This is a genomic window from Pseudomonas sp. UTLPPB19802, assembly GCF_059730225.1.
The window spans coordinates 4,153,374-4,209,505 of sequence record NZ_AP048545.1 but is presented as its reverse complement, the minus strand read 5'-3'; the positions used below and the strand labels follow the sequence as shown (position 1 = coordinate 4,209,505).

Sequence of the window (56,132 nt, the reverse complement as noted above, 5' to 3'; positions counted from 1 at the left end):
GAGCACCATCGGTACGTACGCCGCGCCAGGCATTGAAACGATGGCGCAGGCGGTCGAGATAAAGGTAAACCACCGGGGTGGTGTAGAGGGTCAGGACTTGGCTGAAGATCAGCCCGCCGATGATGGTCAGGCCCAGCGGCTGACGCATTTCCGCCCCTTCGGCACTGCTGAGCAGCAGCGGCAAGGCACCGAGAATCGCCGCCAGGGTGGTCATCAGGATCGGCCGCAGGCGCAGCAGGCAGGCTTCACGGATCGAAGCCAGGGGTTCGAGACCCGAATTCCGCTCCAGTTGCAGGGCCAGGTCGATCATCAGGATCGCATTCTTCTTCACCACGCCGATCAGCAGGAACAGCCCGAGCAGGGAAATCAGGCTGAACTCGCCGCCCAGCAGGTAAATGCTGAGCAAGGCGCCGACGCCAGCCGAAGGCAGCGTTGAGAGGATGGTCAGCGGATGGATGTAGCTCTCGTAGAGCACCCCAAGCACCAGGTAGACCGCCACCAGTGCGCCGAGAATCATGAACGGCTGGCTCTTCTGGGTCGCGGCAAAGGCATCGCTGGTACCGGCCATCTTGGCGATCACGCTTTCCGGCAGGCCGAGCTTGGCCACCGCCCGCTCGATCGCTGCAGTGCCCTGCTCCACCGTTACGCCCGGCGCCATGTCGAACGACAGGCTTTCCGAGGCGAACTGCCCTTCATGGTTGACCTGGTCTTCCTGCAGGCTGTTCTCGTAGTGGGCGATCGCCGACAGCGGAATGCGCTGGCCATCACTGCCGATGACCTTGACCTGGTTCAGGGTCTCCGGATCCTGGGCGTACTTGGGGTTGACCTCCATCACCACCTGATACTGGTTCAGGGTGTCGTAGATGGTGGAAATCTGCCGCTGGCTATACGCGTTGTTCAGCACCGCGGTGACCATGCTCATGTCGACGCCGAGGCGCTTGGCAGTATCGCGATCGACCACCAGGGTGGTCTGCTGGGCGCTGCGGCCTTCCCTTGCATCGATGGCAGTGAGCTCCGGCAGGCCTCTGAATGCGGCGACCACCTTTGGATACCACTCGCGCAGCGCCGCCAGGTCGTCGCTCTGCAGGATGTAGGAGTACTGGGAGGTGGTTTGCTCGCGACCGCCACCGAATTGCAGGTCCTGGTCGGCCATCAGCATCAGCCGCGCGCCGGGGACCTTGGGCATCTCGTCACGCATGCGCTCGATGACCTTCTGCGCCGAGAGATTGCGCTCGTTGATCGGTTTGAGGCGCACCAGCATGAAGGCGTTGTTGGTACCGTTGTTGCCACCGATGAAGCCGGCCACGCTCTGCACCGCCGGGTCGGCGAGGATCGCCTTGCGGAAGATTTCCATCTTCGGCTGCATCACGCCGAACGACAGCCCGTCATCGCCACGCACGAAACCGATCAACTGCCCGGTGTCCTGCTGCGGCAGGAAAGTCTTGGGCACCACCACGTACAGCGCGACGTTGACGCCGATAGTGACCAACAGGCTGAGCAGCGTCAGCCGCCGATGCCGCAACACCCAGTCCAGGCTGCCGGCGTAGGCGTTTACCATCCGCTCGTTGACCTTCTCGCTCCAGCGCTGCAGGCGCGTCTGCACACCCTTGGCATGGGGCTTGAGCCAGCGTGCGCAGAGCATCGGCGTGAGGGTCAGCGAGACCACCAGCGAGACGATGATCGATGCCGCCAGGGTGATGGAGAACTCGCGGAACAGGCTTTCGATGATGCCACCCATGAACAGGATCGACAGGAACACCGCCACCAGCGACACGTTCATCGACAACAGGGTGAAACCGACTTCCTTTGCCCCGAGGTACGCCGCCTTCATCGGTGCAATACCGTCGTCGATGTGCCGGGAGATGTTCTCCAGCACCACGATCGCGTCGTCCACCACCAGGCCGGTGGCAAGGATCAGCGCCATCAGCGACAGGTTGTTCAGGGAGAACCCGTAGAGGTACATGATGGCAAACGTGCCGATCAGCGATACCGGCACTGCCAGGGTCGGGATCAGCGAGGCGCGGAAGTTGCCGAGGAACAGGTAGACCACCAGCACCACCAGGGCCACGGCGATCAACAGGGTCATCTCGGCTTCATGCAGGGTCGCCTTGATCACTGGCGAGCGGTCCATGGCCAGGTTCAGCTTGACGCTGGACGGCAGCACTGCCTGCAGCGCCGGCAACTGCGCCTTGATTTCGTTGACCGTCTCGATGATGTTGGCCCCGGCCTGGCGGTTGATCACCAGCAGCACCGCCGCATCGTTGTTGAAGAAGCCGCTGTTGTAGCGGTCCTCGACACCGTCGCTGATCTTCGCCACATCCCCCAGGCGCAAGGCCGCGCCATTCTGGTAGTGAATGATCAGCGGTTCGTAGTCCTTGGCCTTTTCCAACTGGTCATTGGCCTGTACCTGCCAGTTGCGCTGGTCGTCCTCCAGCGAACCCTTGGGCCGGCGCACGTTGGCGTTGGCGATGGTGGTCCGGACATCGTCCAGGGCTACGCCGTACTGGTTCAGCGCCTGGGGTTCGAGTTCGATGCGCACCGCCGGCAACGAACTGCCGCCGATCTGCACCTCGCCCACGCCCGGCACCTGGGACAGGCTCTGGGACAGGATGGTCGAGGCCAGGTCGTACAACTGGCCCTTCTGCAACACATCGGAAGTCAGCGACAGCACCATGATCGGCGCCTGGGACGGGTTGACCTTCTTATAGGTGGGCATGCTGCGCATGCCGCTGGGCAGCAGGTTGCGAGAAGCATTGATGGCTGCCTGCACTTCCCGCGCCGCGCCGTTGATATCGCGGTCCAGGTCGAACTGCAGGATCACCCGGGTCGAACCCTGACTGGAGCGGCTGCTCATGGTGTTGACGCCGGGGATCACCCCGAACGAGCGCTCCAGCGGCGTGGCCACGGTCGAGGCCATGACTTCCGGGCTGGCGCCCGGCAGGCTGGCCTGGACCACGATCACCGGAAAGTCCATCTGCGGCAACGGCGACACCGGCAACAGGCCGAAGCTGACACCGCCGAGCAGGACGATCGCCAGGCTCAGCAGCATGGTCGCTACCGGCCGGCGGATAAAGGGGCCGGAGAGATTCATGTGTCAGCCTGCTCCAGGCGGCTTGGATGCCGGCCCCAACGCCGTCCAAGACGGTCGAAGTACAGGTAGATCACCGGTGTGGTGAACAGCGTCAGCACCTGGCTGACCAGCAGCCCGCCGACCATCACCAGCCCCAGGGGCTGGCGCAGCTCGGCGCCGGAACCGGTCGCCAACATCAACGGCACGGCGCCGAACAGCGCCGCCAGCGTGGTCATCAGGATCGGCCGGAAGCGCAACAGCGCGGCCTGGTAGATCGCCTGCTCGGGTGGGATGCCCTGGTTGCGTTCGGCGTCGAGGGCGAAGTCGATCATCATGATCGCGTTCTTCTTGACGATACCGATCAGCAGGATGATGCCGATGATGGCGATCATGCCCAGGTCATTGCCGCTGAGGATCAACGCCAGCAATGCGCCGACTGCGGCCGACGGCAGGGTCGAGAGGATCGTCACCGGGTGGATATAGCTCTCGTAGAGTACCCCGAGCACGATGTACATGGTCACCACCGCCGCCAGGATCAGCAGCAAGGTGCTCGACAGCGAGGCCTGGAAGGCTTCTGCAGCGCCCTGGAACTGGGTCTGCACGCCGACCGGCATGCCGATTTCCTGCTTCACCTGGTCGATGATCTCGACACCCTTGCCCAGGGCAATGCCCGGCGCCAGGTTGAACGACATCGTCACCGCCGGGAACTGGCCGATGTGGGAAATCGCCAGTTGCGCCTGGCGCTGCTCGATGCGTGCCAGGCTCGACAGCCGCACCTGGCTGCCGCTGGTGGTCTTGACGTGGATCTGGTCGAGGGCCGCCGGGCCGATCTTCTCCCCGGCCTGGGCCTGGAGCACCACGCGGTACTGGCTGGCCTGGGTATAGATGGTGGAAATCTGCCGCTGGCCAAACCCGTCGTACAGCGCGTCGGTGATGTCGGAAACCGATACGCCGAGCCGCGAGGCGGCATCCCGGTCGATCACCAGGTACACCTGCAAGCCCTTGTCCTGCAGGTCGCTGGCCACGTCGGTCAGTTCCGGGCGCTGGGCCAGGGCCTGGAGGAGCTTGCCGCTCCATTCGGCAAGCAGGTCGGCATCCGGCGAAGACATGCTGAACTGGTACTGGGTGCGGCTGACCCGATCCTCGATGGTCAGGTCCTGCACCGGCTGCATGTACAGGCGGATGCCCACCAGCCGGTCCAATTGCGGCTGCAGGCGGCTGATCACCTCGGCAGCACTGAGGTCGCGCTCGCGATGGGGCTTGAGGTTGATCAGCAGGCGGCCGCTGTTGAGCGTGGCGTTGTCGCCGTCGACACCGATATAGGAGGACAGGCTTTCCACCGCCGGGTCGGCGAGGATCACCTTGGCCAGTTCCTGCTGGCGCTCGCTCATGGCGGCGAACGATACCGACTGCGGCGCCTCGGAAATCCCCTGGATCACCCCGGTGTCCTGCACCGGGAAGAAACCCTTGGGCACCATCAGGTAGAGGAACACTGTCAGCGCCAGGGTGCCGATGGCGACCAGCAGGGTCAGCGCCTGGTGCCTGAGTACCCATTGCAGCTTGCGCCCGTAGGACTCGATCAACCAATCGATCCAGGCGCCGCTGGCACGATAGAAACGTCCCTGCTCTTCCTCCTTGGGCTCACGCTTGAGCAGCCGCGCGCACATCATCGGCGTCAGGGTCAGCGAGACCACCAGGGAAATCAGGATCGCCACCGCCAGGGTAATCGCGAACTCGCGGAACAGCCGCCCCACTACGTCGGCCATGAACAGCAGCGGGATCAGCACCGCGATCAGCGACAGGGTCAGCGACACCAGGGTGAAGCCGATTTGCTTGGCGCCCTTGAGCGCCGCCTGCATCGGACTATCGCCCTCTTCGATGAAACGCGAAATGTTTTCCAGCATGACGATGGCATCGTCGACCACGAAACCGGTAGCGATGGTCAGGGCCATCAGCGTCAGGTTGTTGACCGAGAAACCCGCCAGGTACATCACGCCAAAGGTGCCGATCAGCGACAGCGGCACGGCCACCGAGGGAATGATGGTGGCGCTGGCTCGCCGCAGGAACAGGAACGTCACCATCACCACCAGGGCGATGGCGATCAGCAGTTCATGCTGCACGTCGGTGACCGAGGCGCGGATGGTCTGGGTGCGGTCGGTCAGCACGCTGACATTGATACCGGCCGGCAGGTTGTCGGTGATACTCGGCAGCAGCGCCTTGATCCGGTCGACCACCTCGATCACGTTGGCCCCCGGCTGGCGCTGGATGTTCAGCAGCACCGCCTGGTTTTCATTGGCCCAGGCCGCCAGGCGTTCGTTCTCCGCGCCGTCGACAATCTCGGCGACGTCCTTGAGGCGCAGCGGTGCGCCGTTCTTGTAGGCGAGGATCAGCTCGGCGTATTCCTTGGGCGAACGCAACTGGTCGTTGGCGTCGAGCATCGACACCCGGGTCGGGCCGTCGAAGTTGCCCTTGGGCTGGTTGACGTTGGACGCGCCGATCAGCGTGCGCACGTCGGACAGGTTCAGGCTGTTGGCCGCCAACGCCTCGGGGTTGACCTTGATCCGCACCGCCTGGCGCTGGCCACCGGCGATGCTGACCATGCCGACGCCGCTGATCTGGGCGATCTTCTGTGCCATGCGCGTATCGACCAGGTCGTTGAGCTTGGGCAGCAGCATGGTTTTCGAGGTGATCGCCAGGGTCAGGACCGGGGTGTCCGCCGGGTTGACCTTGTTGTACACCGGCGGAGCCGGCAAATCCTTGGGCAGCAGGTTGGTCGCAGCGTTGATCGCGGCCTGGACCTGTTGCTCGGCGACATCCATGTTGATGTCGAGGTTGAAGCGCAGGGTCAGCACCGAGGCACCACCGGAACTGGTGGAAGCCATCTGGGTCAGGCCGGGCATCTGCCCGAACTGCCGTTCCAGCGGCGCGGTGACCGCACTGGTCATCACGTCCGGGCTGGCGCCCGGATACAGGGTCATCACCCGGATCGTCGGGTAGTCGACCTGCGGCAGCGCCGACACCGGCAGCAGCCGGTAGGCGATCACCCCGGCCAGGACGATCGCCAGCATGCTCAGGGTGGTCGCTACCGGGCGGAGAATGAACAGCCGCGAGAGATTCATGCGCCGACCTTTTTCGCCTTGGCCTCAGCCGGTGCGTCCGCATCCTTGGCCTTCGCGCCGTGCAGGTGCCCGGCCGGCGAGGCCGGAACCTGCTGACTGTCGTTGACCACTTCGACGTCACTGCCGTCCTTGAGGCGGTCGGTGCCTTCGAGCACCACGCGGTCACCCGCGGCCAGGCCTTCGGTGATCACGGTGACGTCACCATCGCTGGCGCCCACCTTGATCGGGCGGATCTTGACCTTCTTGTCACCGTCCAGTGCGTAGACGAAGGTGCCATCGGTACCGAACTGGATCGCCGCACTCGGGGCCAGCACCACATTCTTCAAGGTATCGGCGAGCAGGCGCACGTTGACGAACTGGTTGGGGAACAGCGTCTGTTCCTTGTTCTCGTAGAGGGCCTTGAACTTCAGGGTCCCGGTGGTGATGTCGATCTGGTTATCCAGGCTCTGCAGCACGCCGGTGGCCTGCCGTTTCACATCGCCACGGTCCCAGGCTTCGGCCGGCAGGCGGGCACCGCTACGGAAGCGCGGCAGCACCACGTCCAGGTTGTTTTCCGGCAGGGTGAACGCCACGCTGATCGGCTGGGTCTGGGTGATCACCGCCACCGCCTGGCTGTCGTTGGCCGCCAGCAGGTTGCCGACGTCCAGTTGGCGCAGGCCCAGGCGCCCGGAGATCGGTGCGCGGACCTTGGTGAATTCCAGGTTCAGCTTCGCCGCATCGACCGCCCCCTGGTTGTTCTTCACCGTGCCCTGGTATTGCAGCATCGTCGCCTCGGCGGTATCCAGGGTCTGCTTGGCGATACTGTCTTCGGCATACAGCCCGCGATAGCGCTGCAGGTCGACCTGGGCATTCTTCAACTGGGCCTGGCTCTGCAGCAGGGTGCCCTGGGCCTGCAGCAAGGCGCTCTGGTAGTTGCGCGGGTCGATCTCGGCGAGTACGTCGCCGGCCTTGACCATCTGCCCTTCCTGGAAGTTGATCTTGACCAGTTGCCCGGCCACCTGCGTGCGTACATTGACCGTGTTGAGCGCGGTCACGGTGCCCAGTGCCTTGTAGTAGAGCGGGAAGTCACCAACGGTTGCCGGCGCCACGCGCACAGGCACAGGGCCGGTCGAGGCACCGAAGCCAGGCCGCATCATGCCGCTCTTGCCGGTATGCCCGGCCGGCTTGTGTTCGGTCTTGTGCGCGCCGGCTGGCCAGAAATGCCAGCACAGGGCCGCGATGATCAACAGGGTGAGCAGGCCGAACAGCCAACGACGGGATTTGCGGGGAGCGGAGGATTGCATGGAGTGATCAACCATTGTGGGCGAGAGCTTCTTCCTTAGGAGCATGAAAGATAAGCACTCAAATGTTTCATGCAAAGTGCCTTTACCGGCAATTTACCTTTGCATGACGTTCTTCGACCTGCGACCAAGGCACTGAAACGCAAATGAAAACGGCCTGGACGGTGCAGGCCGGCAACAAATGCGAGGTCGCTTACTGCAGGACAGCGAGGGCGGCGGCGTAGTCGGGTTCCTGGCCGATGTCGGCAACCAGTTCGCTGTGCAGTACCTGGTCCTGTTCGTCGAGGACCAACACGGCCCTGGCGGTGAGGCCCGTGAGTGGGCCGTCGGCAATGGCTACACCGTAGTCTTGCATGAATTGGCCGCCGCGCAAGGTCGACAGGTTCTGCACGTTGGCCAGTCCTTCGGCACCGCAGAAGCGGGCCTGGGCGAACGGCAGGTCGGCGGAAATGCACAGCACCACGGTATTGCGCAGTTCATTGGCATGGGCATTGAAGGCACGAACCGACTTGGCGCAGGTCGGGGTGTCGACGCTGGGGAAGATGTTCAACACCTTGCGCTGGCCGGCGAAGTCATTCAGGGCGACATCCGCCAGGTCCTTGTTCACCAGGGAGAATGCGGGCGCCCGGGTTCCGGGACGTGGCAGCTCGCCATTGACCTGCACCACCACACCCCTGCGCGTCACTTGAGCCATGAAGCGAATCCTTTTGAACAGTTGTAGGAGAAAGGGCGAAGTTAACCACGATATGCCGCCGCCACCTACGTCCAAATACAATTTGTCACAGCTACGCTGGGGTCCGAAAACCTCACGCCAGAGCGGCCCGTGACCAGGCATCGCGGTGTGACAGTTGAAATGAGGCCCAGGTTCCAGGCCCGCTTCGCGTGCCGGCGCGGCGATGCGGCGTCCCGACAAGCCCGCTCGCCACCAGGGGCCAGGGCTTCCAACGGGTTCGAGCTCCAGCACAAACAAAAACGGCCTGGACAATGCCAGGCCGCCGGGTGACTGACGTCGCCGCTTACTTCAGCACAGCCAGGGCTGCGTCGTAGTTCGGCTCGTCGGCGATTTCGCCAACCAGCTCGCTGTGCAGGACATTGTTGTTTTCGTCCAGCACCACCACCGCACGGGCGGTCAGGCCGGTCAGCGGGCCCTCGGCGATGGCCACACCGTAGTTCTCGATGAACTCGCGACCACGCAGGGTCGACAGGTTCTGCACGTTTTCCAGGCCTTCGGCGCCGCAGAAACGGGCCTGGGCAAATGGCAGGTCAGCCGAGATGCACAGCACCACGGTATTGGCCACGTCGTTGGCCTGGGCGTTGAACTTGCGCACGGAGGTGGCGCAAGTCGGGGTGTCGACGCTTGGGAAAATGTTCAGCACCTTGCGCTTGCCGGCATAGTTTTCCAGGGTGACGTCGGCCAGGCCGGCATTGACCAGGGAAAAGGCTGGCGCCTTGGAGCCGACCTGCGGCAGCTGGCCGTTGACCTTGACCGGGTTGCCTTTGAGGGTGACTTGAGCCATGAACGAAATCCTTCCAGAGAATGTTTGAAGAGGCCGAAGTTAAGCACGAAAGTGTGGGTCGACCTATGGGGGGACGAACAAATTCGCATACCCGCGAGCGTGCGGCAAATCTGAAATGCAGCTTTTTGCTGTAGGAATCTGCGCGGACGACTGCCACCTACGTCCTGGCGCTCCTTCAACAAACGCCCTGCTCCCTTGCTCGCTGCAAACAGCGCAGTCCGCTTATGAAAAACCCATATCAGCGCACATCACGACCAATCCAGGCAGGTTAAAACCCTGATCCGTACGAATGAGCCTTTTCTGAGTCTGTTTTGCTTGTGCAGTAATTCCTAGAGTCGCCATGCCGGGCCAGGGTGGCCTGGCGCGATCCGGTAACCGTGGAAGAGATGACCATGAGCACAGCAGCAAACGCAGCAGCCTACAACTACAAGGTGGTCCGGCAATTCGTCGTCGCCACCGTGTTCTGGGGCGTGATCGGCATGGCAATGGGCGTACTGATCGCCTCCCAGCTGGTCTGGCCGGAGATGAACCTGGACCTGCCCTGGACCACCTTCGGCCGCCTGCGCCCGCTGCACACCAGCCTGGTGATCTTCGGCTTCGCCGGCAGCGCGCAATTCGCCGCCAGCTACTACGCGGTGCAACGGACCTGCCAGGTACGGCTGTACAGCGACACCCTGGCCGCTTTCACCTTCTGGGGCTGGCAGGCGGTGATCGTGATCCTGTTCATCAGCCTGCCACTGGGCTACACCACCACCAAGGAATACGCCGAGATCGAATTCAGCGGCGCGGTGTGGATGGCGGTGGTCTGGGTCGCCTATGCCGTCGTGTTCTTCACCACCGTGGTCCGGCGCAAGACCCGGCACATCTATGTCGGCAACTGGTTCTTCGGCGCCTTCATCCTGGTGATCGCCATGCTGCACGTGGTCAATCACCTGTCGATCCCGGTTGGCTGGTTCAAATCCTATCCGGTCTACTCCGGCGCCACCGACGCCATGGTGCAATGGTGGTACGGACACAACGCGGTGGGTTTCTTCCTGACCACCGGCTTTCTCGGGATGATGTATTACTTCGTGCCCAAGCAGGTCGGCCGGCCGGTGTACTCCTATCGCCTCTCCATCGTGCATTTCTGGGCCTTGATCACCCTGTACATCTGGGCCGGTCCCCATCACCTGCACTACACCGCCCTGCCGGACTGGGCCCAGTCGCTGGGCATGGCCATGTCGCTGATCCTGCTGGCGCCAAGCTGGGGCGGCATGATCAACGGCATGATGACCCTCTCGGGTGCCTGGCATAAGCTGCGCAGCGACCCGATCCTGCGTTTCCTGGTGGTGTCCCTGGCGTTCTACGGCATGTCGACCTTCGAAGGCCCGATGATGGCGATCAAGACCGTCAACGCCCTCTCCCACTACACCGACTGGACCATCGGCCATGTGCATGCCGGTGCTTTGGGTTGGGTGGCGATGATCACCTTCGGCTCGCTGTACCACATGATTCCCAAGGTGTTTGGCCGCGAGCAGATGCACAGCGTCGGCCTGATCAACCTGCATTTCTGGCTGGCGACCATCGGCACGGTGCTCTACATCGCCTCGATGTGGGTCAACGGCATCACCCAGGGCCTGATGTGGCGGGCGGTGAACGAGGACGGCACCCTCACCTACTCCTTCGTCGAGGCGCTGCTGGCGAGCCACCCTGGCTTTATCGTGCGCTTCGTCGGCGGGCTGTTCTTTCTCGGTGGCATGCTGCTGATGGCCTACAACACCTGGCGCACGGTGCGGGTGGCAGATATCACGGTGGCCCGGCAAGCGGCGCAGATTGCCTGAATACTCATTGACTGGAGAGCAGCTCGATGCTGGAAATCGGCCTGAACCTGATGGCGGTGGTTTCGCTGTACCTGGGCATCAGCTACTGCCTTCAGGGTCAATCGGAAAAGAGCCTGGACGAGGCCAGCCTGATGCTGTTCTCCGACGATCCGGAGGTGGCGCAACGGGTTGAGCAGGCGACGGGCAAGGTCGTACCCAAGGCGGTGGCTGAGCAGCCGCCCGAGGGCTGGGCCGGTATGGATATGTAGGGGTTTCCAGGAGGTATCGCCTGGGCAGGCCTCTTCGCGGATGAATCCCTAAGGAATGACCAGACGCCTGCGGTACTCCCCAGGCGTCACCCCCAACACCTTGCGAAAGGCACTGCCCAGGTGCGACTGGTGGGCAAAGCCGCAATCGAGGGCGATTTCTGCCAGCGGCCGGTCACCCCGCTCGATCATCCGCCGCGCCGCCTGCACCCGCACTTCCAGCAGATAGGCATGGGGCGTCATGCCGATGGCTCGAGTGAAATCCCGCAGAAAACGCAGTTCCGACTGTCCCTGCCCGGCCGCCAACCCGGCCAGGCTCAAGGGCTGCGCGAAGTCCTCGGCAAAGCACTGCAGAATTGCCGAGAAGTCCCGTTGCCCAGGCCTGTCGACCGGCATCGTTTCGCCAAGCTCGACAAACGCCAGCGCCGCCGCCTCCAGCATCAGCGGATCGCAGCCAGGCTCCAGCAGCAGGCGGCGCAATTGCCGCCCGAGGGCCAATCCCCGTGCATGGCCTGCATGTTCCAGCCGACGCTGCGCTGGCGGCCGATCACCTTCAAGCTGCCAGCGCACCAACAGGTACTCGCCACCCTCTGCGGACTCGGAAAAGACCTCGACACCGGGTGGCGTCAGCGCCAGGGTGCCAGGAGGGGTGTCGAAGTCCACGCGCTGGTCGGAGTCGATGGCATGCACGCCACGCTGGTGCTCCAGCGCAATCCCCAGGGTCTGCCACTGCACCGGATCACGCCCGCTATAGGCCGAACGCGGCAGCAGTTGCAGGCACAGGCGCCCCTCCAGCAATGACTGGGCGGGAATCGGGAGCGGACCGGTGCGTTGTCCGGACATCTGAAATTTCCTGATAGATAACCATCGCTGCCAGCCCGCAGACTGCAAGGACACCCCCAATCCACAGGAGCACCACATGCGCACCATCGGCCTTATCGGCGGCATGAGCTGGGAGTCCAGCGCCGAGTACTACCGGATCATCAACCAGCAGGTTCGCTCGCGACTCGGCCCGCTGCGCTCGGCAGCGCTGCTAATGTACAGCGTCGACTTCGGCCCTGTCGAACAGGCCCAGCACGCCGGGCGCTGGGACGATGCCGGGTTGATCCTGCAGGATGCCGCGCGTCGCTTGCAGGCCGGCGGTGCCGAGTGCGTGGTGCTGTGTACCAACACCATGCACCGGTTGGCGCAGCAGATCGAGAACGCCGTGAACATTCCCTTCCTGCATATCGCCATGCCGACCGGGCAAGCGGCTCTCGCCCGTGGCGCAACCAAGGTCGGCCTGCTCGGCACGGCCTTTACCATGGAGCAGGATTTCCTCAAGCAGCGGCTGGTGGATCAAGGGTTGGAGGTGCTGATACCCGAGCCGCAGGAGCGCCAGGCGGTGCATAGGATCATCTATGACGAGCTGTGCGTGGGGGTCATCAACGAGCAATCGCGGCAGATCTACCAGCGGGTCATCGAGGGCCTGGCAGCTCGCGGCGCAGAGGCTATTATCCTCGGCTGTACCGAGATCAGCCTGCTGATCAAGCCGGAGCACAGCGACCTGCCGCTGCTCGATACGACCGAGCTGCATGCGCTCGCCGCAGTGGACTTTGCCTTGAGCAACTGAAATCGACGGTTGGGGGTTCTCGGCACACCATCAACCCCCGCTCCAGGCCTCTACCGTTCAGCCCCGGTTCAGCTAGAGCCGGCGAAAGCTGTTTAGTAATGAGTATCATTATGTTACAAATTACTATCCACTAAATGTAACGGACGCGATCGCCGAATGCTGGTTCCCTTTCTGATCATGTTGCGCGAAGGTATTGAAGCCGCGCTCATCGTTGGCATCATTGCCAGTTATCTCAAGCAGACCGGTCGGGGCCAATGGATGCCTGCCGTCTGGATCGGGGTGTTTCTCGCCGCAGCCCTCGCGCTGCTGGTGGGTGGCGGCCTGGAACTGGTAAGCGCCGAATTCCCGCAGAAGCAACAGGAACTGTTCGAAGGCATCGTTGGCCTGGTGGCCGTCGGCATCCTCAGTTCGATGGTCTTCTGGATGCGCAAGGTCTCGCGCTCCATCAAGCATTCCCTGCACGTGTCCCTGGACCATGCCCTGGCGGGTTCAAAACATCAAGTCTGGGCACTGATTGCCATGGTGTTCTTCGCCGTGGCCCGGGAGGGCCTGGAAACCGTGTTTTTCCTGCTGGCGGTGTTCCAGCAGAGCGAAGGCCCCGGCGCGCCAATCGGCGCCCTGCTTGGCCTGGTCCTGGCAATTCTGGTCGGCGTCGCCATCTACACCGGCAGCATGCGCCTGAACCTGGGGCTGTTCTTCCGCTGGACCGGCCTGTTCATCCTGGTGGTCGCCGCCGGCATCCTGGCCAACTCGGTGCAGGCGCTGCATGAAGCCGGGCTGTGGAACCACCTGCAGGATGTGGTCTTCGACATCAGCACCATCTTGCCGATGGACGGCCCGACCGGCTCGGTCCTGGCCGGCATGTTCGGCTACCAGGACGCACCAACCGTCAGCGTGCTGGCCGCCTACCTGGTGTACCTGGTGATCGCCCTGGTGATGTTCTTCATCCCGGCGGCACCGCCAGCCCCCAAAACCTCTTCCGTACCCAACCAGTAAGGTTACCCATGTCCAACCCTGCAACTGGCAAACCGCCCCAGGCCTTGCGCTGGGCGGTAGCCGGCTCGGTGATCGTGATGATCGCGGCCGGTGGACTGTTCTACTACGCCTCGCAACTGGCAGCGAGCAAGCGCCAGAGCCATCACAACGAAGTCACCGTCAATATTCTCGCCCACAGTTGCGACCCGAACGCGCTGACCGTGCCGGCCGGGCCCAACAGTTTTCGCATTGTCAACAAGTCCGACCGTGCGGTGGAATGGGAAATCCTCGACGGCGTACTGGTGGTCGAGGAGCGGGAAAACATCGCGCCAGGCCTGAGCCAGGTGATCAATGCCAACCTCGCCCCCGGCGATTACGCAATTACCTGCGGCTTGCTGAGCAACCCGCGCGGTACCCTGCACGTGACCCCGACCGCCGCGTCGGAAGCCGCGGCCAAGGCCCGGCCGTCGATGACCGCCTTTATCGGCCCGCTGTCGGAGTTCCGCGTTTACCTGAGCACCCAGGGCAGCGCGCTGATCAAGGCCGTCGACGCCCTCCAGCAAGCGATTGCTGCCGGCGACCTGGCCCAGGCGCAAGCGCTCTACGTTCCCGCTCGCGCGGCCTACCAGCGCCTGGCCCCGGCGGCCCAGCGCTTCTCCGAGCTGGACAACGGCATCAACGCCCGCGCCGACTACTACGAAAAACGTGAGCAGGATCCCGGCTTCGGCGGCTTCCATCGCATCGAATACGGCCTGTTCCAACAACGCAGCGTCGACGGCCTGAAACCCGTCGTGGAGCGCCTGCAGGCCGATGTGATCACTCTCAAGCAGCAACTGCTGGCCCAGTCGCTGCCTCCGGAGCAACTGGTCAGTATCGTCGCCCGCAGCATGCGCAGCATCGCCGACACCCGCGGCAGCAGCGGCGAGGAAGAACGCTACAGCCATGTCGACCTGAACGGTTTCGCTGCCAACCTGCAAGCCACGCGCAAGGTCGTCGACCTGCTGCGGCCGCTGCTGGTGAAGTCGGCTGCCGACCTGCTGCCCAAGCTCGACAGCGCCACCACGGCTCTCGATGCCGAACTCAATGGCCTGCGCAGCGGCGACAACTATGTCACCTACGACACCGTCGGCGCCGAAAAGCGCAAGCAGATCGCCGACAAGGCCAAGGTCCTGGCCGATGCACTCGATGGAATCGATCCAGCCCTGGGCCTTTCCGGCCTGTAACCTGCAGACGACCCGAACATGAGCGATTCATCACAGCGCAACAACGATTTTTCCGCCGACCGCCGTCGTGTCCTGCTGGGCATGGGCGTGGCCGGCGCCGCCATCGCCGGCAGCGCCCTGAGCTGCCCGGCCATGGCGGCCGCGCAGACCCAGTCCCAGGTCACCCAGGCTCCAAGCAGCGAGAAGACCCAGGACCGCCACGCCTTCCACGGCAAGCACCAGACCGGCATCGTCACCCCTCGCCCGGCCGCCGGCATGTTCGTCGCCTTCGACGTCCTGGCCAGCGACCGCAAGGACCTGGAGCGGCTGTTCCGCACCCTCAACGAACGCATCGCCTTCCTGATGAACGGCGGCGCCGTGAAACAGGTCGATCCGAAGCTGCCGCCGACCGACTCCGGTATCCTCGGCCCGGTCGTCACCCCGGACAACCTGACCATCACCGTCTCGGTCGGCAACTCGCTGTTCGATGAGCGTTTCGGCCTGGAATCGGTCAAGCCCAAGCGCCTGAGCCAGATGATTGGTTTCCCCAACGATGCGCTGCAAGCCGACCTGTGCCATGGCGACCTGAGCATCCAGTTCTGCTCCAACACCCCGGGCACCAACATCCACGCCTTGCGTGACATCGTCAAGAACACTCCGGACCTGCTGCTGGTGCGCTGGAAACAGGAAGGTACCGTGCCGCCGCAGGCACCGACCAAGCCTGGCGAGCCGGCCCAGAGCGCGCGCAACTTCCTCGGTTTCCGTGACGGCTCGGCCAACCCGGACTCCAACGACACCAGCGCCATGGACCGCATTGTCTGGGTCCAGCCCGGCAGCGACGAGCCGGCCTGGACCGCCAACGGCAGCTACCAGGCCGTACGGATCATCCGCAACCTGGTCGAGCGCTGGGACCGTACCCCATTGCAGGAGCAGGAAAGCATCTTCGGCCGGGAAAAGACCACCGGTGCGCCAATCGGCGGCAAGACCGAAGCCGAGGTGCCGGACTACAGCAATGACCCGGAAGGCAAGCGCATCCGCCTCGACTCGCACATCCGCCTGGCCAACCCACGCACCGCCGACAGCCAGCGCAACCTGATCCTGCGCCGACCGTTCAATTATTCCAACGGCGTCAGCAAGAACGGCCAACTGGAAATGGGCCTGCTGTTCATCTGCTACCAATCGGACCTGGAACAGGGATTCATCACCGTCCAGACCCGGCTCAATGGCGAGCCCCTGGAGGAATACCTCAAGCCTATCGGCGGCGGCTATTTCTTCACCTTGCCGGGAGTCACCGGCGACCCGGACTTCATCGGTCGCTCGCTGCTTTCTGCAACACAACAAAAAACCAAGGCTTAATCCTTAACTCACCTGGGAAGTTCTCATGAAGAAGTCGCCTCTTGCTTTGTTGTTGGCCGTAGGCCTGCTGCACACTCCGCTCTCGGCTTTCGCCGCGACTGCACCGCTGGACCTGGTAGGCCCGGTGTCGGACTACAAGATCTACGTCACCGAGCAGCTCGACGAACTGGCGAGCAAGACCCAGCAGTTCACCGATGCCGTGAAGAAAGGCGACCTGGCCACCGCCAAGAAGCTCTACGCTCCGACCCGCGTTCACTACGAGTCGATCGAACCGATCGCCGAGCTGTTCAGTGACCTGGACGCGGCCATCGACTCCCGCGTCGATGACCACGAGAAAGGCGTCAAGGCCGAAGACTTCACCGGTTTCCATCGCCTGGAATACAGCCTGTTCTCCGAGAACTCCACCCAGGGTCTGAACGAACTGGCCGACGGCCTGAACAAGAACGTCAAGGAGCTGCAATCGCGCGTGGCCGGCCTGACCTTCCCACCTGAGAAAGTCGTCGGCGGCGCTGCCGCCCTGCTGGAAGAAGTCGCGGCGACCAAGGTTTCCGGCGAGGAAGATCGCTACAGCCACACCGACCTGTATGACTTCCAGGGCAACATCGACGGCGCGAAGAAAATCGTCGACCTGTTCCGTCCACAGATCGAGAAGCAGGACAAGGCGTTCGCCGCCAAGGTCGACAAGAACTTTGCCACCGTGGAGAAAATCCTGGCCAAGTACAAGACCAAGGACGGTGGTTTCGAGACCTATGACAAGGTCAAGGAAAATGACCGCAAGGCCCTGGTTGGCCCGGTCAACACCCTCGCTGAAGACCTGTCGACCCTGCGCGGCAAGCTGGGCCTGAACTAAGGTCCCGCCCCCTCCCTGGCGAATGCGGTCGCCTGGGAGGGCCTCTTCGTGGAGGTCCGCGAAGAACGATAACGCAATCCCCTGCCCGTCACAGCATCCTATAGAGCAACCGCTCGATCTTCACCCGGCTCACCCGCCGCAAGAACTTGCCCACCGCCTCCGGGTAATCCACCAGCGTCTCCAACTCGCGGAAACTGCCGATCCGCCGGGTATTTTCCATGATCGACTCCAGTTCCCGAGCCCGAACCTCGAGCAATTCGTGGCGCGGATCGTCGATCAGCAAGGCGTTTTCCAGGTCGAGGCGGAAAGCCCGAGGGTTAAGGTTGTTGCCAGTCAGCAAGGTGTAGCGCTGGTCGACCCACATGCCCTTGAGGTGATAGGTATTGTCGCCATCACGCCACAGGTGCAGGTTCAACAGGCCCTTGTCGATCGCCGCCTGGTGCCGCTTGGCGAAGCGTCGCAGGCTGATCTCGTAGAGGTACGGCAACGCCGCGATCACCTTGAATGGCTGGCTCGGCGGGATGTAGAAGTCGTTGGCGGTCTTGTCGCCGACGATGATATCGATCTTCACCCCACGCTCCAGCGCCCGGTTGATTTCCCGGGTCACCGCCAGCGGCAGGTTGAAATATGGCGTGCAGATCGTCAGTTGCAACTGGCTGGCCGCGATCAGTTCGCAGATCACCCGGCTCAGCGGATTGTTCTTGCCCAACCCCAGCAACGGGCTGACCGACAGGTTGAAGCTCGGCTCACCGCCGACACGGGTATCGTACTGGGCGCTTTTCAGGCGGCTGCGCAGGTCGCCGATACCGCCCCGCAGGCTGCGGGTGGTCGGCAGGCTCGGCAGGTCCAGGCGACACACCGCGTGGGAGGCCAGCAGTTCCTTCTGCACCAGCCCCTGCATCGAATCGGCCAGGGCCTGGTTGTGCAGCAGGTGATAGCGGTCGAAACGGTACTTGTCGAACTTGTGCAGGTAGACGTTGTTCAGGCTCGCGCCGCTGTATATCACGCAGTCATCGATGATGAAACCCTTGAGGTGCAGCACGCCGAACAGTTCGCGAGTCTGCACCGGCACGCCGTAGATCGGCACCTCGGTGTCGTGGGCCTGGGTCTGGGCCTGGTACCAGGCGCTGTTGCCCGGCTGCTTGCCTGCACCGATCAAGCCACGCTGGGCGCGCAGCCAATCGACCACCACGACGATCTCCAGCTCCGGGCGGGCCGCCTTGGCGGCATGCAGGGCATCGAGGATTTCCTGGCCGGCTTCGTCTTCCTGCAGGTACAACGCCACCAGGGTGATGCGTTGCCGTGCGGCAGCGATCCGCTCCAACAGGCAACGCCGGAATTCGGCGGCCGAGGGCAGGATGGTCAAGGCATCGGCAGTCATGGGGAAGCTGCGCAGCTTGGGCAACAGGGAGCGTTTGAAGAGCAACGGCATAGGGCTCGCTAAGGGTCGAATGCGGAAGGTCCATGAGCTTACACCATGCATTGCCTGTGACGCTCGTGTTCAAGCAGGCCATTCCTGCCAACACTGCGATGCGCATCCCATCACGACGATAGATAAAAACAAATGGGATAGCCCCCTTGTAACGCGCTACAACCCTACCCAAATAATGGCTCTTTGATATCAATCCTGCGTTTACGCTAAGGAAACCTGAAATGCCCCGCTCTCTGACAATCGCCAAACGCCTTGGACTGGGCTTTGGGCTGGTGCTTTCGCTGTTGACCCTGGTGACCCTGATCGGGGTCAATCGCGTTGGCCTGATCGACTCGACCCTCACTGACGTCAGCGACGACAGTGCGGTGAAGCAACGTTATGCGATCAATTTCCGCGGTAGCGTGCATGACCGCGCCATCACCATCCGCGATGCGGTGCTGGTGCGCGACACTGCCGGCCTTGAGGGCCACCTGGCCAATATCCAGCGGCTGAACGCCGACTACCAGGCCTCGGCACAGCCAATGGATGCAATCTTCGCCAAAATGGGCGCCTCGGACGCGGAGCGCCGCCTGCTGGATGACATCAAGGACAGCGAGCGCAGCACCCAGGCCCTCACCGTCCGCCTGATCGAACTGCGTCGACAGGGCGACGTGGACAAGGCCCAGGCCTTCCTGCTGTCCGATATTTCGCCGGCCTACAAGGAGTGGCTCAAGCGTATCAATGCCCTGATCGACTGGGAGGAAGCCTCGATCGGCACAAAACTGGCCGAAGTGCGTACCACAGCCAGCCATTTCGCTACCCTGATGCTACTGGTCACCACCTTCGCCGTGTTGCTCAGCGTGCTGGTCTCGGTACTGATCATCCGCAACCTCAAGTCGACACTCGGCGCCGAACCGGAAGCCGTTGCGGACGCGATCCGCCAATTGGCCAACGGCCAGCTCGATGGAGTGATCGACACCCGCCACCCCAACAGCGTCATGGGCGCCCTGAAAACCAGCAACCGCCATCTGGCCGAAACCATCACCCAGGTCCGCGCCATGGCCCACGACCTGATGGGCTCGTCGTCGCAACTGCAGGCCAGCTCCGACAGCAACAACGAGCAGATGCGCCTGCAGACCGGGGAAACCGAGCGCATGGCCACGGCGATCAACCAGATGGCGGCCACGGTTCATGAAATCGCCGCCTATGCGCAGAATGCCGCGCAGGCCAGCAACGCCGCCGACCAGGCGGTGGAAAGCGGCAAGCAGGTGGTGCAGACCACCGCCAGCGACATGCAGCGCCTGGCCGAAGTGCTCGACGATGCCGCCGAGTCCGTGGGACGCGTATCCCACGACAGCCAGGCCATCGAAAACGTGGTCGCGGTGATCAATTCGATTGCCGAGCGCACCAACCTGCTGGCGCTGAACGCTGCGATTGAGGCCGCCCGTGCCGGCGAAGCGGGACGAGGCTTCGCCGTGGTGGCGGACGAAGTGCGCTCACTGGCGACCCGCACCCAGGATTCGACCCGGGAGATTCGCGAGATGGTCGTGCAGTTGCAATCCGGCGCCAGCAACACCGCCGAAATCATGCGCAACAGTCGCGAACTGGCCCAGCGTACCGTCGAACAGACCCGCGTCGCGGAACATGCACTGGTCCGTATTCGCCAGGAGGTGGGCGCAATCAACGACATGAACGCACAGATCGCCAGCGCCTCCACCCAGCAAGGGGTCGTGACACAGGAAGTGAACCAGAACATCAACCGCATCCACGATGCGGCCGTGGAAACCTCAGTCGGTTCCAACCAGGTCGCCCTGTCCAGCCGGGAGCTGTCGGCGCTGGCTGACAACCTGACGCGCAAGGTCAGCTTTTTCAGGGTCTGACCGCCCTTGGCAGCGTGGCATGCCTGACATTCCACGCTGCCCAAGGCGGCCTTCATGCTTTCGGAATCGATCTGCGGGTCCGCGCGTCCGGCGTGGCACGCGTGGATAGAGCCCTGCACCAGTTTTCCGGGACACGCATCGGTTATGTGTCATCTAGAATAATTCTCCAATTCACCGAATATATTCCACTCCTCAAGCGTTCTCATCGTTGCCCACTCTCTGGAGCACTGCCCATGAGCCTTCGCAAAAGCATTTCCATCGTTCCCATCTTGCTTGCCGCAGTCCTGTCGAGCCCCCTGGCCCTGGCTGCCGGTGACGAACCCGCACCGCCCAAGCCCAAGTGCACCAGCCAGCAGGTCTGGAACCCGAAAACCAACAAGTGCGACCCTCTGGTAAGTAGCCGCGCCAGCGACGACGACCGTGCCTATAGCCTGGCCGACGCCATCGCCCATCCGGTCCAGGGCTGATCATCGATAGAGGCGGAGGCTGCCATCGCCAGCGACAAGGAAATCCGGGCCGAACTGGGCCAGCACCTGACACGCCTGTGGCGTTACGCGCTGCTGTTGTCCCGGCAACGACACACCGCCGAAGACCTGGTGCAGGCCACCTGTGTCCGCGCGCTGGAACGTGGCGAGCAGTTCGTGGCCGGCACGCGTATGGATCGCTGGCTGTTCAGCATCCTGCATTCGATCTGGCTCAACGAAATCCGCTCCCAACGCGTGCGCCGCGGCCAGGGCCAGGTCGATGCCAATGAGGTTCTGGCCTTTGATGGCGAGCAGGTGGCGCAGACCCACGTGCTGGCCGCGCAGGTCATCCGGCGCGTCGACGCCCTGCCCGAGGCCCAGCGTGAAACCGTGTTCCTGGCTTATGTCGAAGGCCTGTCGTACAAGGAAGTGGCTCATATCCTCGAGGTGCCGATCGGCACGGTCATGAGCCGGCTCGCCGCCGCGCGCATGAAGCTGGCGGAGAACCCGCCGCTGCGCGCCGTGCCCACCTCAACCAGCGGAGAACGGCGATGACGGAGCAGTTTTCTCACCACATGCCATCCGATGAGTTGCTGGTGGCCTTTCTCGATGACCAACTGGCCCCCGAGGAACGCGCACGGGTGGCGGTCGCCGTTGCCGAGAACCCGGCGGTCGCCGAGCGTATCGAATGGCTGGGCCGCAGCAACCTGCCTTTCCGCGAGGCCTACGATGAACTGCTCGAACAGGCACCGCACAGTCGCCTGGCCGACATGCTCGAAACGCTGCCCTCGCGCCAGGCAACAGCGCCGATGAGCAGACGCGGCTTCCTCGCGGTCGCTGCCGGGTTCATGGTCGCCGGCGTCGCCGCCGACCGACTGTTCCAGGCCTGGCTGGCACCGAAAGAGCAAACCGAAGTGACCTGGCGCAGCGTGGTTGCCGACTACATGACGCTCTACACCGCGCAGACCCTCGATGACCTGCCGGACGACGAAACCGCGCAGCGGACTCAGTTGCGCAACCTCGACAAAGGCCTTGGACTGACGCTGGAACCCCACCAGGTGCTGCTGCCGGGGACGCAACTCAAGCGTGCGCAAATGCTGGAGTACGATAGCGAGCCGATAGCCCAACTGGCCTATCTGGACCCGCGGCACGGCCCCCTGGCGCTGTGCATCACCCGGGCGAAGAAAGCTGCGCGACCACCGACCGAGGAGGTTCGCCGTGGCATGAACGTGGTGTTCTGGGTTGGCCAGGCCCATGCCTACATGCTGATCGGCCGCAACCCGGCGACCGAACTGCACGCCTTGGCCGATCTTCTCCGACAGCGTTTCGCTACCTAGCCGATCGCGCCATGGCGCAGCAGCCAACCGCCTACCTTTGGCGATGCGGGGCACTTACAGCATCAAGCAGCGGCTGCAGGCTCCCTTGGCTGTGAGATGCTTGTATGCTGGGTAATCAACCGAACCCGGCATCCAAGGACCTATCCATGCCAAACGCCACCACCCTGCCCCTGAACGACCCACGCTGCGCCCTGATCGTGATCGATGTGCAGAATGACTTTATCCCCGGTGGCAGCCTGGCTGTTGCCGGCGGCGACGAGATCGTGCCGCTGATCAACCAGTTGGCCAGTCGCTTTCGCAACGTGATCATCGCCCAGGACTGGCACCCGGCCGGCCATGCCTCGTTCGCCAGCAGCCACCCTGGCAGCCAGCCGTTCGATACCGTACAACTGCCTTACGGGCCGCAGGTGCTCTGGCCGGACCATTGCCTGCAAGGCAGCCAGGGCGCCGAGCTGCATGCCGACCTGCACCTGCCCCATGCCCGGCTGGTGATCCGAAAGGGCTGCAACCCGCAGATCGACAGCTATTCGGCATTCGTCGAGGCCGACCGCCGTACGCCCACCGGCCTGGCGGGTTACCTGCGCGAATGCGGGATCGACACCCTGTACCTGGTCGGCCTGGCCCTGGACTACTGCGTCGCCTGGTCGGCGCTGGATGCACGGGCGGCGGGATTTGCCACCACCCTGGTCCCCGACGCTTGTCGTGCCATTGACCTGGAGGGTTCATTGACGCGGGCCATGGCGGAAATGGAGGCTGCTGGAGTGCAGTTCATGGATTCCAAGGCTCTCATGAGCCTGTAGAAGGTGATCGGGTTTGAGGGCCTCTTCGCGGGCAAGCCATGCCAGATTGCAGAGCTTCAGACCTGACTCTCACCCTTCGCGACCCAGACCTGCTGCACCACCGCGTACACACTCAACTCACTGAGAACGACCCCGGACAGATCCGCCTCCGGCAACGCCAGCAAGGCCTGGTGCGCGCCGTGCTTGAGGCGCGCGAAGAACAATTGCTTGTCCTCACCCTTGAAGCGCACGATGAAATCCTGCAGGGCCTCGATACTGGTACCGTCGAGGTCAGGCGACTCTTCCAGACTCAGGATCACCGCCCGCACCTGCGGCCACTGCTGTCGGGCCAATCGCTGCACGCTGCGCAGGATCCGCTCGGCATTGGCGAAAAACAGTGCCTCGCCAGGCCGCAACACCAGCACGCCGGGCACCTGTTGCGCCTGCGGATGCAATTCGCAATCGACAAAATCGTGCCCTTCGGCCAGATGCCCAAGCACCTGCACCGCTGCCGAGGACATCTGCCGTAGCATCAGCAGCAGGCTGATCGCTACCGCCGCCAGCAAACCGTCCAGCACCCCAAGCAACAGCACCGCACCCACCGCACAGATCGCCAGGAAACGATCGCGGCGCCAGACGAAATAGCGCTGCAACGGTTCCAGGTTGACCGCCCGGGCCAGGGCATGAATGACGATCGCGGCCAATACCGGTTCCGGGGTCAAGGCGAGCAACGGCAGCAGGGTCGCGACGATCAACAGTATCACCAGCGCCGCTACCACCCCGGCACAGCGCGAGGTCGCGCCGGCAGCCTCGTTGGCTGAAGTCGCCGAATAGCCGGCGCCGGCCGGCATGCCGTGGAACAGTCCGGACAACAGGTTGGCGCCACCGAGTACCAGCAGGTCGCGGTTGGAACTGACCCGGTCACCATGCTTGAGGGCAAAGGCGCTAATCGAGCCATAGGACTCGGCATACAGGATCATCACCAGGGCAAAGCCCAGCTCCACCAGTTTCAGCCAATCGGAAAAGCCCAGGCGCGGCAGCGACGGCACCGCCAGTTGCAGGTCGATCACCCCGATCAGCCTGACCCCGTGGCCTGGCAGGTCCAGCCATTCGCCAGCGGCCACTCCCAGCATCACCACCAGCAGCCCGCCCGGCAGGCGCCGAAAGCGTCCAAAAATCGTCAGCAGGACCAGGGCCACGCCAGCCACCGCCGCACCCGCCCAGTTCCAGTGCGGCAGTTGCCCGAACAGTTCGGGAATAAAGCGGATCAGGTCGCTGTGCTGCGGATGCACATCGACAATGCTCGCCACCTGCTTGAGGATGATGGTCACTGCCAGGCCGAAGGCAAAGCCGCGCAGCACCGGCTTGGCGATGAATGAGGTAACACTGCCGAGCTTGAACAGCCCGGCGAGCAGGAACATCAGGCCGGTGATCATCACCAGGCCGATGGCCATGGTCAGGCGCAGGGCCATGTCCGTCCCGGCTACCGACAGTGTCGCCGCCGCCAGCACCGCCGCCGAGGATGAAGTGGCCGAGACGATCGCAAAGCGGCTGGTGCCGAACAGGCCATAGCACAGCAGCCCGGCGAACAGGGCGATCACCCCGGCCTGGGGTGGCAGGTTGGCAATGCTCGAGTAGGCGACGGCCTCGGGCAGCAACAGGCCGGCGATCGACAGGCCGGCCACCAGGTCGGGACCCAGGCGGCGCGGTTGGACAGGTGCAGCAGCGGTATTGTGCAGGGAGGGGTCACGCATTGACGGGGTCGGTCCATCCAGGCAGGCAGTGGGCATCTCGCATGCGGGCGACCGGTTGTAGGCCGAAGATGGCCGGGGTGGGGTGCAGCGTTTCAAACTGGGCAGTGATCAACTGCGGACGTGCACTCGCCATCGAGCGTCTCCTGGCAAACGGGCTGTTGCCAAGCTTAGCGCCGATTCGTTTGAAGGACACCACCCTCCTGTGCCGAGCAGGCCTGTGGCGAGCGGGCTTGCCCGCGCTGGGGTGCATAGCACCCCCAAACCCTGTAGGAAGGGAGTATCAGAGGTAACCGGGACTCAGGTTTTAGGGGGCTTTGCCCCCAGCGCGGGCAAGCCCGCTCGCCACAACTCCGCTCGCCACCACTCAGCGTGGCGCCGCCAGCCTCCAGACCCGGGCGATATCCCGCGCCCGCGCCGACAACAGTGCTGACGCATCGGCGCAGGCCTGCTCCAGGCTCATCGGCCCGGAAGCCAGAGCGAAGGCCGCATCGACCCCATGCTGGTACATCTGCTCGTAGCCCTCACCCAGGGTTCCTGCCAGGACAATCACCGGCACTCCGTGCTGGCGAGCGATCCGCGCCACACCAAATGGCGTCTTGCCACGCAGGGTCTGGGCATCGAAGCGGCCTTCGCCAGTGATCACCAGATCAGCGCCCTGCACCGCCTGCTCCAGGCCCACCAGCTCGGCGACCACTTCCACACCGGGACGGAACTGCGCGGCGAAAAACGCCTTGGCGGCAAAGCCCAGGCCTCCTGCCGCACCGCTGCCTGGTTCATCCCGAACATCCTTCGGCTGCACCTGGGCACACAAGTCGGCAAAATGCCCGAGTGCAGCATCCAGTTCGCCGACCTGGGCCGGCGATGCACCTTTTTGCGGGCCAAAGATCGCCGAGGCGCCCTGCTCGCCACACAAGGGATTGTTCACATCGGCGGCGATTTCAAAGCGCACGCCAGCCAGGCGCGGATCGAGCCTGGCCAGTTCGATTCGATCCAGTCCCGCCAAGGCCAGACCGCCACGGGCCAACTCGCGCCCTTGCCCGTCGAACAGCTCCAGGCCCAGCGCCTGCAAGGCACCAGCACCGGCATCGTTGGTGGCACTGCCACCGATGGCGAGGATAATACGCTCGGCTCCAGCATCGAGAGCCGCGCCGATCAGTTGTCCGGTACCGAAGGTGCTAGTGATGCAGGCATTGCGCTGGCCCGGTGGTACCAATTGCAAGCCACTGGCTTCAGCCATCTCGATGATCGCGGTATGGCTTTGTGGCAGCCAGCCCCAACGCGCCTGTACCGTTGCACCTAAAGGCCCCTGGACCGTCTCGGTCCGCAGTTCGCCATTGCAGGCGGCGAGTACCGATTCCACCGTCCCCTCGCCCCCGTCGGCCATTGGGTACTGCAGCAGTTGCGCCTGCGGCAGGACTTCGCCCAGCCCGGCGGCAATCGCCTTGGCGACGCTGTCGGCACTCAGGCTGTCCTTGAAGGAGTCAGGGGCGATGATGATTTTCATGGGGGGCTTCTCCGGTTCTTGTAGCGTCCATGCTGCCAGCAGAAACCATGAATGACGCCAGTCTGCTGCACAAGCATTGCCGTGCTTTATTGTTCATTCACACAAACCCGAGGGGCTCAGGCCTGTGGTAGCAGTTGTACCCCCAGGTACAGTGCGAGCATGCCATCCAGACGCAACGGATCGACCCCGCTGAGTTCGGCTATCCGCTCCATGCGATAGCGCAGGCTGTTGCGATGGATACCCAGCGCTTCGGCACAGGCCTGGCTTTGCCCATGGTGTTCGCACCAACTGCGCAGGGTCGACAGCAGCTGCCCGTTACTGTCCTTGGCCAGCACCTTGTGCAATGGTTTGAGCAGTTCCTCCAGGGCATCGTCATTGCGATAACGCCAGAGCATCACCGGCAACCGATAACGATCGAGCAGCAGCACCCGTGTGTGCGGCAGCACGTCGCGACCATAGCCCAACAGGTCGCTGACCCGGCGGTAACAGCGGCGCAGCCCCGCCAGGCCATCGGCCTGCCCGCCCACGGCCACCCGCAACACCTTCCAGCCCAGGCCGTCGAGTTTCTCCAGCAGGCGCGGTTCATCCAGCGGCAGCGTTGCCGGACGGCACCAAAGCAAGGACGACTCCGAGGCGCTGAAACACCAACTGTCCGGATAACGAGACTGCAACCAGGCAATCAAGGCATCGGTTCCCTGCCCCGGCGCCAGCTCGAACAGGCAGGGAATCCGTGACAGTTGCGGCTTGAGCCCCATCTGCCGGGCCTCGTCGAGCAGGCGCGGCGAGTCGCCGTCGTCGCCAAGCAACAACGCCAGCAGGTCATCACAACGCTGGCGCCGCCACTGCTGCTCGGCCTGCTGGTGACGTTGCCCCACCAGCATCTCGGCAGTCATGCGTACCAGCGCGGCGTAGGTACGCAGTTGATCCGGATCTCCGCTGATACCCAGCACGCCGATCAGGCGCTGATCGTGCAGCAATGGCAGGTTGATCCCCGGCTGCACGCCCTTGAGGCACTTGGCCGTCTGCACATCGATCTCCACTACCCTGCCGTTGGCCAGCACCAGCTGCGCGCCTTCGTGGCGGGTATTGACCCGTTCCTTTTCACCGCTGCCGAGGATCAGGCCCTGGCTGTCCATGACATTCACGTTATAGGGCAGGATCGCCATGGTCCGATCGACGATATCCTGGGCGAGGTCGTGGTCCAGTTCGAACATGAGGGAATGGGTCCTTGCTATGGCAACATTGCTATGAATTGTTCACCGGCACAGGCTACACCGGCAAACCCTGTGCAGCAGCACAAAGACAGCGGCGCCGGGGTGGCCGAGACTCACAGGGCGAGCCACGTTACCCTTGCCTCGCAAAAAATCATAATAAAGAGAGACCGACATGTCACAGAGCGCCGCGTTGCCCCAGGCCACCGCTGACTTGAAAAACGCCGTATACAAGCGCATCACCCTGCGCCTGATCCCCTTCATTTTCATCTGCTACCTGTTCAACTACCTCGACCGGGTCAATGTTGGATTCGCCAAGCTGCAGATGCTCGACGCCCTCAAGTTCAGTGAGACGGTCTACGGCCTCGGTGCCGGGATCTTCTTCATCGGCTATGTGTTGTGCGGCGTCCCGAGCAACCTCGCCCTCAGCCGCTTCGGCCCACGGCGCTGGATCGCGCTGATGATGATCACCTGGGGCGCGTTGTCGACCTGCCTGCTGTTCGTCACCACCCCGACCGGCTTCTACACCTTGCGTCTGTTCACCGGTGCGGCGGAAGCCGGTTTCTTCCCCGGCGTGGTGCTGTACCTCTCGCAGTGGTTCCCGGGCTCTCGCCGAGGCCGCATCATGGCGCTGTTCATGTCGGCGATTCCGGTCTCGGGCCTGCTCGGCAGCCCGTTCTCCGGCTGGATTCTGAATCACTTCGCCGCCGGTCAAGGCGGCCTGGCCGGCTGGCAGTGGATGTTCCTGCTGCAGGGCATCCCCACCGTGCTGCTCGGTGTGGCGGCATTCTTCCTGCTCGCCGACACGTTCGCCAATGCCAAATGGCTGACCGCCGAAGAGCGCGCGGTGCTGGAAGCCGACCAGGCCGAGGACGCGGCGAACAAGCCCAGGACAGTCAGCGACTCCCTTGGCGAAGTGTTCAAGAACCCGGCAATCTGGGCGTTCGGCCTGATCTACTTCTGCATCCAGAGCGGCGTCTACGCCATCAACTTCTGGCTGCCATCGATCATCAAGAACCTCGGTTTCAGCGATAACCTGGTAATCGGCTGGCTCAGCGCGATTCCCTACCTGCTCGCGGCGGTGTTCATGCTGCTGGTGGGACGCTCCGCCGACCTGCGCAAGGAGCGTCGCTGGCACCTTGTAGTGCCGATGCTGATGGGTGCCGCCGGCCTGCTGATCGCGGTGAACTTCGCCAGTTCGCCTACCATCGCCATCCTTGGCCTGAGCCTCGCGACCATGGGCGCCCTCACTGGCCTGCCGATGTTCTGGCCGGTACCGACCGCACTGCTGAGTGCCGGCGCTGCGGCGGGCGGCCTGGCGCTGATCAACTCGATGGGCCAGATGGCCGGTTTCCTCAGTCCCTACCTGGTGGGCTGGATCAAGGACACCACCGGCTCCACCAATGCCGCACTCTATGTGCTGGCGGCGGTGATCGTCGGCGGCAGCCTCCTGGCCCTGCGCGTGACCCGCGGCCTGCGTGCGCAGTAGCCCAAGCGCCTGGCAGGAAAATTGAGGGATTGCTCAAGGGTGGGTTTCTGGTATCTGATGGAAAACTTTCCTTCGGCGTAAAAGGACCGCACCCATGAGCTATCGCACCCTCGGCCAATCCGGGCTCCAGGTTTCCACCCTGACCCTGGGCAGCATGATGTTCGGTGAACAGACCGACACCGAGACCTCGCTGCGCATCATCGACAAGGCATGGGACCAGGGCGTCAACTTCATCGATACGGCGGACGTCTACAACGGCGGGCGCTCGGAAGAAATCGTCGGCGAGGGCGTGGCCCGTCATCGACATGACTGGATCATCGCCTCGAAGGTCGGCTTCGGCCCGGCGGACGGTACCCCGAACCGCCGGGGCCTGAGTCGCAAGCACATTTTCAATGCCATCGAGGCCAGCCTCACCCGCCTCGACACCGACTACCTGGATATCTACTACCTGCACCGCGAGGACCACGACACGCCGCTGGAGATCACCGTATCGGCCATTGGCGACCTGCTGCGCCAGGGCAAGATCCGCTACTGGGGCCTGTCGAACTACCGTGGTTGGCGGATCGCCGAAGTGATTCGGGTGGCCGAACAGCTCGGAGTCGACCGGCCGGTGATCAGCCAGCCGCTGTACAACATCGTCAACCGCCAGGCCGAAATCGAGCAGATCACCGCTGCCGCGGCCTACGGCTTGGGCGTGGTGCCCTACAGCCCGCTGGCCCGTGGCGTGCTCAGCGGCAAGTACGCACCGGACGTGACCCCGGAAGCCGGCAGCCGTGCCGGCCGCCAGGACAAGCGCATTCTCGAAACCGAATGGCGCCTGGAGTCCCTGCGTATCGCCCAGCAGATCCAGCAGTACACCCAGGGCCGGGGTGTCGGCATCGTCGAGTTCGCCATTGCCTGGGTACTGAACAATGCCGCAGTCAGTTCGGCGATCGTCGGCCCGCGCACCGAGGAGCAGTGGGACAGCTACACCAAGGCACTGACGGTGAAGATCAGCGCCGAGGACGAGGCGTTCATCGACTCGCTGGTCACCCCAGGGCATGCCTCGACTCCCGGTTTCAACGATGTCGGCCACTTCGTTTCCGGACGGCGACCACTCGGACAGTGATTCACAGCGTGGTGCGCAACGCAGGTGCCCTCGCCCGTTGCGCGCCAACACTGGATAAATGTCGCTGAACGCGCGATCCTGCGCGCCTTTTCCCAAGCGTGGCGTGCCACGCCCGACACACCAAGGATCATCCCATGCAAGACCTGCCACTGAACGACGCCGACTTCGAATTCATCGAGGACACGCTGCTCAAGTACGGTGACGACCACTCCGTCCTCAATCCTTCCGAACTGGATGGCTACCTGACCGCTCTGGTGTCCGGCCCGCTGCCGGTGGATATTTCGGTGTGGTTCCCGGCCATCTGGGGCGACCAGAACCCGAACTGGGAAACCCCGCAGGAGTGCAAGCAATTCATCGACCTGAGCGTGCGCCACATGAACGCACTCGCGACCCAACTGGCCACCGATGCCCAGGCGTTCAAGGCGCGCTTCGAGGAAACCGAGCACCAGGGCCAGCCGCTGGTGCTGGCCGAGGAATGGTGTTTCGGCTACCTGCGCGGTATCGGCGTCAGCCAGTGGCCGGAGCTGCCGGCAGCCCAGGCCCAATGGCTGGCCGCGATCACCCTGTGCGCCGAACAGGACAACTTCGAACTGCCGGCCGATCTCGACGTGGTCCTGCATCGCCAGCGCGTAGCGGCCATCGAGCCGGCGGCGCGGGGTCTGCATGACTACTGGCAGGCACAGCGTTAACCCTCCCGGCCACGCCCAGCCTCTGCGTCGATAGTCACAATCATCGGTTGATAGCTATAAGCCATCAACCGATAATCCCGCCCCCGACTCGACTCACGCAAGGAAACGCCGTGAAAAAAGCTCTGCTGTCCATTCCTCTGCTGGCCCTGCTGCTGCAAGGCTGTGGCATGACCATCACCCGCTACGATCCCAGCTTCGACAACGTGCAAACACTCAAGCAGAACCTGCCCCTGCAGTCGATCAACGAGGCAAAGGTCACTGCGGCACCGGGCCAGGGTTCATTGACCGTTCGGACCAACCCGATCCGCTCGCCCAGCGGCAGCATCAGTCAGCATGTCCAGGACGCAATCAACCAGGAACTGCGCCTGGCCGGCCTGATCGACCCACAGGCACAACGCCAGTTGAATGTATTGCTGGTCAAGAACGACCTGACGGCGGGTGCGGGCACCGGCACCGGTGTCCTCGCGGCACACTTCACCCTGCTCAAGGCGGGCCAGGTGACCTACGACGCGACTCGGGAAGTCCACAGCGAATGGAGCAGCAGTCCCCTAGGCGCTGTCGCCATTCCGAATGCGGCGAACTCCTACAACCCGTTGGTGCGTGACCTGCTGAAATCGCTGTATAGCGATCCACTGTTCATCCAGGCGTTGAAGTAGGCCTGGATGGGCAATGCCACTGCCATCAGGTGGCGGTGGCTCGTCGCGAGGACAGCGAGGCTTGCAGGACACGCTACGCTGCCATCGCGAGGGATCAGGCCCGGGGAGCGAAGCCCAGGGCCGAGTACTTGAGGCTGTTGCTCTCGACCATCTGCTTGAGCAGCGCATTGACCTGACGGCCGAAGGTATCGTTGACCGCATCCTTCGGCGTCTTGCTCGCCAGGGGCAGGAACCAGATACCGATCCAGGTATTGATCGCATCATGGTTGCTGGTGTTGCTCACCGGCTGCCCTTGTGGATCCAGCACCTCGAGGCTCATGGTGTACTGGTCGGTCGCCAGTGCGGGGATGATGGTGAAGGTGAACCCGCTGACAAAGGCCATTGCCAACTGGCCGCCGCCCGGCGGATGGTTGTAGACCTTCAGGCGCAGATTGTAGTCCCCAGGCTGTTTCTGGAACTCGTCCAGGGTCACGCGACCGAACAGGCCGGAATCGGTGAGTGCCTTCTGCAGTTGTGGCTTGAGCATCTCACGTGCCTGCGGAACCTCGATCGCCGCGGCATTCTTCGGCTCACCCTGATAGAAATCGAACTTGACGAAGACGTTCGGCTTATTCGAATAGGCGGCCATGGACGGCATCTTGACCGGAGCGACCTCATCCTTCGTGAAACTGGCGCAACCACTCAACGTAAGCGCCAGGGCCAGCCCCAGCATTTTTCCGATTTTCATTACCGCGTCCTTAGTGAAATATCAAAGCGCCTCCGCCACTGGAGTTGCTGCCGCGGGATTCTAGAGAGTCGCACTCAATATCAAAAGGCCATATTTCAGAAAAATGTCTCTCCATCAGCGGCGCGCGGCGCTCAGTTTTTCTGCCTGCGCAGACCTTTCGCGCGCAGCCGTTGCGGCCAGTTTCCAGCACTCTCGCGCTGGCAGGCCTCTTCACTGTCGAAATGCACATGAGCCGCCAGCGGGTCGAGGGTGACACCGGCCTCGCCCAGCGCGATGGCTGTGAGTTCGATCATCCGCATGTCCTGGCCACCAGTCAGCGCCTGGCGCTGCTGCGCCTGGGTTTCAAAGACCCAGACCACCCGCAGGCTCTCGGGAAAAGCCGTGTAGTCGACTTCATGGGTCAACCAACTGAAGCCGACGATCTCGGACTTGGCCGTCTCGCAGGCGTCGGTCAGGGTGGCGACCAGCTCCCGCTCGGTTCGGGCCTGCTCGCGTTTGCTCAACTGCATGGGTGAATCCTCGGGACTGATGCGAGGCGTGCATCATACGCGGCTTCATCGATTGTGATCGCTGCCATCGGGGTTCTGTCGCGTCGTCAAAACTTCTCCTCCTGCAATCAGGGTTTTATTTCTAAATATTTCTTCATTTCACCCACCTGTCATCAGACAGAAATATTCCGGGCATTAAATCGCTGGCTATCTGACATGTGGACTCATCCACTCAACCCTGAGCCCGAGGTATTCTCGTGATTTTGCTGACCAAAAAACGCTTGTCGGTCCTGTTGGCCTCCCTCTGCCTGAGCGGCGTCGCCCACGCTACCGATGTGACCGGTGCCGGTTCCAGCTTTGTCTACCCGGTACTGTCCAAGTGGTCCCAGGACTACAGCAAGAGCTCCAGCAACCGTATCAACTACCAGTCGATCGGTTCGGGCGGTGGTATCGCTCAGATCAAGGCCGCTACCGTCGACTTCGGTGCCTCCGACGCCCCACTGTCGGCTGACGAGCTCAAGGCCGCAGGCTTGGGCCAGTTCCCAAGCGTGATCGGCGGTATCGTGCCGGTGATGAACATCGACGGCGTCGCGGCCGGCCAACTCAAGCTCGACGGCGAAAGCCTGGCGAAAATCTTCCTCGGTGAAATCACCACCTGGAACGACCCCGCCATCGCCGCCCTCAACCCCGGCCTGAAGCTGCCAAGCGCCAAGATCACCGTGGTCCACCGCTCGGACGGCTCGGGTACTTCGTACAACTTCACCAACTACCTGGCCAAGGCCAGCGAAGGCTGGAAATCCAAGATCGGCTTCGGCACCACCGTGCCATGGCCAGTGGGTGTTGGCGGCAAGGGCAATGAAGGTGTCTCGGCCTACGTGAAGCAGATCAAGAACTCGATCGGCTATGTCGAATACGCCTACGCCCTGCAGAACAAGATGACCCACGCCCAGCTGAAAAACGCTTCCGGCAAGTTCGTCGAGCCTAACGCCAAGGCGTTCCAGGCAGCTGCCGATACCGCCGACTGGGCCAACGCCCAGGACTTCAACCTGATCATGACCAACGCTCCAGGTGATGCCGCGTGGCCAATCACCGCCACCACCTGGATCATCATGTACAAGCAGCCCAAGAACGCAGAGCAGAGCCAGGCCGCCTTCAACTTCTTCAAGTGGTCGCTGGAAAACGGCCAGCAGCAGGCTGCATCGCTGGACTACGTGGCCCTGCCCGACTCGCTGGTCAAGCGCATCGAAGGCTACTGGAAGTCTGACTTCGCCCATTGATCCACCCGCCTGAAACCGCTCGTCATCCGCGCCTTTGGGCCGGGTGACGGGACTTGAGCAGAGTAATGATGAACGACTCCGTGCAGCCCCTGGCCTTGTCCACCTACAGCAGCGACACGGCTGGTGAGGAACGGGCCGCCCGCGACCACCGGCATGACCTGTGGTTCAAGCGCACCCTGTTCGGCGCCGCCATGCTGGTGCTGATCCTCCTCGCAAGCATCGCGGCCTCCACCCTGTGGGGCGGTAGCCTCGCCTTCCGGACCTTCGGGCTCGACTTCCTGACCAGCACCGAATGGGATGCGGTCAACAATCACTTTGGCGCGCTGGTACCGATCTACGGCACCCTCGTGACCTCGTTCCTGGCCTTGCTGATCGCGGTTCCCGTGAGCTTCGGCATCGCGATCTTCCTCACCGAAGTCGCCCCGCCGTGGCTGCGCATGCCGGTGGCCTCGGCGGTCGAGTTGCTGGCCGGGATTCCCTCGATCATCTACGGCATGTGGGGCCTGTTCGTGTTCGGCCCGTTCATGGCCGAACACCTGGCTCCGTGGATCAACGACTACCTTGGCGCCCTGCCGGTGGTGGGTCCGCTGTTCCAGGGCCCGCCCCTGGGTATCGGCATGCTCACCGCCGGTATCGTCCTGGCGATCATGATCACGCCCTTTATCACCTCGGTGATGCATGAGGTGTTCCGTAGCGTGCCCACCACCCTCAAGGAGTCGGCCTACGCCCTCGGCGGCACGACCTGGGAAGTGGTCTGGGATATCGTCCTGCCCTACACCCGCTCGGCAGTCGTCGGTGGCGTGTTCCTCGGACTCGGCCGAGCCCTGGGCGAAACCATGGCGGTGACCTTCGTGCTGGGTAACGCCCAGCAGTTCTCCGCCTCGTTGCTGATGCCGAGCAGTTCCATCGCCTCGATCATCGCCAACGAATTCAGCGAGGCCTACACCGACCTGCACCGCTCGGCGCTGATCGGCCTGGGCTTCCTGCTTTTTGTCGTCACCTTTGTCGTCCTGGCATTGGCGCGACTGATGCTCATGCGACTCTCACGCAAGGAAGGGCTATGACGGGCAACGAACGTCTCTACCGAAAACGCGCCCTCAAGAACCGCATTGCGCTGGTCCTGAGCTGCGGCGCCACGCTGTTCGGCCTGACCTGGCTGGTGTGGATCCTCCTGACCACCGTCATCAACGGCTTCGAGGCCCTCAACCTGCGGCTGTTCACCGGCATGACGCCACCACCGGGCACCGAAGGCGGCCTGGCGAACGCGTTCTACGGCAGTGCGCTGATGTCGCTGATCGCCCTGCTGATCGGCACGCCGATCGGTCTGATGGCCGGTGTCTGGCTCGCCGAGTTCGCCCGCCATTCGCGGCTGGGCGCCGTGGTGCGCTTCATCAATGACATCCTGCTGTCGGCACCGTCGATCGTACTCGGCCTGTTCATCTACACCGGGGTGATCCTGCCGATGAACATCCTGAGCAACCACCAGATCGGCTTCTCCGCCATCGCCGGTGCGCTGACCCTGGCGCTGCTGGTGATCCCGGTAGTGGTGCGGACCACCGACGAAATGCTCCAACTGCAACCCTCGACCATGCGCGAAGCCGCGCTGGCCCTGGGTGTACCCCAATGGAAACTGACCCTGCAGATCGTGTTGCGCGCGGCCAAGGCCGGGGTGATCACCGGGGTCCTGCTGGCCCTGGCCCGCATCACCGGGGAAACCGCCCCACTGCTGTTCACCGCCTTCGGCAACCAGTTCTGGAGCAGCAACCTGCTCAAGCCGATTGCCAGCGTACCGGTGGTGATCTTCCAGTACGCGATGAGCCCGTTCGAGGATTGGCACTCGCTGGCCTGGGCCGGCGCCCTGGTGCTGACCCTGTTCGTCCTGCTGCTCAGTTTGCTGTCCCGATTGATCCTTTTGCGTAATAGGCTGACCTGATGAAGACCCGTGACCTTGCCAGCGAGAACACCAAGATCCGTGTTCGTGGCCTGGAGTTTTTCTACAACAACCAGCAGTCGCTGAAATCCATCGACCTGGATATCCCGGAGAAACGCATCACCGCCATCATCGGTCCTTCGGGTTGCGGCAAGTCGACCATGCTGCGGGTATTCAACCGCATCTACTCGATGTACCCGAAGCAGGAAGCCCGTGGCGAGGTGTTGCTCAATGGCGAGAACATCCTCGCCCCCGGTTACTCGATGAACCGCCTGCGCAGCCAGGTCGGCATGGTGTTCCAGAAGCCGGTGCCGTTCCCGATGTCGATCTACGACAACATCGCCTACGCCGTGCGCCACCACGAGAAGCTGTCGCGTCACGAGATGGATGAGCGGGTCGAACAGGCCCTGCAAGGCGCGGCGCTGTGGAACGAGGTCAAGGACAAGCTCAGGCAGAGCGCGCAGGGCCTCTCCGGCGGCCAGCAACAGCGCCTGTGCATCGCCCGCACCATCGCCCTGCGTCCGCAGGTCCTGCTGCTGGACGAACCGACCTCGGCGCTCGACCCGATTTCCACCGGCCGCATCGAGCAACTGGTCACCGAGCTCAAGGAGCAGTACACCGTGATCATCGTCACCCACAACATGCAGCAGGCGGCGCGGGTCTCCGACTACACGGCGTTCATGTTCATGGGCGAACTGATCGAGCACGACGCGACCGACTCGATCTTCACCCATCCGAAAATGAAGCAGACCGAAGACTACATCACCGGTCGTTTCGGCTGACGGCTCCCTCTCATGCGTGGCCAAGGCTACACATGCCGTGCCGTCGTCCCTACGGGGAACGACGGCCACCCTCCCCCCTCTTCAGCCAGTTTCATGGGACGGCCAAAGGCTGCTTTAATGAGTCGATTGCCTTGACCCTGCGCCAACGCGCGGGGTCAGCGTATTGAACCACTCGACAAGGTAGCGCAACGATGGAACGTCTCACCGCGAAAGACTTTGCTCCCGAGCTGCTGGAGCTCTACGACTATTACGTTCACGGCAAGATCAACCGCCGGGAATTCCTCGACCGCGCGGCCAAGTTCACCCTCGGCACCATGGCCGCGGCCAGCGTGCTGGCGGCATTGAGCCCGAATTACGCGCTGGCCGAACAGGTACCCTTCACCGATCCGGACATCGTCGCCGAGTACATCACCTACCCGTCGCCCAAGGGGCACCAGCAGGTACGGGGCTACCTGGTTCGTCCGGCCAAGGTCACCGGCAAGGTACCAGCGGTGGTCGTGGTGCACGAGAATCGCGGCCTCAATCCTTATATCGAGGATGTCGCCCGCCGCGTGGCCAAGGCTGGTTTCATTGCCCTGGCGCCCGACGGCCTGTCCTCGGTCGGCGGCTATCCCGGCAATGATGAAAAAGGCGTGGCCCTGCAAAAGACCGTCGACCCCGAGAAACTGATGAACGATTTCTTCGCCGCCATCGAGTGGTTGATGAAGCATGACACCAGCACCGGCAAGGTCGGTATCACCGGCTTCTGCTACGGCGGCGGCGTGGCCAACGCGGCAGCGGTGGCCTACCCCGAGCTCAGCGCGGCCGTACCGTTCTATGGTCGCCAGCCCAAGGCCGAGGATGTCGCCCGGATCAAGGCACCGCTGCTGCTGCACTATGCCGAGCTGGACAAGCCGATCACCGAGGGTTGGCCCGCCTACGAGCAGGCCCTCAAGAGCGCCGGCAAGACCTACGAGGTACACGTCTACCAGGGCGTCAACCACGGTTTCCACAACGACTCGACGCCCCGCTACGACGAAGCGGCCGCCAACCTGGCGTGGGACCGCACCATAGGCTGGTTCCGCCGTTACCTGGCCTGACCGCCGCCATTGATCAAAGCCGGAAGCGGTCCACCGATTGCGACAGTTGTCCGGCCAGGCTGGACAACTGGTCGGTGCTGGTCGCCGTCTCGCCGATGACCCGATTGTTGCCGGCAGACATATCGGCGATCTTTTCCACCTGGTGGGCTATTTCATTGCTGACCAGGCTCTGCTCGCCGATGGTCCGGGAAATGTCATTGACCAGTTGGCTGGTACTGAGCGTTGCCTCGAGGATTTCGCGGATGGCGCGCTCGACCTCGGCGGTCACCGCCATGCCCTTGTCGACCTGGGCAACCCCGGCCTCCATGCTGTTGACCGCCTCGCGTGTGCTGTTCTGGATACGCAGGACCATGTCGGCGATTTCCTGGGTCGAGGCACTGGTGCGCCCGGCCAGCCCGCGCACCTCATCGGCCACCACGGCGAAGCCGCGGCCCTGCTCGCCGGCACGGGCGGCCTCGATGGCGGCGTTGAGCGCCAGCAGGTTGGTCTGGTCGGCGATGCCCTTGATCACCTGGATAATGCTGAAGATCGCCTCGGACTCCTTGTCCAGGGTGCGGATGACCTGGGCCGATTGTTGTGCCGAACGGGCGATATCGTCCATGTCTCTGACCACCTGGTGAATTACCCGCCCGCCATTCTTCGCCAGCGCCTCGGCCTGGTTGGCCATGCTCAGGGCGCGCTCGGCGTGGCGGGTGATTTCCTCGATGCTGGCGGTCATTTCACTGGCCGCCGCTGCCATGGTGCCAGCCGCTTCGCTCTGCTGCTGGCTGCTGCCGGCGACCTGGTGGCAGCCGCCGCTCAACTGCTCGCTCATATCGTTGACGCCATGGGCATTGCTGCGGACCACCTCGATCATGCTGCGCAGGTCGCGTTGCATGGTTGCCAGGTTGCGGATCAGCCGGGCGGCTTCATCCTGTTGCCGGGGCTCGTCGATTTTCGTACTCAAGTCACCATGGGCGATATCGGCGGCAATGCGGCTGGCGACCTGCAACGGGCCCATGATGCCGCTGATGACCCAGCGTCCCTGGGCCAGCAGTAACAGCAGGCCGGCAATCAGCACCCCGAGCAGGATCAGGTTGGCATGATTGATGGTCTGCCGGGTGCCTTCGCCGCTCGACAGCGCATTGGACTCGATCAACTCGCTCAGCCTGGCCATCTCGTCTTCCAACTGACTGAAGGCACTGTTGAACGCGCCCAACTGCTGCTGGGCCCCATCCGGGTTGGCGATGGCGAGCTCGACAATATGCTCGGCCGCACCGATGTAGGTCTCCAGGCTCGGCTTGATCTTGTCCAATGCCGCCTTGAGGGTGTCGTTGACCGGCAGCTTGAGGTTTTCGTCGAGTACCTCGCGAAAGTGCTTGGCGTGTTCGCTCAGCGAGTCGCGCACCTCGGCACTGCTGCTGGGGCTTTTGCCCAGCCCCACCAACATCGCCGACAAGACGTCGGCGCGCAGGGCATCATGCATCATGTCGGCTTCCAGGTGATTGCGCAGCAGGTTCATGCCCACTTCGCTCTCGTGCGTCGCCGTCGCCATCCGTGTATTTCCCAGATAACCCACCAGGCCCATGACCAGCACGGTGAGCAGGCCACTGCCGATCAGCAGGTACAGACGCAATCTAATGGACACAATGCAGCCCTCCGTCAGCACTCCAATGGTGGTCGGCACATGGCAGAAGAACCTGCCGACACGCCCTGACGGTTATTTAAGCCTATTTTCAGCGATTTACCGTCAGAGGCAGGCGATCACCGGCCCTGCGCGAGGTCATTTCGCCTTGTCGTCCCGCGGCTTGTAGAACAGGAACTTGCCGGTTTCGGCGGTGCGGATGTACTGCTTCACCCAGTCCGGGCTGACGCTGCGGTCATGGAAGTACATGGCGCCGTCGGTGCGGTCCTTGAGTTGCTGGTTGAGCGCCTTGCGGGCAATTTCCTTGGCGACGGCATAGCGGTCCTCTTCCTGGACATCGTCCGGGCGACCGTCGCACCACCAGGAGAACTGGCAGGCTTTCTTCTCCGAGCCCTGCTTGACCACTTCGCAGACGGTGCCGGGAAAACCGTCATGGCCAAGACGGTTGAGCACCACGCTGGCCACCGCCTCCATATCGGCCGGCTGGCCGCCCTTGGCTTCCCAGTAGATGGTTCGCGACAGGCAGGTGATGGTATCGGCCACGGCGGCATCGCCAGCCGGATCGACCGCCTGCGTCTCGACCTTGGTCAGCGGCGACACCTTGGGCTCCGCTGCCGGGCTCTCCTTTTCGGCGGCTTTCTGTTCCAGCACCTGGGCCTTCTCGATGACCGCCTCGGGCTGCGGTTGAGCGTCGGCGGCGGTCGCCAGCGCGGCATTGCAGGTAATAAAGACAACAACAAGACACGCGACTATAGAGTGAAGACGCATGATCGAACCCTGTTGAATGAACCCTGCCCGCGATGGTCACCCAGCCACGGCCGGGCAGTCGATCCGGGGCGGGCTGGCAGGTTCGACAGCGCCGCGGATAAATCATTCCGCAACCGGCCCACGACAAAAGACCTTGCCTTTACCGGGGCACTATCGCGCATCATGTGCGCAGTTCGTTCGAGGAGGATGTCCATGCGCGCCCTGCGTTCCAATTTGCGTCTTACCCTGCTCACCCTGGGGCTGGCAGCCAGTGCCAACGCCCTGGCCAGTGACGAAACGCAACTGCTGCAGTCGATCAACAGCTACCGTGGCCAGGTGCAGCGCTGCGGTGGCCAGGCTTCCCTGGAACTGCCACCGCTGGCGGCCGACCCGCGCCTGGTCCTGCCGCCCGACAGCCCCGGCGACCTGCAACAGGCGCTGTCGCGGGCGGCCTATCCGATGGTCAACGTGCAGGCGATCAGCCTGTCCGGACCGAAGGATGCCGACGGGGCAATGAAGGCGGTTCGGGAGAGTTTCTGCCGGGTAGTGCTGGATCCGCAGTTCGTCGATATCGGCGTCAGCCGCCAGGGCAACGACTGGCGTATCGTCCTCGCGCGGCCATTGCTGACCGCACGCCTGGGCGACTCCCTGGCCGAGGGCCGGCAACTGCTGGAGATGATCAACAGCGCCCGCGGCCAACCGCGCCAATGCGGCAGCCAATCGTTCGCCGCCAGCGCGCCATTGACCTGGAACGACCAACTGGCGAGCGCAGCCGAGGGCCATAGCCGCAACATGGCCAACAACAACTTTTTCGATCACCAGGACCGCGAAGGCCACACGCCGGGCGACCGCGCCGAACTGGCAGGCTACATCGCCCAGCAGATTGGCGAGAACATCGCTGCCGGCCAGGACAGCGGGCGCAAGGTGGTCGACGGCTGGCTGGCCAGCCCCGGCCACTGCGCCAACCTGATGAACCCACAGTTCCACGAGCTGGGTGCGGCCTATGCGGTCGATCCGAAGAGCGATTCGGGTATCTACTGGACCGCGCTGTTCGGCACCCAGCAATAACGCCCCTTAGCCGAGACGCTCCAGGACCAGCGCGCTGGCCTGGCGCGTCATCTGGTCGAGGTGGCGATCACGCTTCTTCTCGGCCTCGGCCATCGCCTTGCGTCCGTGCTGCTGCAACAGGTAGGCATGGATCTGCCGCACCTCCTTCGAGGCGTAGATCGGTGCGACGTCGATCACCGCGATCAGTCCGTCGGTACCGTGATCGCGGGTGTTCATCAACACCTGCGGGCCACGGGCGGCCAGTACCTGGAACCCCAGCGCCTCGAAGCACGACACCTTACCCGGCGCACAGGCCAGCTCGGCATGGGGATAGTGATCGAACATCTGCTGCAGCATCGCCCGCGCCACGCCCTTGCGACGCCGGCCGGCCTGCACGGCCAGGTAGGCGACGGCGCAGGCTGCGGGGTCATCCTTGGCGGGCAGGTACAGCAGGAAACCGATGACCCGTGACGGCTCCTCGTCATCCAGTGCGACGATCAGTTCCGCCGGGATGCCCTGGGTGCCATCCATGGCATCGAGGTAAAGATGCACCTCGTAGCCGACCCCGTACTGATAGAGGTTGTACAACGGATTGCTCGGCGGCAGCGCGACCATGCTGATATCGGTGAAATAGTCGACCACCATTTGCAGGATCTGGCTCCTGATCGACTCGGGGGGCGGGGTTTGCAGGCGGGTAAGCGTGAACATCGACAATCGGGCTCCGGGCATAAGCGTGTTCCGGGCTTGACCCGGACCGCACAGTGTACCTCCTTTGTGGCGAGCGGGCTTGCCCGCGCTGGGCTGCAGGGCAGCCCCCAGCCTTGTAGGCGCGTGGTGCCTGAGAGAATGAAGCGGCAAGGATTGGGGTCGCTGCGCAACCCGGCGCGGGCAAGCCCGCTCGCCACTTGAGATGGGTCACCCATGCAAGAACCAAAAGTAATTAATTCATGAATAATTAGTATTTATCGTTATTAAGGCAACCACGTACTCTCAGCTCATACCGACACTGGAGAGTCCCCATGCAGCCGACCGATACCGTCATCGACCTTGCCCGCTACCGCAAGCGCAAACAAGCGCAGCAACTGGGCCGGGCGCTGTGGGAGCTGTATGCACGCAATGCCGGCCAGCAGGCCTTTCAATGGGCCCAGGGCGTTCGCGCCAGCGAGACCCGTCACGCGTGAATGCCCAGGATCCCTCGCGGTTCCTGGCCAGCGTCGATGAGCCGACCCTGGACCTGAACAACCTGCCAGCCCTCGACGAAGACCCGATCTGTGAATGGGTCGCCGAAAACCTGCAACGCCTGCGCGGCAAGCATCACCTATCCCTCGACGCCCTCGCCCGCGAATGCGGCGTCAGCCGGGCCATGCTTGCGCAGATCGAATCCGGGCGAAGCGTGCCGTCGATCAAGGTGCTGTCCAAGATCGCCAAGGGGCTGAAGGTCTCGGTGGCGGCCTTTCTCGAACATCGTGCCTTCGAAGGCGTTGCCGTGCTCTCGGCGAACCGGAGCAAACGCCTGGTCAGTGCCAATGGCACCTTTGTCAGCCGGGCGCTGTTTCCGTTCGACGTGGCGCGCCAATCGGAGTTCTACGAACTGCGCCTGAGCCCACTGGGCGAGGAAGAATCCGCAGCTCATGGCCCCGGCGTCCAGGAAAACCTGGTGGTGTCCCAAGGCGTACTGGAAATCAGCGTCAACAACGAGCGCTACCTGCTCTCCCCCGGCGACTCGATCCTGTTCTACGCCGACCAGCCGCATCGCTACCGCAATCCGGCCGACAGTGAAGCGGTGGCCTACCTGGTGGTGACCCACCCGGAACGGCTGGACTGAACGAACAGGCATGAAAAAGCCCGGCATGGATGACTCCAGCCGGGCTTTTTTACGGTCGGGCAGTCGATCAGCAGGTGCAGCACATCAACGGCATGCCGTTGCAGCTCATCATCATCGGCATGCCGCAATCGTTCATCAGCTTCATCATCAGGTTGCAGCAGCTTTTCATCATGTCCATGTTCATGCCGGCCATCGGCATGACCTTGCACATCATGTGGTCGCCCTGCATGGAGCACTCCATCACGCACTTCATCGATGGCATCGGCATCCCCATCATCGGCATCGCCATCATGCCGTTCATCATCGGCATTGCCATGGCAGCCTGGGACATGCACATCATGCTCATGTTGGCGCAATGCATCATCATCGGCATGCCGCAGTCCATCATCATCTGCATCATTTCAGCGTTGTTCTTGAACATCGCCATGTCCATGCCAGCCGCCGGCATCATCTTGCACAGCATGCCGTCGTCCATCATTTCGCAGGTCATGGTCGCCATCATCATCGGCATCCCCATGGCCTGCATCATCGGCATGTTGTTCATCGGCATTTGCATCTGCATGGCGTTCATCATGTTGAAACTCCCTGGATCAATCGATAGTTGGATGAAGCTGATGGACGCGGATTCTAGGGATTGCCGAACGCACGACAAGACGTCGATCGAACAGCAGGAATGGCTGCCGCAGCGGCTTTTGCGCTGCCCGCTACCGGGAGATATCTGCCCTGGCATCAGTTGCGACACCCGAGCAGACGAAGAGGAAAATCCAGCAGCGCTTCACGCGCCCTGGATATGCTTTCCAACGCTATGCAAATAACCGAAAGAAATAATCAGTCTAAGCAGCGCAAGAATTCTCAGCGCCGGTGGGCCAATGAACGCACCAGGCGATCGCCCAGGCTCTGCACACCCTGTACCAGGATCACCAGCACCACCACCGTGGCGACCATGACTTCGTTGTTGAAGCGCTGGTAGCCGTAGCGGATGGCCAGGTCGCCGAGGCCGCCGCCACCGATCACCCCGGCCATGGAGGAAAAGCCGATCAGCATCACCAGCGTCAGCGTGACACCGGCCAGCAGCGCTGGCAGCGATTCGGGCAGCAACACCTTGAAGATCACGTGACGGATATCACCGCCCATGGACAGAATCGCTTCGATCCGCCCCTTCTCGACCTCATCCAGTGCACTTTCAACGATGCGGGCAAAGAACGGGAAGGCGCCGATGGTGATCGGCACCACTGCGGCGGTGCTGCCCAGGGTGGTGCCGACGATCAGCCGGGTCAGGGGGATCAGCGCAATCAGCATTACCACGAACGGCAGCGACCGCCCCAGGTTGACCAGCGCCGCCAGACTGCTGTTCAGCCGTGGCAGCGGGTACAGGCCGTTGCGGCGGGTGACGAACAGCAACACCCCCAGCGGCAGCCCGATCAATAGGGTGAACAACCCGGCCAGCAACACCATGTAGATCGTTTCTCCGGTGGCGTTGAGCACCAGTTGGAAAATCTCGTTCCAGTCGATCGTGCGGTTCATAGCGATGCCAGCCTCAGACGCGTAGTACGGACTTCATTGTCGAAATGCGCTTGCGATGCCGGGCGCAATGAGCGTCCCAACGCCGAATCCGGGTCGGCCAGCAGCCGCGACAGCGGCCCGGACTCCAGCAAGCGGCCGTGGGCCAGGGACGCTGCGTGATCGCAGATCGAGCGGACCACGTCCAGCTCATGGGTGATCAGCACGATGGTCAGGCCCAGGCGGCGATTGATGTCGCGCAGCAGTTGCAGGATCGACTCGGTGGTTTCCGGGTCCAGCGCACTGGTGGCCTCGTCCGACAGCAGATACGCCGGGCGTGCCGCCAGGGCACGGGCAATGCCCACCCGCTGTTTCTGCCCGCCGGAAAGTTGCGAGGGAAAGGCCTCGGCCTTGTCCGCCAGCCCCACCAACTCCAGCAGTTCGCTGACCCGCGCCTCACGCTCGGCCTTGGCGGTGCCGGCAATCTCCAGCGGCACCGCGACATTGTCGAAGACATTGCGCGAGTGCAACAGATTGAAGCCCTGGAAGATCATGCCAATGCGCTGGCGCTGCTGGCGCAGCTCACGATCGGACAAGGCGGTCAGGTCCTGGCCATCGACCACGACCCGCCCCGTGGTGGGCCGTTCGAGCAGATTGAGACAGCGCAGCAAGGTCGACTTGCCGGCGCCGCTGCGACCGAGGATGCCGTAGATCGAGCCGTCCGGAATGCTCAAGGACACCTGCTCAAGCACCGGCGGACCCTCGCCATAGCGTTTTCCCAACTGCTCGACGCTGATCATTGCGTGTTGCCCGCGACCGGAATCACCGACCCCGAGTAGTTGTCGTTGATGAACTTCGCCACCTGCGGCGAAGCCAGGTCCTTGGCCAGTTGCCGGATACGCGGGTCATCCTGCAGCTTCGGCGTGGTCACCACGATGTTGGCGTAGGGATTGTGGCTGGCCTTCTCCAGGCCGAGGGCATCCTTGGCCGGGGTCAACCCGGCTTCCAGCGCGTAATTGCCGTTGATCACCGCCAGATCGACATCGTCCAGGGCACGCGGTATCTGCGGCGATTCGATTTCGAGGATCTTCAGTTGCTTCGGGTTCTCGGCGATGTCCTTGGGCGTGGCCTGGTCGGAGGCCGGGTCGTTGAAGCCGGGCTTGAGCTTGATCAGGCCATTGTCCTGCAGCAGGTACAGCGCCCGACTGAGGTTGGTGACGTTGTTCGGGACCGCGACGGTGCCCTTTTGCGGCACCTGGTCGAAGCTTTTGTGCCGGTGCGAATAGATGCCCAACGGCTCGATGTGCACGGTGGCCGCCACGGCGAATTTCTGGCCGAGGGCCTGCTCCTGGGAATGCAGGTATGGCAGGTGCTGGAAGTAGTTGGCATCGACATCGCCGTGGGCCAGCAACTCGTTGGAGTTCACGCCGTTGGGGATCTCGATGACCTTGAGGTTCAGTTGCGGGTCGAGCTTCTGCACATAGGCGAGGATCTGCGCGTGGGGCACCGGATCGGCCGCCACGCGCAACGGCTCGACCGCCAAGGCGGCAAAGGAGGAAGACAGCCCGGCCCAGACCGCCAGGGTCAATGCGGTTTTTCTCAACATACTGATAGTCCTTGATCGAGTGACAGGTCAGGCGCTGACAGCCTGGGGTGCCAGTGCGTCGGCGTAGAAACGCTGGGCGACATCGGGGTGCGAACGCAGGCGGCCCTTGAGGTAGTTCCAGCCAACATCGCGAAACAGCGGGTTGTCCGGATCGCTGGCCGGGCCACGGGCTTCGCGCAGCAAGGCGGCCGGCAACGGATAGAGCGGCACCACCGCATCCAGTTGCGCACCGAGGAAGAAGGCGATCGACAGCCGCTCGCTGCCCGCTGGCGGAGACTGCACGCGGTGCACCGTGGCACGCAGGTAGCCGTTGGTGGCCAGCTCCAGCAGTTCACCAATGTTGACCACCAGGGTGTTGTCCCGTGGCAGCGCATCGATCCAGCGGCCCTCCTCGATTTCCACCTGCAGACCGGCCTGCTGGTCCTGCAGCAGGAAGCTGAGGAACCCGGAGTCCTTGTGGGCACCGACGCCCTGCCTGCTCTCGTTCACGGTGCGGCCGGGATAGCGGATCAGCTTGATGTGTTCGTTGGGCTTGTCGCCATACAGGGGGTCGAAGGCGCCTTGTGGCAGTGACAACGCTTCGGCAAAGGCCCGCAGCAAGCGCAGCGACATGCGGGTCATCGCCTGTTGCCATTCCAGCAGCAGCGGCTTGAGTTGCGGCAAGGCCTGGGGCCACAGGTTCGGCCCCTGCAGGCGAGCCCAGGTCGGCGTCTGTTCGTTCACCTCAAGGGCCTGGCGCTCGGCGCCGACGTCGAACTGCTCGCGCAGATCCGGCTGGCCCCGGGTGATCTCCGAAGCGGCGCGGTTGTAGCCACGAAAATGCGGCGAATGAATCATGCCGACAGCGGCCTTGTCCTCCTGGGGCAAGGCGAAGAATTGCCGGGCATGTTCCTGGACCTGCCGCAGCAGGCCGCTGTCGACGCCATGGCCGGTCAGGTAGAAGAAGCCGACATCCCGCGCGGCATGGCGCAGTGCCTTGAGAAACGCCTGGCGCTGATCGGCGTTGCCATCGAGTGCCGAGAGGTCCAGCAGCGGTAATGCAGTGATATCCAGCGGCTGCGGCATGTTTCACTCCCTGTGATCGAAACGGGTTCATCGTCCAGATAAAACTATCTGATCTTAAAAAAACCCAATAAATATCTTTTTAGAATTAGCTTAGTTTCACTGCCACCTGGCTCGTCACTACTCAAGTGGGTTGCCGCTTGCTTCTCCCTGCACACTCCCCAAAGGCTCTGGAACGGGAGTTACAGGGAGAGCCCGAAAAATCGACTTATACCCAAAAGACATCAATAAATTCTTTTATATTCTTTTGTCGTTTAGTCGTTGGACTGCAAGACTCGGCGCCGAATCATCCATCAAGTGTTGAGATCCCCATGAAGAAATTGACTGCCCTCACTGCCCTCACCCTGGCGATCGTCTCGGGCCTGGCCCATGCCGACCGTCTCGAAGACATCAAGAAATCCGGCGTGCTGCGCGTCGCCTCGTTCGACAGCAACCCGCCCTTCGGTTTCATCGACGCCAAGACCAAGCAGATCGAAGGCCTGGACGTCGACTACGCCAAGGCCATCGCCGACAAGCTCGGCGTGAAACTGCAACTGCAACCGACCAACCCGGCCAACCGCGTGCCGTTGCTGGTGGCGAACAAGGTCGACCTGGTGCTGGCCAACTTCACCATCACCCCGGAGCGCGCCCAGCAGGTCAACTTCAGCATTCCATACTTCAGTTCCGGCCAGCAGTTCATCGTCAAGAAAGGCACCCTCAAGTCCCAGGAAGACCTGAACAAATGGCGCGTCGGCGTCGACAAGGGCACCACCAACGAAGGCGTGCTGCGTGAGAAGTTCCCTGGTGCCAAGGTCGTTGCCTATGACGACACCCCGTTCGCCTTCACCGCCCTGCGCAATGGCAACGTCCAGGCGATCACCCAGGACGGCCCGAAACTGATCGGCCTGCTGGCCAACGTACCGGACAAGGACAAGTACGAAGTGCCGCCCTTCACCATCTCCAACGACCTGATCGGCGTCGGCATTCCCAAGGGCGAAACCGCGCTGACCGACGTGGTCAACCAGACCCTGGTGGAACTGGAAGCCAAGGGCCATGCGCAGAAGATCTACGACACCTGGTTCGGCCCGGACACCAAGACGCCGCTGGCCCGCCTGTACAAGATCGGCGACAAGAGCTGATCCCCCACCCCGCCGCATGCCCACAGCCCGCCCGGTTCGCCGTGCGGGCTCTTTGTCTTCTGGATGGACACCGTGATCGATGTTTGGTGAATTGCTCGGCCCGCAGTACCTGAAATGGCTGTTCGATGGATTTGTCCTGACCGTGGCGCTGTCCGCCGCGGTCTGCCTGGTGGCGACCGGGCTGGGGTTCCTGGTATGCCTGGCGCGATTGGCCGGCTCGCGCTGGCTGGCCTGGCCGGCGCGCGGCTACCTGGCGCTGCTGCGCAACACGCCGCTGCTGGTGCAACTGTTCTTCTGGTACTTCGGCGTCAGCGCGCTGTTGCCCGAAGAGCTGGTGAGCTGGCTCAACCTGCCCCATGAAGCGAGCATCCTGGGCGTGCCCCTCAGTTGGCCGTCCTTCGAGTTCATCGCCGGTTTCTGGGGGCTGACGCTCTACACTTCGGCCTTCATCGCCGAAGAATTCCGCGCCGGCGTCGCCTCGGTACGCTCGCAACAGCGCGAAGCCGGCCTGGCCATGGGCCTGCGCCCGGCGCAGGTGTGGCGCTACGTGGTGTTGCCGCAAGCCTTGCGTACGGCCCTCGGGCCATTGCTGGGGCAATACATGAATGCGCTGAAGAACTCCTCGCTGACCATGGCCATCGGTTTGGCCGAACTGTCCTACGCCTCGCGCCAGGTCGAGACGCAGACCTTCAAGACCTTCCAGGCGTTCGGCTTCGCCACCCTGCTCTACATCTTCAGCATTGCGCTGATCGAAGCGGCGGGCCAGTGGATCCGCCAGACCAAGCGCTATCGCCAGGGAGCGGCCTGAGCCATGGACTTTTCCGTTATCACCGACAACCTCGACTACTTCCTGCTCGGCGCCTACCCCGACGGCCCGCTTGGCGGCGCCGCGCTGACGTTGGTGCTGAGCGTGCTCTCCGGCGTCAGTGCCGCCATTCTCGGCCTGGTGCTGGGCATTGCCCTGAGCACGCTCAAGGGCTGGCCCAAGGGGATATTGATTGCAGTGCTGGGTTTCCTGCGGGCGATCCCGGTGCTGATGCTGATTTTCTGGAGCTACTTCCTGCTGCCGATCCTGTTCCACTTCGACATTCCGGCATTGTTCACCGTGGTCTGTGCGCTGTCGCTGATCGGTGGCGCGTACCTGGCGTACTCGGTCCATGCCGGTATCCAGAGCCTGCCGGCCGGCCAGTGGGCCGCGGCGCGCGCACTGGGCATGCGGCCGGTGCAGGTGATGCGCCTGATCATCCTGCCCCAGGCCCTGCCGATCATGCTGCCGTCGTTTCTCAACCAGTGGATTTCACTGATCAAGGACACGTCGCTGGCGTATGTGATCGGCGTGGGGGAACTGTCGTTCGTGGCGACCCAGGTGAGCAACCGGGTGATGATTCATCCGACGGAGATCTTTCTGTTCGTGGCGTTGGTGTATTTCGTATTTTGCACCGGGCTGGATCTGCTGGCGGGAGTGCTGACCAGAAAGCGATCCACGGCATCAGCCCGATAAACGCCATCTATCCTGAGAGACCCACTGGAGGTAGAAACACTGCGGTGGGAGCAGGCTTGCCCGCTCCCACAGTCATGTCACCTTCGGTCATTGAGCCGGGAATTGAATGACATGGCCCAATAGGTCAAAAAATACGCTTCAACGCTTCAACAGCCAGGCTTTGGCAAGCCCCCAAACCAACCAGCGCCCGACACTCACCGCCCACACCAGCGCTGCCACCAACCCCACACCCAGCAGCATTCCCGGTACTCCGGTATGGCTGATCAATTTGCCAGCGACAAAAGGGAAACCGAACACACCGATGAAGTAGGACAGGCTGAACAGCAGCAACGCCTGGGCGGTAAGCCCCGATGGGGCTTCGTTTGCCGCCAGGCCATTGATGACCGAGTAGTTCAGACCATAACCGACACCCAGCAACGCAGCCGTCAGCAGATAGCCGAGGCTGCCGTGGACCCATTCGGCAAAGCCGATCACCGCGATCAGCATCAGGCTGGTCAACACACAGGAAGTCGCGAACGGATTGCGCTGGACCACCCACTTGGCAATCAGCAACCGACAGGCAATGGCTGCGCCCATGAATCCGATGAAAAACAATGAATAGTCCAGCCCGAGATCGGCTGCGTAGCTGGTCTGGAAGCTGCCCATCCCGCCAAAGACCGCACCACCCAGGCCGACCATGAGAATCGACCATACGGAGGGTGAACGCAGCACCTGCCTCGCAGCTTTCAGGCTGATCTGCACCCGCTCGCCTGAACGCATCCGGGTTTCCTCTCTGGAGCCAAGCCACCAGAAATACAATCCACCCAACACCGCAGCAAGCGAAGCAAATGCAAAAGCCACTTGCACGGGCAGCCCCGCGGAACCGGCCAGTTTTCCCAGCAACGGCGCGCTGCCGATCCCCGTCAGCATGCTGCCCGATAGCAGCGCGAAACAGTGGGTACGACGCTGCGGCTCGACCATTGCCGCGACCATGATTGGCCCGACCGTGTAGAACAGCCCCCAGCCGATTCCCAGGATGAAGCCGCACGCCGACAACGCCAGGCCGACTCCCGGCACCACGGCGAATCCCGCCGAGGCAACGACCAGGCAGGCAGCACCCAAGGCAATGCAGCGTGGCGCGCCCACACGCTGCAACACATGCCCCGAGCCCGGCACCGCGATCAACGTACTGATCATGGCCACCGCAAAGACTTGCCCGGCCTCCCGTTCACCCGCCCCAAAGGTCCTCACCAACAACGACAGCAGGAAGGTTGCCCCATAGGAAATGGACAAGAGAAAACAGGCCACGCAAAACAGGCCGAAACGGTGGGCTGTCGTGCCGGTCGAGGGCGAGGTCATTGGCGCTATCCTGATTTGGGAAGAGCGCCTTTCTAGCACGGCAAAATCCGCGGATGGTTATGGGATTCACGGAGTTGAGGAAGATAATCCCGAACCTATGGGGCCTGCTCGAAAGCCAGCACCTCACAGCCCTTGGCCACCACCATCTCGGCAAACGCTGGCAATCGCCCAACGAAATCCCGTTCGAACGCCAGGTAACGGTCCTGGGTCGGCAGGTAGCGAATGCGCGGGCTGATCCTGGGAATATCCCTGGACGACAGCTGAAGCACCTCGTTGCTGCGCTGGTTCCAGAACCAGGCGATGGTCCGCGTGCCGAAGCTGTTGGACTGATAGTTCAGCACCCACCAATCGTCATGCCCAGGGGAGGCACGGAGCTGGCCGTGGAATGTACGCAGCGTAATGGTGCGCTTGGGCTGAGTGACGAAATACTGCGTCTGCTGGCGCATCTCGCTGCCGAATCCGTCCAGCACCGCCTTGCTCGCGCTACCAGTGATGAAGTTGAAGCGCCACGCCTCCAACACCCATTCAGCCCACCCCGCATCTTCCACGTTCTGACGCTGGCCCAGGTCGAACAGCAGCACTTCATCGTTCCCCAGGTATACGCTGGAGGCCCAGTCCTGGGCGCCCTTGGCAGGCATTGGCCGGGCAGCGACGGTCGGCCCAGGCTGCTCTTCATCCCAGATCCAGCACAGCGGTCCGTTATATTGCATGAACAACAAGCGACGGGCCCCGGCTTGCAGCATTGCCACATCACCGGGGTACTCGAAAATGACCTCGCTGGAGTCGGCGGTGATGCGCCAAATCCGCGTCAGGTGCTCGGGCTCATACAGGCACTGGCGTTCGAATATCCGCGAATCCAGCACCAGGGTGGCCCACTCGAACTCCGGCCAGTCCATGTCGGGAGGGCCGAAAGGCCGAATATCCTGCCCCTGGCAGGTTTCATAGCGGAACAGGTCTTCGCCGCTGCGATCGCCGACCTTGACCCGCCGCTTCCAGAAACTGCGCTCGGGATTCGCATCGAGCAATTGCAGGTCCCCGCCGGCCGTTCCATCGGTTCGATGCTCCAGCATGTCCTGCTCGGTTGGCGGCCATGGGTTGTAGTCGATCAGAAAGCACAACCAGCTGTCGTCATCCTGCTCGATGATCGAGGCCCAACCATTACTGTAGTGCTCGTCGAAAACATCGGTGGGGCCGGGATAGCTGTGCACCTCCTGCAGCCACTGCAGCTTGCGGCGTTTGGCGGTGTTTTTTTTGGCCTGCGGCGCAACTGGCTGTTTTGACTCGATCAACGTCGGTGTGAGCCTCGGCTCGCCGCCGCCCTTCTTCCAATATCTGGCAAAGGCCTTGCGCTGGTCGGTGGGGACAATCACTGGCCGGTAGTCATCGGCCTGGGCATCGAGGTTCCACAAGTCGTACCCCTGTTGCGCCAGCAGCGGCACCAGGGCATCAAAACAGACCTCCGCCATTTCGTTGGACAGTTCGTCCTGCAGCGCCTCGAATGCCGCGCCGGAAAACAGCTCGATTCCGGGATAGTAGTGCTGGAACAGCGCGAGGAGTTCACCGCCGGGTATTTTCCAATCGACATGTACCAATGGATCGAAATTCGGTTGCATCGGCGGCCTTCCCTCGCAATTGATAGCGACGACATCTTAGGCCTCTGCGCCGGCGACTGCCTTGAAACGGCTCACAAACAGCGGATTACACAAGAAACGCGGCGGCTCGCAGGAGGTCGAGAGGGTGCTGCTGACGACCGCGCCCGCCTTCGCCACGCGTCGTATTCGGCGTAGAGACCCGGCCAGGCCGGGCCCGCCGTGTTCAATGGCCAGACGGTGTCTAGCCTCTATCCTGCTGGGTTACCGGCAACTCCCGGGGCGGCTCCTTGGGGCCAATGAAGAACCAGAGAATCAACCCCAGCAGCGGCACCCAGATCAGCACGACGATCCACAGCCCTTTGGTGCCGGCACTACGTCCGCTCTTGAGCACACTCCTGATAGCCCACAATTCGACGAGCAGCACCACCACCGCCAGGGCGATCCAGACATATTCGATTTGCATGGTTTTCCTCCCTTGTGTCTTGCGTTAGGTAGGAGACGCCGGCAAGGGTTCATTCGGATTTCGTGACGTTTTCAAGTAGCGGCTCCCGCTTCAGCACCCAGAACAGCCCGGACCGTCGGAATTTACAGCGCATCACCAGGGGGATATCCTTGCGCCACCCATGAGAATCAGACGCATTTCCTGCAAGGCATCCCGTTGACTCAACATCCCCACTCCCCCACGCCCATGCTCAAGGACAGCGAAACAGGCGTCTATTCCAAACCCCGCATCTTCCTGCACTGGCTATCTGCTGCCGTGATCCTGTGGGCGACCTTCAGTGGCTTCGGCGTGACTCTGCTCGACCAACAGGCGCCGTTCCGGCAGTGGGTCGAATCACTCAACCCGCAGTTGACCAGCCTGTTCATCCCGTTCTTCGCCTGGCGTCTGTGGCTGGCCATAAAGACCCCCGCGCGCCCTGCCCACGTTGGCCTGCAGGCGCGCCTGGCGGGGCTTGCCCATGTAGCCATCTATGCGACGGTGACGGGGGTGCTGGTCACGGGTGTACTGATGATGAATCATCCGGTGGAGATGCTCGATCTGTTCGAGTTGCCGCAGTTGGTCCACTCCAGATCCGCACTGGTGGCGTTGCACCAGGAGCATCATGTGATGTGCGCGCTGCTCGGCGGCCTGGTTGCGCTGCATTTGATGGCGGTCGTACAACATCAGGTAATGGGGCGATCCGTGTTGGGTCGGATGCTCAATCGCTGAATGTCGACTACTGTTTTGATGAACAGGAGACCGGGGAGATTACGTACCAGCCCTGCTGCCCACCTCCAAGGGACAAGGCATCGCCAGCAATTGCTGGCGATGATCGAAAACCTGCGAAGCCATTAGGCAGCGTTTTCTTAAAGAAAAATTTTGTACATTGCATTTTCATGCTCACTGTCCCTACCGTTATCGTGAGCCAGAAATGCTGGAAAAAATAATATCAAAATTACATGAGCAACTATCTTTTCAAGGCAACAGCCCGCGCAAAAAAAACGAAATCCCTGAAAAAACCCGATTTGTAGCAAATATTCCTCACCCGAATAAAAAATTCGGAATCATTAGACTTGAAGCAAGCGGATTCGGTAACGACCTGCTTTCGTTTTCCGTGAAAAATGTCAAGAACCTAAAACCCGGAAAAGCCGAGCCTCTGATGCAAGTTCAGAAATCTGCCGTAGCAGACATCGATAAAACTCAAAAAACCGACCTGGCCAATGATCCCGGAGATTTTATCGGCCGGGGCTCTAGGGGGAGCGTCTACAGAAACGGGGACTTTGTGACGAAAATAATACAAATCGACACTTCGAATACTGTCGATTTCATCTTGAAAAACAAAGAACTGCAACATGAAACCAGCATGTGCAACGCATACTGGATGAAAGAAAACTCGTCATCACCGGCAACGATGAGAGGAAACCAGATAACAATGCCATTCATAGCTGGAACATTACCCAGCCTGCCAGAGACAAGCGAGGCGGTAAGAGACCTGTTCAGCAAGGGACTGATGATGGGTGATGCTGCGCCAGAAAACTTCATAAGAACCGAGAGTGGAAAAATTGTCCCCGTGGACTTCGGCCTTGTCTTCAACAAGGACAGTATCAAAGAGTTAGACAAACAGACAAAAATAGAGATAGTTCACGACTACATCAAGGGCGGGCATCGTTGTGTCCCGACAGAGCTAAAGGCGGAATATGCTGTTCGCCTTAAAGATCTGGACAGTTCCCTGGGTGCCAGTAGCCCGGCCAGGAGCATGAATGTCAGAGAGCTCTCGAAAGCTGGCCTTCTGAAACGCGTGTAACAGGAACCCATCAACACCGCAAAACGGTACCGCCGTGCGCTTTTAGACGCTCTGCGGCGATGGCCCGGTCGCTATCGCCAGCAAGCGGCTCCCACAGCAACCGCGCCCGGCAGGGCCCTGTGTATTCCAGGGCCTTGTCCGTTAGGCGATATCCTTGGACTTATTGGCATTAGTCGGAAATTTCCGAACAGGTTACAGTTCCCCATACTGTTCTGCTCCCGGATAACGTTCTCCATGACCCGTCCTCGTTTCCTGCCCGACAACTTCACCCTGACCCTGATCAGCGTGGTGATCCTTGCCAGCTTCCTGCCTGCCAGCGGCCAAGTGGCGGTCGGCTTCAGTTGGCTGACCAACATTGCCATCGCCCTGCTGTTCTTTCTCCACGGTGCCAAGCTCTCCCGCGAGTCGATCATCGCCGGGGCCGGTCACTGGCGCCTGCACCTGCTGGTGTTCGGCCTGACCTTCGTACTGTTCCCGCTGCTGGGGCTGGCACTCAAGCCGGTGCTTTCGCCGCTGATCGGCGACCAGCTGTACATGGGCATGCTTTACCTCTGCGCGCTGCCCGCCACGGTGCAATCGGCGATCGCCTTCACTTCCCTGGCCCGCGGCAACGTCCCGGCGGCGATCTGCAGCGCAGCGGCTTCCAGCCTGTTCGGCATTTTCCTCACGCCGTTGCTGGTGACCCTGCTGCTGAATGTGCACGGCGAAGGTGGCTCGACCCTCGATGCCATCGTGAAGATCAGCGTACAGCTGCTGCTGCCATTCATTGCCGGCCAGATCGCCCGCCGCTGGATCGGCGCCTGGGTCGGCCGCAACAAGAGCTGGCTGAAATTCGTCGACCAGGGTTCGATCCTGCTGGTGGTCTACAGTGCCTTCAGCGAGGCGGTGAACGAAGGTATCTGGCACCAGATCCCGCTCGGGGACCTGGCCGGACTGGTGGTGGTCTGCTGTGTGGTGCTGGCCTTGGTGCTGGTGGCGTCGACCCTGCTGGGCAAGGCCTTCGGCTTCGACCAGGAAGACCGCATCACCATTCTCTTCTGCGGCTCGAAGAAAAGCCTGGCCACCGGAGTTCCGATGGCCCAGGTGCTGTTCGCCGGCAGCACCATCGGCGTGCTGATCCTGCCGCTGATGCTGTTCCACCAGATCCAGCTGATGGTCTGCGCGGTGCTGGCCCAGCGCTACGCCAAACGACCGGAGTCGGTCGGCGAGCTGATGGGCCAAGTCGATCCTTGAGCCCGGCACTGAACGCCCAGGCTGCCTGATCCGGAACTCGGGT

The 56,132-nt window shown here is 62.6% G+C and carries 53 protein-coding genes and 1 pseudogene (1 of these 54 only partly in view); 30 read left to right on the top strand and 24 right to left on the bottom strand.

The features are described from left to right. The 5 genes from AC6I6U_RS18670 to tpx (AC6I6U_RS18650) form a co-directional block, all read right to left on the bottom strand. Positions 1-3,091 carry the 5' portion of an efflux RND transporter permease subunit gene (locus AC6I6U_RS18670; RefSeq protein WP_497877506.1) on the bottom strand. Its footprint begins 17 nt before the window's first position, so only the first 3,091 of its 3,108 coding nucleotides appear in the window; it begins with the start codon at positions 3,089-3,091; its stop codon lies off the left edge, out of view. Next, positions 3,088-6,189 carry an MdtB/MuxB family multidrug efflux RND transporter permease subunit gene (locus AC6I6U_RS18665; RefSeq protein WP_497877505.1) on the bottom strand — a complete coding sequence of 1,034 codons (3,102 nt, stop codon included), beginning with the start codon at positions 6,187-6,189 and terminating at the stop codon, positions 3,088-3,090. The genes AC6I6U_RS18670 and AC6I6U_RS18665 overlap by 4 nt, the downstream gene beginning before the upstream one ends. Then, complete coding sequence (locus AC6I6U_RS18660) at positions 6,186-7,487, bottom strand: MdtA/MuxA family multidrug efflux RND transporter periplasmic adaptor subunit (RefSeq protein ID WP_497877504.1); 1,302 nt, start codon at positions 7,485-7,487, stop codon at positions 6,186-6,188. Before AC6I6U_RS18660 ends, AC6I6U_RS18665 begins: the two co-directional genes overlap by 4 nt. A 175-nt stretch (positions 7,488-7,662) precedes the next feature. Next, positions 7,663-8,163, bottom strand: a complete 501-nt coding sequence (gene tpx / locus AC6I6U_RS18655; RefSeq protein WP_497877503.1) for a thiol peroxidase — start codon at positions 8,161-8,163, stop codon at positions 7,663-7,665. A gap of 322 nt (positions 8,164-8,485) precedes the next feature. Next, positions 8,486-8,986, bottom strand: coding sequence for a thiol peroxidase (gene tpx, locus AC6I6U_RS18650; RefSeq protein WP_497877502.1), 501 nt, complete (start codon positions 8,984-8,986; stop codon positions 8,486-8,488). Positions 8,987-9,378: 392 nt separating this feature from the next. Between tpx (AC6I6U_RS18650) and ccoN the strand changes: the two genes are divergently transcribed. Beyond that, positions 9,379-10,806: a cytochrome-c oxidase, cbb3-type subunit I gene (gene ccoN / locus AC6I6U_RS18645; protein ID WP_497877501.1), complete on the top strand. Its 1,428-nt coding sequence runs from the start codon at positions 9,379-9,381 to the stop codon at positions 10,804-10,806. Positions 10,807-10,832: 26 nt separating this feature from the next. Next, positions 10,833-11,054 carry a hypothetical protein gene (locus tag AC6I6U_RS18640; protein ID WP_497877500.1) on the top strand — a complete coding sequence of 74 codons (222 nt, stop codon included), beginning with the start codon at positions 10,833-10,835 and terminating at the stop codon, positions 11,052-11,054. A 48-nt stretch (positions 11,055-11,102) separates the two neighbouring features. On the opposite strand, the gene AC6I6U_RS18635 is transcribed toward AC6I6U_RS18640, so the two are convergent. Then, positions 11,103-11,894 carry a helix-turn-helix domain-containing protein gene (locus tag AC6I6U_RS18635; protein ID WP_497877499.1) on the bottom strand — a complete coding sequence of 264 codons (792 nt, stop codon included), beginning with the start codon at positions 11,892-11,894 and terminating at the stop codon, positions 11,103-11,105. A gap of 76 nt (positions 11,895-11,970) precedes the next feature. On the opposite strand from AC6I6U_RS18635, the gene AC6I6U_RS18630 reads away from it, so the two are divergent. The 5 genes from AC6I6U_RS18630 (at position 11,971) to efeO (AC6I6U_RS18610) (ending at position 17,046) form a co-directional block, all read left to right on the top strand. Next, positions 11,971-12,663, top strand: coding sequence for an aspartate/glutamate racemase family protein (locus AC6I6U_RS18630; protein ID WP_497877498.1), 693 nt, complete (start codon positions 11,971-11,973; stop codon positions 12,661-12,663). Between the two features lie 156 nt (positions 12,664-12,819). After that, entirely contained in the window at positions 12,820-13,659 is an 840-nt protein-coding gene (gene efeU / locus AC6I6U_RS18625) for an iron uptake transporter permease EfeU (RefSeq protein ID WP_497877497.1), read from the top strand. Positions 13,660-13,667: 8 nt separating this feature from the next. After that, complete coding sequence (gene efeO, locus AC6I6U_RS18620; protein WP_497877496.1) at positions 13,668-14,861, top strand: iron uptake system protein EfeO; 1,194 nt, start codon at positions 13,668-13,670, stop codon at positions 14,859-14,861. An 18-nt stretch (positions 14,862-14,879) separates the two neighbouring features. Beyond that, on the top strand, positions 14,880-16,196 hold the full coding sequence (gene efeB / locus AC6I6U_RS18615; protein WP_497877495.1) for an iron uptake transporter deferrochelatase/peroxidase subunit: 1,317 nt from the start codon (positions 14,880-14,882) through the stop codon (positions 16,194-16,196). A gap of 25 nt (positions 16,197-16,221) precedes the next feature. Further along, the gene (efeO, locus tag AC6I6U_RS18610) at positions 16,222-17,046 is read left to right on the top strand and encodes an iron uptake system protein EfeO (RefSeq protein ID WP_497877494.1); all 825 of its coding nucleotides are present in this window, start codon (positions 16,222-16,224) and stop codon (positions 17,044-17,046) included. Between the two features lie 88 nt (positions 17,047-17,134). On the opposite strand, the gene pssA is transcribed toward efeO (AC6I6U_RS18610), so the two are convergent. Further along, entirely contained in the window at positions 17,135-18,478 is a 1,344-nt protein-coding gene (gene pssA, locus AC6I6U_RS18605; RefSeq protein WP_497877493.1) for a CDP-diacylglycerol--serine O-phosphatidyltransferase, read from the bottom strand. 221 nt (positions 18,479-18,699) lie between these two features. Here pssA and AC6I6U_RS18600 point away from each other — a divergent pair, with 221 nt between their 5' ends. The 5 genes from AC6I6U_RS18600 to pncA all read left to right on the top strand — a co-directional run bounded on the left by AC6I6U_RS18600 (position 18,700) and on the right by pncA (position 22,938). Continuing rightward, a complete protein-coding gene (locus tag AC6I6U_RS18600; RefSeq protein ID WP_497877492.1) occupies positions 18,700-20,337 on the top strand; it encodes a methyl-accepting chemotaxis protein in 1,638 nt (545 codons plus the stop codon). A 233-nt stretch (positions 20,338-20,570) separates the two neighbouring features. Then, positions 20,571-20,804, top strand: coding sequence for a hypothetical protein (locus tag AC6I6U_RS18595; protein WP_497877491.1), 234 nt, complete (start codon positions 20,571-20,573; stop codon positions 20,802-20,804). A 54-nt stretch (positions 20,805-20,858) separates the two neighbouring features. Then, positions 20,859-21,356 carry an RNA polymerase sigma factor gene (locus AC6I6U_RS18590; protein WP_497883062.1) on the top strand — a complete coding sequence of 166 codons (498 nt, stop codon included), beginning with the start codon at positions 20,859-20,861 and terminating at the stop codon, positions 21,354-21,356. After that, complete coding sequence (locus tag AC6I6U_RS18585; protein WP_497877490.1) at positions 21,353-22,138, top strand: anti-sigma factor family protein; 786 nt, start codon at positions 21,353-21,355, stop codon at positions 22,136-22,138. Before AC6I6U_RS18590 ends, AC6I6U_RS18585 begins: the two co-directional genes overlap by 4 nt. A gap of 146 nt (positions 22,139-22,284) precedes the next feature. After that, a complete protein-coding gene (gene pncA, locus AC6I6U_RS18580; RefSeq protein WP_497877489.1) occupies positions 22,285-22,938 on the top strand; it encodes a bifunctional nicotinamidase/pyrazinamidase in 654 nt (217 codons plus the stop codon). Between the two features lie 56 nt (positions 22,939-22,994). Here pncA and AC6I6U_RS18575 read toward each other — a convergent pair whose 3' ends face one another. From AC6I6U_RS18575 to AC6I6U_RS18565, 3 genes are all read right to left on the bottom strand, one after another. After that, on the bottom strand, positions 22,995-24,671 hold the full coding sequence (locus AC6I6U_RS18575) for a SulP family inorganic anion transporter (RefSeq protein ID WP_497877488.1): 1,677 nt from the start codon (positions 24,669-24,671) through the stop codon (positions 22,995-22,997). A gap of 364 nt (positions 24,672-25,035) precedes the next feature. Then, positions 25,036-26,175 (bottom strand): glycerate kinase, encoded by a 1,140-nt coding sequence (locus tag AC6I6U_RS18570; RefSeq protein WP_497877487.1) that lies wholly within the window; start codon positions 26,173-26,175, stop codon positions 25,036-25,038. A gap of 116 nt (positions 26,176-26,291) precedes the next feature. Continuing rightward, complete coding sequence (locus tag AC6I6U_RS18565) at positions 26,292-27,389, bottom strand: sugar diacid recognition domain-containing protein (RefSeq protein ID WP_497877486.1); 1,098 nt, start codon at positions 27,387-27,389, stop codon at positions 26,292-26,294. Positions 27,390-27,561: 172 nt separating this feature from the next. On the opposite strand from AC6I6U_RS18565, the gene AC6I6U_RS18560 reads away from it, so the two are divergent. The 4 genes from AC6I6U_RS18560 (at position 27,562) to AC6I6U_RS18545 (ending at position 31,328) form a co-directional block, all read left to right on the top strand. After that, the gene (locus tag AC6I6U_RS18560; protein WP_497877485.1) at positions 27,562-28,875 is read left to right on the top strand and encodes an MFS transporter; all 1,314 of its coding nucleotides are present in this window, start codon (positions 27,562-27,564) and stop codon (positions 28,873-28,875) included. A 94-nt stretch (positions 28,876-28,969) separates the two neighbouring features. Then, positions 28,970-29,983 carry an aldo/keto reductase gene (locus AC6I6U_RS18555; RefSeq protein WP_497877484.1) on the top strand — a complete coding sequence of 338 codons (1,014 nt, stop codon included), beginning with the start codon at positions 28,970-28,972 and terminating at the stop codon, positions 29,981-29,983. Between the two features lie 134 nt (positions 29,984-30,117). Next, positions 30,118-30,672, top strand: a complete 555-nt coding sequence (locus AC6I6U_RS18550; RefSeq protein ID WP_497877483.1) for a UPF0149 family protein — start codon at positions 30,118-30,120, stop codon at positions 30,670-30,672. A gap of 110 nt (positions 30,673-30,782) precedes the next feature. Continuing rightward, entirely contained in the window at positions 30,783-31,328 is a 546-nt protein-coding gene (locus AC6I6U_RS18545; RefSeq protein WP_497877482.1) for a hypothetical protein, read from the top strand. Between the two features lie 94 nt (positions 31,329-31,422). Here the strand turns inward: AC6I6U_RS18545 and AC6I6U_RS18540 are convergent, their stop codons facing one another. Both AC6I6U_RS18540 and AC6I6U_RS18535 read right to left on the bottom strand, forming a co-directional pair. Then, positions 31,423-32,055, bottom strand: coding sequence for a hypothetical protein (locus AC6I6U_RS18540; protein ID WP_497877481.1), 633 nt, complete (start codon positions 32,053-32,055; stop codon positions 31,423-31,425). Between the two features lie 131 nt (positions 32,056-32,186). Further along, the gene (locus AC6I6U_RS18535) at positions 32,187-32,564 is read right to left on the bottom strand and encodes a hypothetical protein (protein WP_497877480.1); all 378 of its coding nucleotides are present in this window, start codon (positions 32,562-32,564) and stop codon (positions 32,187-32,189) included. 239 nt (positions 32,565-32,803) lie between these two features. Between AC6I6U_RS18535 and pstS the strand changes: the two genes are divergently transcribed. The 5 genes from pstS to yghX all read left to right on the top strand — a co-directional run bounded on the left by pstS (position 32,804) and on the right by yghX (position 37,611). Next, positions 32,804-33,820, top strand: coding sequence for a phosphate ABC transporter substrate-binding protein PstS (gene pstS / locus AC6I6U_RS18530; protein ID WP_497883061.1), 1,017 nt, complete (start codon positions 32,804-32,806; stop codon positions 33,818-33,820). A 68-nt stretch (positions 33,821-33,888) separates the two neighbouring features. Next, positions 33,889-34,884 (top strand): phosphate ABC transporter permease subunit PstC, encoded by a 996-nt coding sequence (gene pstC / locus AC6I6U_RS18525; protein ID WP_497883060.1) that lies wholly within the window; start codon positions 33,889-33,891, stop codon positions 34,882-34,884. Continuing rightward, positions 34,881-35,753: a phosphate ABC transporter permease PstA gene (gene pstA, locus AC6I6U_RS18520; RefSeq protein WP_497877479.1), complete on the top strand. Its 873-nt coding sequence runs from the start codon at positions 34,881-34,883 to the stop codon at positions 35,751-35,753. Before pstC ends, pstA begins: the two co-directional genes overlap by 4 nt. Beyond that, a complete protein-coding gene (pstB, locus tag AC6I6U_RS18515; RefSeq protein ID WP_497877478.1) occupies positions 35,753-36,532 on the top strand; it encodes a phosphate ABC transporter ATP-binding protein PstB in 780 nt (259 codons plus the stop codon). The genes pstA and pstB overlap by 1 nt, the downstream gene beginning before the upstream one ends. A gap of 191 nt (positions 36,533-36,723) precedes the next feature. Further along, a complete protein-coding gene (yghX, locus tag AC6I6U_RS18510; RefSeq protein ID WP_497877477.1) occupies positions 36,724-37,611 on the top strand; it encodes a YghX family hydrolase in 888 nt (295 codons plus the stop codon). A gap of 13 nt (positions 37,612-37,624) precedes the next feature. Here the strand turns inward: yghX and AC6I6U_RS18505 are convergent, their stop codons facing one another. From AC6I6U_RS18505 to AC6I6U_RS18495, 3 genes and pseudogenes are all read right to left on the bottom strand, one after another. Further along, positions 37,625-38,350, bottom strand: coding sequence for a methyl-accepting chemotaxis protein (locus tag AC6I6U_RS18505; RefSeq protein ID WP_497883059.1), 726 nt, complete (start codon positions 38,348-38,350; stop codon positions 37,625-37,627). Positions 38,351-38,482: 132 nt separating this feature from the next. Beyond that, a pseudogene (locus AC6I6U_RS18500) lies at positions 38,483-39,238 on the bottom strand (MCP four helix bundle domain-containing protein); the annotation flags it as partial. A gap of 135 nt (positions 39,239-39,373) precedes the next feature. Further along, positions 39,374-40,003, bottom strand: a complete 630-nt coding sequence (locus AC6I6U_RS18495) for a cell wall hydrolase (RefSeq protein ID WP_497877476.1) — start codon at positions 40,001-40,003, stop codon at positions 39,374-39,376. Between the two features lie 192 nt (positions 40,004-40,195). Here AC6I6U_RS18495 and AC6I6U_RS18490 point away from each other — a divergent pair, with 192 nt between their 5' ends. After that, positions 40,196-41,050, top strand: coding sequence for a CAP domain-containing protein (locus AC6I6U_RS18490; protein ID WP_497877475.1), 855 nt, complete (start codon positions 40,196-40,198; stop codon positions 41,048-41,050). 6 nt (positions 41,051-41,056) lie between these two features. Here the strand turns inward: AC6I6U_RS18490 and AC6I6U_RS18485 are convergent, their stop codons facing one another. Then, a complete protein-coding gene (locus tag AC6I6U_RS18485; protein ID WP_497883058.1) occupies positions 41,057-41,737 on the bottom strand; it encodes a GNAT family N-acetyltransferase in 681 nt (226 codons plus the stop codon). 311 nt (positions 41,738-42,048) lie between these two features. On the opposite strand from AC6I6U_RS18485, the gene AC6I6U_RS18480 reads away from it, so the two are divergent. Next, on the top strand, positions 42,049-42,210 hold the full coding sequence (locus tag AC6I6U_RS18480) for a hypothetical protein (RefSeq protein ID WP_497877474.1): 162 nt from the start codon (positions 42,049-42,051) through the stop codon (positions 42,208-42,210). Next, complete coding sequence (locus AC6I6U_RS18475; protein WP_497877473.1) at positions 42,207-42,854, top strand: helix-turn-helix domain-containing protein; 648 nt, start codon at positions 42,207-42,209, stop codon at positions 42,852-42,854. Before AC6I6U_RS18480 ends, AC6I6U_RS18475 begins: the two co-directional genes overlap by 4 nt. Before the next feature lie 67 nt (positions 42,855-42,921). Here the strand turns inward: AC6I6U_RS18475 and AC6I6U_RS18470 are convergent, their stop codons facing one another. The 5 genes from AC6I6U_RS18470 to AC6I6U_RS18450 form a co-directional block, all read right to left on the bottom strand. Next, a complete protein-coding gene (locus AC6I6U_RS18470) occupies positions 42,922-43,428 on the bottom strand; it encodes a hypothetical protein (protein ID WP_497877472.1) in 507 nt (168 codons plus the stop codon). Between the two features lie 278 nt (positions 43,429-43,706). After that, complete coding sequence (locus AC6I6U_RS18465) at positions 43,707-44,378, bottom strand: methionine ABC transporter permease (RefSeq protein WP_497877471.1); 672 nt, start codon at positions 44,376-44,378, stop codon at positions 43,707-43,709. Beyond that, positions 44,375-45,154, bottom strand: a complete 780-nt coding sequence (locus AC6I6U_RS18460) for a methionine ABC transporter ATP-binding protein (protein ID WP_497877470.1) — start codon at positions 45,152-45,154, stop codon at positions 44,375-44,377. Before AC6I6U_RS18460 ends, AC6I6U_RS18465 begins: the two co-directional genes overlap by 4 nt. After that, positions 45,151-45,960 (bottom strand): MetQ/NlpA family ABC transporter substrate-binding protein, encoded by an 810-nt coding sequence (locus AC6I6U_RS18455; RefSeq protein WP_497877469.1) that lies wholly within the window; start codon positions 45,958-45,960, stop codon positions 45,151-45,153. Before AC6I6U_RS18455 ends, AC6I6U_RS18460 begins: the two co-directional genes overlap by 4 nt. 27 nt (positions 45,961-45,987) lie before the next feature. Continuing rightward, positions 45,988-47,025: an isopenicillin N synthase family dioxygenase gene (locus AC6I6U_RS18450; RefSeq protein WP_497877468.1), complete on the bottom strand. Its 1,038-nt coding sequence runs from the start codon at positions 47,023-47,025 to the stop codon at positions 45,988-45,990. A gap of 308 nt (positions 47,026-47,333) precedes the next feature. On the opposite strand from AC6I6U_RS18450, the gene AC6I6U_RS18445 reads away from it, so the two are divergent. The 3 genes from AC6I6U_RS18445 (at position 47,334) to AC6I6U_RS18435 (ending at position 49,641) form a co-directional block, all read left to right on the top strand. Next, a complete protein-coding gene (locus AC6I6U_RS18445; protein WP_497877467.1) occupies positions 47,334-48,140 on the top strand; it encodes an ABC transporter substrate-binding protein in 807 nt (268 codons plus the stop codon). 79 nt (positions 48,141-48,219) lie between these two features. Continuing rightward, positions 48,220-48,948, top strand: a complete 729-nt coding sequence (locus AC6I6U_RS18440; RefSeq protein ID WP_497877466.1) for an amino acid ABC transporter permease — start codon at positions 48,220-48,222, stop codon at positions 48,946-48,948. A gap of 3 nt (positions 48,949-48,951) precedes the next feature. Next, positions 48,952-49,641 carry an amino acid ABC transporter permease gene (locus tag AC6I6U_RS18435; protein WP_497877465.1) on the top strand — a complete coding sequence of 230 codons (690 nt, stop codon included), beginning with the start codon at positions 48,952-48,954 and terminating at the stop codon, positions 49,639-49,641. Between the two features lie 138 nt (positions 49,642-49,779). Here AC6I6U_RS18435 and AC6I6U_RS18430 read toward each other — a convergent pair whose 3' ends face one another. The 3 genes from AC6I6U_RS18430 to AC6I6U_RS18420 all read right to left on the bottom strand — a co-directional run bounded on the left by AC6I6U_RS18430 (position 49,780) and on the right by AC6I6U_RS18420 (position 53,034). Next, a complete protein-coding gene (locus AC6I6U_RS18430) occupies positions 49,780-50,979 on the bottom strand; it encodes an MFS transporter (RefSeq protein WP_497877464.1) in 1,200 nt (399 codons plus the stop codon). Between the two features lie 95 nt (positions 50,980-51,074). Further along, a complete protein-coding gene (locus AC6I6U_RS18425) occupies positions 51,075-52,592 on the bottom strand; it encodes a hypothetical protein (protein ID WP_497877463.1) in 1,518 nt (505 codons plus the stop codon). A 220-nt stretch (positions 52,593-52,812) separates the two neighbouring features. Continuing rightward, positions 52,813-53,034, bottom strand: coding sequence for a PLD nuclease N-terminal domain-containing protein (locus tag AC6I6U_RS18420; RefSeq protein WP_497877462.1), 222 nt, complete (start codon positions 53,032-53,034; stop codon positions 52,813-52,815). A gap of 195 nt (positions 53,035-53,229) precedes the next feature. Between AC6I6U_RS18420 and AC6I6U_RS18415 the strand changes: the two genes are divergently transcribed. The 3 genes from AC6I6U_RS18415 to AC6I6U_RS18405 all read left to right on the top strand — a co-directional run bounded on the left by AC6I6U_RS18415 (position 53,230) and on the right by AC6I6U_RS18405 (position 56,089). Next, positions 53,230-53,781 (top strand): cytochrome b, encoded by a 552-nt coding sequence (locus tag AC6I6U_RS18415; RefSeq protein WP_497877461.1) that lies wholly within the window; start codon positions 53,230-53,232, stop codon positions 53,779-53,781. A gap of 202 nt (positions 53,782-53,983) precedes the next feature. Next, the gene (locus AC6I6U_RS18410; protein ID WP_497877460.1) at positions 53,984-54,856 is read left to right on the top strand and encodes a hypothetical protein; all 873 of its coding nucleotides are present in this window, start codon (positions 53,984-53,986) and stop codon (positions 54,854-54,856) included. A gap of 234 nt (positions 54,857-55,090) precedes the next feature. Continuing rightward, positions 55,091-56,089, top strand: coding sequence for a bile acid:sodium symporter family protein (locus AC6I6U_RS18405; RefSeq protein WP_497877459.1), 999 nt, complete (start codon positions 55,091-55,093; stop codon positions 56,087-56,089). Positions 56,090-56,132 lie beyond the last annotated feature (43 nt).

Coding starts and splice junctions, on each gene's coding strand:
- AC6I6U_RS18540 (WP_497877481.1), bottom strand. CDS start 32,055: ATGAAAATCGGAAAAATGCTGGGGCTGGCCCTGGCGCTTACGTTGAGT.
- efeB (WP_497877495.1), top strand. CDS start 14,880: ATGAGCGATTCATCACAGCGCAACAACGATTTTTCCGCCGACCGCCGT.
- AC6I6U_RS18430 (WP_497877464.1), bottom strand. CDS start 50,979: ATGACCTCGCCCTCGACCGGCACGACAGCCCACCGTTTCGGCCTGTTT.
- AC6I6U_RS18485 (WP_497883058.1), bottom strand. CDS start 41,737: ATGTTCACGCTTACCCGCCTGCAAACCCCGCCCCCCGAGTCGATCAGG.
- AC6I6U_RS18455 (WP_497877469.1), bottom strand. CDS start 45,960: ATGTTGAGAAAAACCGCATTGACCCTGGCGGTCTGGGCCGGGCTGTCT.
- AC6I6U_RS18410 (WP_497877460.1), top strand. CDS start 53,984: ATGCTGGAAAAAATAATATCAAAATTACATGAGCAACTATCTTTTCAA.
- AC6I6U_RS18660 (WP_497877504.1), bottom strand. CDS start 7,487: ATGGTTGATCACTCCATGCAATCCTCCGCTCCCCGCAAATCCCGTCGT.
- AC6I6U_RS18505 (WP_497883059.1), bottom strand. CDS start 38,350: ATGGCAGCGGCGGCCAGTGAAATGACCGCCAGCATCGAGGAAATCACC.
- pstC (WP_497883060.1), top strand. CDS start 33,889: ATGAACGACTCCGTGCAGCCCCTGGCCTTGTCCACCTACAGCAGCGAC.
- pstB (WP_497877478.1), top strand. CDS start 35,753: ATGAAGACCCGTGACCTTGCCAGCGAGAACACCAAGATCCGTGTTCGT.
- AC6I6U_RS18550 (WP_497877483.1), top strand. CDS start 30,118: ATGCAAGACCTGCCACTGAACGACGCCGACTTCGAATTCATCGAGGAC.
- AC6I6U_RS18420 (WP_497877462.1), bottom strand. CDS start 53,034: ATGCAAATCGAATATGTCTGGATCGCCCTGGCGGTGGTGGTGCTGCTC.
- AC6I6U_RS18480 (WP_497877474.1), top strand. CDS start 42,049: ATGCAGCCGACCGATACCGTCATCGACCTTGCCCGCTACCGCAAGCGC.
- AC6I6U_RS18640 (WP_497877500.1), top strand. CDS start 10,833: ATGCTGGAAATCGGCCTGAACCTGATGGCGGTGGTTTCGCTGTACCTG.
- tpx (WP_497877502.1), bottom strand. CDS start 8,986: ATGGCTCAAGTCACCCTCAAAGGCAACCCGGTCAAGGTCAACGGCCAG.
- AC6I6U_RS18425 (WP_497877463.1), bottom strand. CDS start 52,592: ATGCAACCGAATTTCGATCCATTGGTACATGTCGATTGGAAAATACCC.
- AC6I6U_RS18460 (WP_497877470.1), bottom strand. CDS start 45,154: ATGATCAGCGTCGAGCAGTTGGGAAAACGCTATGGCGAGGGTCCGCCG.
- AC6I6U_RS18635 (WP_497877499.1), bottom strand. CDS start 11,894: ATGTCCGGACAACGCACCGGTCCGCTCCCGATTCCCGCCCAGTCATTG.
- efeO (WP_497877496.1), top strand. CDS start 13,668: ATGTCCAACCCTGCAACTGGCAAACCGCCCCAGGCCTTGCGCTGGGCG.
- AC6I6U_RS18445 (WP_497877467.1), top strand. CDS start 47,334: ATGAAGAAATTGACTGCCCTCACTGCCCTCACCCTGGCGATCGTCTCG.
- AC6I6U_RS18535 (WP_497877480.1), bottom strand. CDS start 32,564: ATGCAGTTGAGCAAACGCGAGCAGGCCCGAACCGAGCGGGAGCTGGTC.
- AC6I6U_RS18560 (WP_497877485.1), top strand. CDS start 27,562: ATGTCACAGAGCGCCGCGTTGCCCCAGGCCACCGCTGACTTGAAAAAC.
- AC6I6U_RS18435 (WP_497877465.1), top strand. CDS start 48,952: ATGGACTTTTCCGTTATCACCGACAACCTCGACTACTTCCTGCTCGGC.
- AC6I6U_RS18450 (WP_497877468.1), bottom strand. CDS start 47,025: ATGCCGCAGCCGCTGGATATCACTGCATTACCGCTGCTGGACCTCTCG.
- AC6I6U_RS18600 (WP_497877492.1), top strand. CDS start 18,700: ATGCCCCGCTCTCTGACAATCGCCAAACGCCTTGGACTGGGCTTTGGG.
- AC6I6U_RS18495 (WP_497877476.1), bottom strand. CDS start 40,003: ATGCGTCTTCACTCTATAGTCGCGTGTCTTGTTGTTGTCTTTATTACC.
- AC6I6U_RS18665 (WP_497877505.1), bottom strand. CDS start 6,189: ATGAATCTCTCGCGGCTGTTCATTCTCCGCCCGGTAGCGACCACCCTG.
- AC6I6U_RS18555 (WP_497877484.1), top strand. CDS start 28,970: ATGAGCTATCGCACCCTCGGCCAATCCGGGCTCCAGGTTTCCACCCTG.
- pssA (WP_497877493.1), bottom strand. CDS start 18,478: ATGCCGTTGCTCTTCAAACGCTCCCTGTTGCCCAAGCTGCGCAGCTTC.
- efeO (WP_497877494.1), top strand. CDS start 16,222: ATGAAGAAGTCGCCTCTTGCTTTGTTGTTGGCCGTAGGCCTGCTGCAC.
- AC6I6U_RS18440 (WP_497877466.1), top strand. CDS start 48,220: ATGTTTGGTGAATTGCTCGGCCCGCAGTACCTGAAATGGCTGTTCGAT.
- AC6I6U_RS18575 (WP_497877488.1), bottom strand. CDS start 24,671: ATGCGTGACCCCTCCCTGCACAATACCGCTGCTGCACCTGTCCAACCG.
- AC6I6U_RS18630 (WP_497877498.1), top strand. CDS start 11,971: ATGCGCACCATCGGCCTTATCGGCGGCATGAGCTGGGAGTCCAGCGCC.
- pstA (WP_497877479.1), top strand. CDS start 34,881: ATGACGGGCAACGAACGTCTCTACCGAAAACGCGCCCTCAAGAACCGC.
- AC6I6U_RS18565 (WP_497877486.1), bottom strand. CDS start 27,389: ATGTTCGAACTGGACCACGACCTCGCCCAGGATATCGTCGATCGGACC.
- AC6I6U_RS18595 (WP_497877491.1), top strand. CDS start 20,571: ATGAGCCTTCGCAAAAGCATTTCCATCGTTCCCATCTTGCTTGCCGCA.
- AC6I6U_RS18490 (WP_497877475.1), top strand. CDS start 40,196: ATGCGCGCCCTGCGTTCCAATTTGCGTCTTACCCTGCTCACCCTGGGG.
- AC6I6U_RS18465 (WP_497877471.1), bottom strand. CDS start 44,378: ATGAACCGCACGATCGACTGGAACGAGATTTTCCAACTGGTGCTCAAC.
- AC6I6U_RS18470 (WP_497877472.1), bottom strand. CDS start 43,428: ATGATGAACGCCATGCAGATGCAAATGCCGATGAACAACATGCCGATG.
- ccoN (WP_497877501.1), top strand. CDS start 9,379: ATGAGCACAGCAGCAAACGCAGCAGCCTACAACTACAAGGTGGTCCGG.
- efeU (WP_497877497.1), top strand. CDS start 12,820: ATGCTGGTTCCCTTTCTGATCATGTTGCGCGAAGGTATTGAAGCCGCG.
- tpx (WP_497877503.1), bottom strand. CDS start 8,163: ATGGCTCAAGTGACGCGCAGGGGTGTGGTGGTGCAGGTCAATGGCGAG.
- AC6I6U_RS18585 (WP_497877490.1), top strand. CDS start 21,353: ATGACGGAGCAGTTTTCTCACCACATGCCATCCGATGAGTTGCTGGTG.
- AC6I6U_RS18405 (WP_497877459.1), top strand. CDS start 55,091: ATGACCCGTCCTCGTTTCCTGCCCGACAACTTCACCCTGACCCTGATC.
- yghX (WP_497877477.1), top strand. CDS start 36,724: ATGGAACGTCTCACCGCGAAAGACTTTGCTCCCGAGCTGCTGGAGCTC.
- pncA (WP_497877489.1), top strand. CDS start 22,285: ATGCCAAACGCCACCACCCTGCCCCTGAACGACCCACGCTGCGCCCTG.
- AC6I6U_RS18570 (WP_497877487.1), bottom strand. CDS start 26,175: ATGAAAATCATCATCGCCCCTGACTCCTTCAAGGACAGCCTGAGTGCC.